The organism is Microbulbifer sp. ABH2_005, from assembly GCF_056160005.1.
This window is the reverse complement of the sequence record NZ_JBSWWI010000001.1, coordinates 2,882,980-2,940,062: the sequence shown is the minus strand read 5'-3', so window position 1 is coordinate 2,940,062 and position 57,083 is coordinate 2,882,980. Positions and strand designations below refer to the sequence as shown.

Below are 57,083 nucleotides of genomic sequence, written 5' to 3'. Positions count from 1 at the left end.
GGGTTGGTGGCGTTGATATCCGCTACGGTCAAGGCGTAGAGGTAGTCCAGGTGTTCGCGGTCGCCCACTTCGCGGGCGAAGGCGTGCACCACTTCTGGATCACTGATGTCTTGTTTCTGCGATACTTGGCTCATCAATAGGTGCTTTTCGACCAGCCAGCAAACCAGGCGGCGGTCGCGCGCCGGCAGCTGGTGGCGCTCGCAGAACTCGGCGGCGTCCACCACGCCCAGTTTGGAGTGGTCGCCGCCGCGCCCCTTGGCGATATCGTGGTAGAGGCCGGCGATATACAGTAGTTCCGGTTGGCGCAGGCGCTCGAGAATTTCTGCGGCGATGGGGAATTTTTCCCGCGCCTCGGGGCCGCGAAAGCTGCGCATATTGCGCACCACCTGCAGGGTGTGAGCGTCCACGGTGTAGATGTGGAAGAGGTCGTGCTGCATCTGCCCGGTGACGCGGCCGAACTCCGGCAGGTAGCGCCCGAGAATACCGTAGCGGGTCATACGCGACAGCTGTGTGGAGAGTCCGCGCGCAGAGCGCAGCAGTTCCATAAACAGCTCGCTGTTGGCGGGGTCCGCGCGAAAGTGCTCGTCGATCAGGTGGCGGTGCTCGCGGATTAGGCGGATGGTTGAAGCGCGTACCCGTGTGATTTGCGGGTGTCTGGCCATCAGCACAAAGATCTCCAGCAGCGCTGGGGGGTGCTGATTGAACACTTGTGGGTAGGCGGCCTCAATAGCCCCGCCGCGCAGCTGGAAGCGCTCATTGATGGGGGTGGTAGTCTGCTCGCCACCCTGCTGGATCGCCTCGCCCAAATACTGCAGCAGTACATCGTTAAGTTCGCGCAGGGCCATTACGATGCGGTAGTAGTTGTGCATAAATTGCTCAACCGCCAGCTGGGTGTCGCTATCTTCATAGCCAAACTGTTTGGCCAATTCTCTTTGGTAGTCGAACAGCAGCCGCTCCTCGGCACGTCCGGCGAGAAGGTGCAGGCCATAGCGCACTCGCCAAAGAAAGCTCTCGCCAGACTGGAGGATGGCGAATTCCTCCTCGGTGAAAAAGGCCTTGCCCTGCAGCTGTCTGAGCGTGCGCACCCGGAAGAAATACTTGGCGACCCAGGCGATGGTCTGGATATCGCGCAGCCCGCCGGGAGAGTTCTTGATGTTGGGTTCGAGAATATATTCTGCGGCCTGCTGGCGGTTGTGGCGTTCATCTTGCTCGGCCAGTTTGGCGTTGAAGAAGTCTTCGGTAGACCAGAGCTTGCCGCCCTCCATGCCGGCCGCAAGTTGTTCCCCGGGTTTGCTGTCGCCCACCACTGTGCGGGATTCGGTGAGGTTGGTGATGACAGTGATGTCCTCGGCGGCCAGTGCCAGGCACTCCTCCACGCTACGCACCGAGTGGCCGATCTCCAAGCCTAGATCCCAGAGGAAGGTGACGAACCGCTCAATACTGTCGATGGTTTCTTCGTCGGCGCGATCCTCAGTGAGAATCAGTAGATCGATATCGGAATGGGGGTGTAGTTCTCCTCGGCCATAACCGCCTACGGCCATCAAGCTGGCGCCCGACTTCCAATGGTACTGATGCCAGGCATAGTGCAGCAGGCAATCGACAAAGAGCGCGCGCTCATGCACCAGGGTGGCGACATCCTCGCCCTCGCGAAAACGTTCGGCCATCTGGTGCTCGGCCGCACCTATCGCATCCTTGAATATCTGCAGGGGCGGTTTTTCACGGGCGGCGAGATCGCGGCGAAAGCGGGCTTGGTCGAAGAAGAACAGGGGGCGCTCGAAGTAGGGTGTGTTGACCGGCTGCATGACTGAGGTCCGTTTGGCTGTACCCCGCCGTGGGGCGGGGCTGTGCATCTTTATTTAGAAGCGGGAGGAACTTGTGGTTAAAACTTTTCCTCGCTGCGCGCGGTCAGCACCTCGACCCCGCTGCTGGTGACCACCATGGTGTGCTCCCACTGAGCCGACAGGCGGCGGTCCTTGGTGACCGCGGTCCAGCCATCGCCGAGAACGCGGGTGGCGGCCTTGCCGGCATTGATCATCGGTTCAATGGTAAAGGTCATGCCCTCCTGCAAAATCTCGCCGGTTCCGGGTTGGCCGTAGTGCAGCACCTGAGGCTCCTCGTGGAAGACATCGCCGATACCGTGGCCGCAGAAGTCGCGCACCACAGAGTAGTAGTTCTTCTCGGCGTGTTGCTGGATCACGTGGCCGATATCACCGAGGCTGGTGCCCGGACGCACTATCTCAATGGCCTTGTACATGCATTCTTGGGTGACGCGCACCAGTCGCTCGGCGTGTGCGGCGGGCTTGCCGACGAAGAACATCTTGCTGGTGTCGCCGTACCAGCCATCCTTAATCACGGTGACATCAATATTGATGATGTCGCCCTTCTTGAGCACTTTGCTCTCAGAGGGTATCCCGTGGCAAACCACCTCATTAACTGAGGTGCAAATGGACTTTGGGAAGCCCCGATAGCCGAGGCAGGCGGGGATGGCCTTCTGCACATTGACGATATGGTCGTGGCAGCGGCGGTCCAGTTCTTCCGTAGTGACGCCAGGGACCACATACTCGCCAATCATCTCCAGGACTTCTGCGGCGAGGCGGCCCGCGGTGCGCATTTTGGCAATTTGTTCCGGCGTCTTTATGGCTGAGGTCATGCGTGTCCTTAAGTCTATCTGTGAAGGCGGGCATTGTAGCGGATTGCCGGCGACGGGGCATAGCGCCAGCGAGTGGCGCTAACTAAGGAATCCACAGGCGCAGCCATTCACATCATATTTATTCCCGTTCTTCACTCGGCTGCGCGGTTGTGGTATAAAGCGCGCCGCTCCGGAGTGCTTCCGGGGCGGAAATGCCGCACACGCATCGACACATGTGTCTGGGTGCCTCGAAAGGGGTTGACGCATGGGATGTGTGGAGGACTAACCCGTATATTTAGAGGTTTATTATGCCGCAAGTAAGCATGCGCGATATGCTGCAGGCTGGTGTTCACTTTGGCCACCAGACCCGCTACTGGAACCCGAAGATGGGTCAATACATCTTTGGTGCCCGCAACAAGATTCACATCATCAACCTGGAGCACACTGTTCCGGCTTTTAACGAAGCCCTGCAGGTGGTCAAGGGGATGGCTGCTCAGAAGAAAAAGATTCTGTTCGTAGGCACCAAGCGCGCCGCACAGAAATCTATCAAAGAGCAGGCCGAACGCTGTGGCCAGCCTTTCGTCAGCAACCGCTGGCTGGGCGGTATGCTCACCAACTACAAGACCATCCGCGCGTCCATCAAGCGTTTCCGCGAGCTGGAAGTTCAGTCTCAGGACGGTACTTTCGAGAAGCTGACCAAGAAAGAAGCTCTGATGCGCACCCGCATGATGGAGAAGCTCGACCGCTCCATCGGTGGTATCAAGGACATGGGCGGCCTGCCCGACGCGATCTTCGTAATCGACGTTGAGCACGAGCGCATCGCGATTCAGGAAGCTAACAAGCTGGGCATTCCGGTAATTGGTGTTGTCGATACCAACAGCGATCCCGCTGGTGTTGACTACGTGATCCCCGGTAACGACGATGCTATCCGTGCCATCAAACTGTACACCACTGTTGTGGCTGACGCAGTTCTGGCCGGTGCAGCGGAAGCTGGCAGCGCGGTGAACAAAGACGAGTACGTCGAAGCTAGCGATGACGAAGCTGCTGCAGAGTAATTTGCAGGGCGAAGTGGTGTAGCGGAGTAGCGTTACATTGCGAACTTAAAAAGGGGCCCGGATTACGGCCCCTTTTTTCTAACTTTAAGTGACAGAACCCCGAGGAAAAAATCATGGCGATTACCGCGTCAATGGTAAAAGAACTGCGCGAGCGTACCGGCCTGCCGATGATGGAGTGTAAGAAAGCACTCACCGCAGCGGATGGCGATATCGAAAAAGCGATCGAAGACCTGCGCAAAGCCTCCGGCCTGAAGGCTGCCAAGAAAGCTGGCCGTACCGCTGCAGACGGCGTTGTTGCTGCAAAAGTTGCCGAAGACGGTAGCTACGGCGTATTGGTAGAAGTGAACTCCGAAACCGACTTCGTTGCTCGCGACGATAACTTCCAGGCTTTTGTTGCCAAGGTTGTCGATAAAGCATTTGCCGAGCGTCAGCAGGACGTAGCTGCCCTGATGGAAGGTGATCTGGAAAATGCTCGCGAAGCACTGGTTCAGAAAATCGGTGAGAACATCGGCGTGCGTCGAATCCAGTTGGTCGAAGCTCCGGTTGTGGGTGCCTACGTACACTCCAACAATCGTATCGCCGCTCTGGTAGCTCTGAGCGCGGGTGAGGTGGAGCTGGCGAAAGACGTTGCTATGCACGTAACCGCGGTAAACCCTCAGGTGAACAAGCCTGAAGATATGCCTGCTGACGTCCTGGAAAAAGAGAAGGACATCATCAAGGCCCAGCCCGATATGGAAGGCAAGCCGGCTGAAATCGTTGAGAAGATGATGGGTGGCCGTATCAAGAAGTTCCTGAAAGAGAACAGCTTGGTGGAGCAGCCTTTCGTCAAGAATCCAGACGTGAGCATTGGCAAGCTGGTTAAAGACGCCGGTGCCGACGTAACTTCTTTCGTCCGCTTTGAAGTGGGTGAAGGTATCGAGAAAGAAGAGGTGGACTTCGCTGCGGAAGTAGCGGCACAGGTTAAATCCTCTTCCTAATTGATAACAGTGAGTGCTCTGAGTGCTCACTTGCGGTGGGGTGCCTCCGCTGGAGCCTGTGTGCTTGCAGCGGGGCACCCCTCTGTGTAAATGACAGAAAGTGTTGTAATGTTCGGCGGCAATACTTGGCCACTAAACAGGTACATTTGAGAGGACCAACGAATGCCCGGTATTAAAGACCGCAAATATAAAAGAATTCTGCTGAAGCTCAGCGGCGAAGAGCTGATGGGTGATCAGGGTTTTGGTATCAGCCCTAAAGTGCTGGACAAAATGGCCCTGGAGATTGGTCAGCTGGTGGGTATCGGTGTTCAGGTTGGACTGGTTGTAGGCGGCGGTAACCTGTTTCGCGGTGCGGCCCTAAGTGCGGCTGGACTCGATCGTGTGACTGGCGATCATATGGGAATGCTGGCTACGGTAATGAATGCGCTGGCTCTGCGCGATGCGCTGGAAAGATCCAATATTTCATCGCGGGTAATGTCCTCTATCCAGATGAGTGGAATTGTGGATCACTATGACCGCCGCGCGGCAATTCGCTACCTGGAGCGCGGCGAAGTGCTGATTTTTGCTGCGGGTACCGGCAATCCATTCTTTACTACTGATTCGGCTGCCTGCCTGCGCGGCATTGAAATCGAAGCGGAGTTGGTGCTAAAAGCCACTAAGGTCGATGGTGTTTACTCGGCCGATCCGGTGCTGGATCCCACCGCAACCCGCTATGACCAACTGACTTATGACGAAGTGCTCGATAAAAAGCTCGGCGTGATGGATTTGACTGCGATCTGTCTCTGCCGCGAGCACAATATGCCCGTGCGGGTATTCCGTATGGATAAAACCGGCGCGCTGCTCAATATTGTCGTGGGCGGCGAGGAAGGCACGCTAATCGAAGAGGAAGTGAAATCGTGATTGAAGATATCAAAAAAGACGCTAAGACTCGTATGAGCAAGGCGCTCGACGCACTAGCCAATAATTTCAATAAAATCCGCACCGGCCGTGCGCACCCGAGTATTCTCGACGGTATTCATGTTTCCTATTACGGTTCAGATACTCCACTATCTCAGGTTGCCAACGTCACCGTTGAAGATGCGCGCACCTTATCGGTTACCCCCTGGGAGAAAAACCTGGTTCCGGATATCGAAAAAGCGATTATGAAGTCCGATTTGGGCCTCAACCCCAGCACTGCTGGAGCGGTTATTCGCATTCCGATGCCTATGCTGACTGAAGAAACCCGCAAAAACTTTATTCGCCAGGCTCGCGGTGAGGCTGAGACTGCGCGGGTGTCTATCCGCAATATTCGTCGCGATGCACTGGCTGAGGTGAAGTCTTTGGTCAAGGACAAGGAAATTTCCGAGGATGACGAGCGTCGTGCAAGTGACGATATCCAAAAAATTACAGATCAGTTCGTGGCGGATGTCGACAAAGCGCTCACTGCCAAAGAAAAAGATCTGATGGAAATTTAATGGGTAATAGTGGTACCGACTTGAACTCCCCCGGCCCCCGACACATCGCCATTATTATGGATGGCAACGGGCGCTGGGCCGCCCGCAGGGGGCTCTCGCCCTCGGCGGGGCACAGGGCAGGAGTTGAGCGCATACGCGATCTTCTGTCCGCGTGCAGGGGTCGCGGTGTTGAGGCGCTGACGCTTTTCGCTTTTTCCAGCGAAAACTGGCAGCGCCCCCCAAAGGAAGTGGAACTGTTGATGACCCTGTTTCACTCCTATCTGCGCAAGGAAGCTAAGCGTATGCGCGATGAGGGCGTGCGCTTGCGAGTGATAGGGCGCAGGGACCGCTTTTCGTCGCGCTTGCAGCGCGCCATTGCGGAAGCGGAAGAGATTACCCGTGGCGGCGACCAGGGTGACCTGGTGATTGCGGCGGATTACGGCGGTCGCTGGGATATTGCCCAGGCGGCAAGACGGCTTGCGGAAGAGGTGGCCAATGGTGAGCGCACTCTCGATTCGATCGATGAGGATGCCATGGATAGCCAAATGCAACTCACTGATTTGCCGCCGGTGGATCTGTTGGTAAGATCCAGCGGCGAGCAGCGTATCAGTAACTTTATTCTCTGGCAGGCCGCCTATAGCGAGTTATTTTTTACTGATACGCTGTGGCCGGATTTTGATGAAAATGCCCTTGATGAGGCGATAGAAGCATTTCAGCAGCGTGACCGGCGATTTGGTGGGCGCGCTGAAGATGATGGCACGGCTGTGCAGGCCTGATAGGGATCGGGCCAAATGCGCGGCCATTTTTTTGTCCGCGAATAACTTTTAGGAATATTACACCGGGGCTCTCAAGGTCGCTAAAAGATAGCAGGCGGAGTGTGGGTCCAGATGAAAGGGGTTTTCGGTGCTTAAACAAAGAATAATTACTGCGCTGGTATTGCTGGCACTTTTCGCTGGAGTTTTGTTCCTGCTACCAATTCAATGGTACACGCTGGTTTTCGTCGCGGTGATATTGCTCGGTGGTTGGGAGTGGGCCAACCTTTCCAACCTCAATCGCGCATTGCGTTTTGTCTTTCTCGCCGCACTGGGTGGAACCCTGGTTTTCACCGCTGAATATGTTTTTTCTATGGATTTCAGCTCCCCGGATATTGACCGGGCGCGCCAGATATTGGCGATCGCTTGCGGTTGGTGGGCGCTCGCTTTCCTGTGGGTGCAGAGCTATCCAGCCAGTGCCATGCTCTGGGGGAACCGCTGGGTGCGGGGTCTGATTGGGCTGGTGGTGCTGGTGCCCAGCTGGCTGTCGCTGGTGATTTTGCGAGGACTCGATCACGGTGCCTGGTTGGTTTTATACGTTGTCGCTATCGTTGTAGCCGCCGATGTGGGCGCTTACTTTGTCGGTCGCAAGTTCGGCAAGCGCAAATTGGCCCGAGAAGTGAGTCCCGGTAAATCCTGGGAGGGCTTTTTTGGCGGTTTGGGCGCTTGCCTGATACTTGCTCTTGTCACTTCCTATCTGTTTGATCTTCCGCTCAAAAACACAGTGTTGTTTTCTTTTGGTGTGCTGGTGACCGCGCTTGCCTCGGTGATTGGCGACCTGTTGGAGAGTATGTTCAAACGACACCGGGGTATTAAAGACAGCAGCCATATGCTGCCGGGGCACGGTGGTGTTATGGATCGCTTGGATAGCCTCACTGCGGCTCTGCCGGTCTTCACTATGGCAGCGCTCGCTAGCGAGCTGCCTAAGTATCTGTAAAAAAGTACCTGTAAATAAGCACCTGTAACAGGTACGCCACTCTTCAATCTATATCTGTGATTTTGATATGCGCCGGCATTGTTTGTCGGCGCCGTCGTCGAAGCGCAAGAGGTTTCGTAGGTAAGTCGAACGCTTATGCAAAGGCAATCTCCACAAGCTGTTACCGTCCTCGGTTCTACGGGTTCCATTGGTGTGAGCACTCTCGATGTGCTTGCGCTCCATCCACAGCGTTATACCATCTATGCCCTGACGGCCCGTGATCGTATCGCAGAGTTGGCCCAGCAGTGCCGTAAGCACAAACCGCGCTATGCAGTAGTCACCAGTGAAGAGCGGGCCGAGGAGTTGCGAAGCTTGCTGGGGGATGACGTTTCGACTGAGGTCCTTTGGGGCTTGGAAGGACTTTGCCAGGTTGCCTCTGTGGATGAGGTGGATGTGGTTATGGCGGCGATTGTCGGCGCCGCAGGCTTGCGACCGACCCTAGCAGCCGTTGAGGCTGGCAAGAAGGTACTGCTCGCCAATAAAGAGGCGTTGGTGATGGCTGGGCCGGTTTTTCTGCGCGCTTTGCGGGCAGGCGGAGCCCAGCTTTTACCTATCGATAGTGAACACAATGCTATTTTCCAGTGCCTGCCTCAGCCGTGCGATAGCCTGGAGACAGCTGGGGTGGAAAAGATTTTGCTTACCGGCTCCGGCGGCCCATTTCGTACGCGCGAAGCGAGCGATTTACATCGGGTGACGCCTGAGGAGGCCTGCGCACACCCCAACTGGTCGATGGGACGGAAAATCTCGGTGGATTCGGCCACCATGATGAACAAAGGGTTGGAGTTTATCGAGGCCTGCTATCTGTTTAACGCGAGCCCTGAACAGATAGACGTAGTTGTGCACCCGCAGAGTATTGTGCACTCCATGGTGCAGTACCGAGATGGCTCCCTGTTGGCACAGATGGGGAATCCAGATATGCGCACCCCTATCGCGCACGCACTGGCCTTTCCCGCTCGTATTGATGCAGGGGTCCCAGCGCTCGACCTGATTGCACAGGGTCGGCTGGATTTTGAGGCGCCAAATTATCAGCGATTCCCCTGTCTGCGCCTTGCTCGTGAAGCTATGGATGCCGGTGGTAGTATGCCGACGGTGCTGAATGCGGCTAACGAGGTGGCTGTCGAGGCGTTTTTACAGGGACGGCTGGCATTTACTAGTATTGCTGCGGCTATAGAAAAAGTAATGAATAGCGCTCCCAGCGTTGAACTGACGGGGCTGGACGTAGTCGAAGCCATTGATCTCAATGCGCGGGAGCTGGCCCAGCAAGCTGTTGGAGCCCTTTAGGTTTGCTGCTGGGCATATAATGCCGGGATTTGCGCATGAAAAGAGACTGTAACTGAGTATGGATCTGATTCAGACGGTAATTTGGGCCCTGGTGGCCCTCGGTATACTGGTATCCTTCCACGAGTTTGGACACTTTCTCGTAGCGCGGCTCTGTGGAGTCAAGGTGCTGCGCTTTTCTGTGGGCTTTGGCCGCCGCTTATTTTCCCGTTATGACCGGCACGGTACTGAGTTTGCAATCTCGGCAATTCCCCTCGGTGGCTATGTCAAAATGCTGGATGAGCGGGAGGGGCCTGTCCCCGCCCACGAATTGAACCAGGCATTTAACCGCAAGAGTGTATGGGCGCGTATGGCGATTGCCGCAGCGGGCCCTGCAGCCAACTTCCTGTTGGCCATTGTACTGTTTTGGGTTGTCTTTATGGGGGGGGCGGCGGGCCCGGTACCTATCGTAGATAACGTCAAACCTGGAACTATTGCTGAGGCAGCCGGCCTGGAGCCCGGGCAAGAAATTGTTGCGGTGGACGGCGAGGACACACCTACCTGGCAGGCGCTCAACTGGCGCCTGGCCAATCGTCTGGGAGACAGTGGCGCAATAGAGTTTTCGGTGCGCTACCCGGACTCCAATCTCGAATATCACATGGCGGCCGATATCGACCGCTGGCTCTCCGGTCAGGAAGTGCCTGATCCATTGGGGGAGATTGGCCTCGAACTCTGGACTCCCCCCATCAGTATGACGCTCCACCAGGTTTTGGAAGGTAGCGCTGCCAGCGCAGCGGGTCTGCGTGCGGGTGACAAGATAGTGGCAACCGATGGGAGAACTTTTTCCGGTTGGGAGGAATGGAGTCAGTATGTACGTGCACGCGCAGGAGAGCCTCTTCAGGTAGAGGTGGAGCGACAGGGGCAGCGTTTGACCCTGCCAGTGACGCCGGCAGAAGTAACGCTTGATAGTGGTGAGCGCGTCGGCCAAATTGGCGTGCAGCCAGTAACAGAGCGCTGGCCAGAAGATCGGGTCAGGGTTTTCCATTATGGCGTGGCGGGAGCGCTATCGCAGGGGCTTCAGGAAACTTGGGATAAAACCCTGTTTACCTTGAACAGCTTAAAGAAATTGATTTTTGGTCAACTTTCGACCAAAAACTTGAGTGGCCCCATCACCATTGCTAAAGTGGCGGGTACTTCCGCAGAGAGGGGATGGCAGTCATTCCTGTCACTTTTGGCTCTGCTCAGTATCAGTCTCGGTGTACTCAATCTGTTACCCATTCCGGTACTCGATGGTGGTCACCTTCTCTACTACGGTATTGAGGCGATCAAGGGGTCTCCTGTGTCTGAAAGAGTACAGGTGATCGGCTTGCAAGTGGGCATGGCCCTGGTGCTTTGCATTATGGGGCTGGCTCTGTACAACGATATTTTGCGTTTGTAGCGCTCTAAAGCTTATTTTCCCAACTGCACCGAGTGCGAAGGAATTTTTTTGTGTGAAGGCGTTGCGGGTTGTTTTTGCAACCTCTGTATTAAATTGAAGTAACTCGGCATTGGTATGAAATATTGGCTGATAACGATCACTCTAGGCCTGGTGCTGCCTTTCAGCGCTTTGGCCCAGTCGTTCGTTCTCAGCGACATCCGGGTGGAAGGGCTGCAGCGTGTTTCGGCGGGCACTGTTTTTTCAGCGCTTCCGGTTCGGGTTGGCGATGAGGTTGGGCTTGATGACATTCAGGGGGCAACCCGAGAGCTGTTCCGTACTGGTTATTTTGAAGATATACAGATTGGTCGTGAAAATAGCGTTCTCGTTGTTAATGTCAGGGAACGACCGGCCATATCAAAGATTGGTATTTCGGGAAACAAGGCGATTTCCGCAGAGGACCTGCTTAAAGCGTTGGAGCAATACGGCCTGGCCGAGGGACAGATATTAAAACGCTCGACTCTCAAAGGTTTGACTCAGGAGTTTGAGCGCCAGTATGTGGCACAGGGGCGCTATGGCGCTAGCGTCAAGACTGAAGTCAAAGAGCTACCGCGTAATCAGGTTGAGCTGCGAGTTATTGTTGAAGAAGGGACTGTCGCTGCGATTAAACATATTAATATTGTGGGGAATCGTGTCTTTTCCGATAAAGAGCTTGGCGAAATTTTTGAGCTCAAAACTACCGGCTGGCTCTCTTGGTTGCGCAGTGATGATAAGTACTCTCGTGAGAAACTCACTGGTGATCTCGAGCGTCTGGAGTCCTATTACCTCAATCGTGGTTACCTTGACTTCCAGATCGATTCGACCCAGGTATCTCTGGGACCGGACAGGAAAAGTGTTTTTATCACTATTAATGTGAATGAGGGTGATGTTTACACTGTCAGTGAGGTAGCGCTCGCAGGAGACCCGGTAGTTTCTGAGGAAGAAATACGGCGCTTATTGTTAGTACGTGAAGGTCAGACATTCTCTCAAGAGAGGGTAACTACAACTTCCGACTATATTTCCAAGCGTTTGGGTAATAAAGGTTACGGTTTTGCTGAAGTGAGTAGCATTCCAGAGGCCAATAAAGAAGAGAATACAGTAAAAATCACCTTCTTTATCGATCCGGGAAAGCGCACTTACGTACGGCGTATTACTTTTCGTGGAAATACCCGTACCGCAGATGAAGTTTTGCGGCGAGAGTTGCGCCAGATGGAGTCGGCTTTAGCTTCCTCGGCTCGTATTGAGCAATCCAAAGCGCGTCTTGAGCGGCTTGGTTATTTGAAGGTAGTGAAAGTTGAAACTGTTAAGGTACCCGGTGATTCAGACCGGATTGATGTCGATTACATGGTAGAGGGGCAACCCTCAGGTTCCGGGGGAGCGGGGCGCTAATAAAGTGCTGTAACTCCTGGATTGCGAATAAAAAGACTCGGAATTAGTAGATGAAAGATTTCCTGAAAGCGGCCTCCCTCGGCCTGATGTTGCCTTTAAGTGCAATAGCGCAGTCGTTCGTGGTCAATGATATTCGCGTGGAAGGATTGCAGCGCGTCTCTGCCGGTACCGTTTTTTCCGCCCTTCCCGTGCGAGTGGGCGATGAAATTGAGTCTGTGGAAATCCAGAGCGCCACTCGAGCACTATTCCGTACCGGGTACTTTGAAGACATCCAGATTGGCCGTGAAAACGGTGTGCTTGTGGTCACGGTGCGTGAACGCCCTGCAATCTCCAAAATCGAGATCACCGGGAACAAGGCTATCGCCACTGAAGATCTACTCAAAGGCATGAAAGATAACGGTTTGTCCGAGGGGCAGATCTTTAAGCGTGCAACTCTAGAAGGGCTTGCTCAGGAGCTCGAGCGTCAATATGTGGCGCAGGGACGCTATGGCGCCAGCGTAAAGACCGAAGTCAAAGAGCTACCGCGCAACCAGGTCGAGCTGCGGGTTATCGTCGATGAGGGCTCGGTCGCGGCGATTAAACACATCAATGTTGTGGGTAATCGGGCCTTTTCCGATGAGGAACTGGCGGAAATTTTCGAGTTGCAGACCACTGGCTGGTTGTCCTGGCTGCGCAGCGATGACAAATACTCCCGCGAGAAGCTTACCGGTGACCTGGAGCGCCTGGAATCCTATTATCTCGACCGCGGCTACCTGGATTTTCAGATCGAGTCGACCCAAGTTTCCCTGAGCCCTGACAAGCAGAGTGTTTTTATCACGGTTAACGTTCGAGAGGGTGATGTTTACACGGTCAGTGAAGTGGACCTTGCCGGTGATCCGGTGGTATCGGAAGAGGAAATCAAGCGTCTATTGTTGGTCCGCGAAGGGCAGACTTTCTCCCAAATCCGGATGACCACTACGTCTGACTACATTACCAAGCGCCTGGGCAACGAGGGTTATACCTTTGCCGAAGTGAATGGTATTCCCGAGCCCAATAAAGAAGATAATACGGTAAAAATCACCTTCTTTATCAACCCCGGCAAGCGCGCTTATGTGCGTCGAATCCAATTCCGCGGAAATACCCGTACCGCCGATGAAGTATTGCGCCGTGAGATGCGCCAGATGGAGTCTGCCTCGGCCTCCTCCGCAAGAATCGAGCAGTCCAAAGTGCGCCTGGAGCGCCTCGGCTACTTCAAAGAGGTAGAAGTGGAGACCGCAGAGGTTCCAGGCACCTCTGACCAGATCGATGTGGAATATACCGTTGAGGAGCAGCCTTCAGGCTCTATCGGCGGCACCATCGGCTGGGCCCAAAGTAGTGGCCTGGTACTCGGCGGTAATATTCAGGAGAACAACTGGCTGGGTACCGGCAAGCAAGTAGGTATTGGGGTTAACGTTTCTACCTATCAGACCGCGATGAACTTCTCTTACCTCGACCCCTACTTCACCCCGGATGGGGTAAGTCGTGGTTTCAATGTTTTCTTCCGAGAAAATGATTATTCCGAGGTTAACCTTTCTGACTACAACACTACAACTTACGGTGGTGGTGTTAGTTTCGGCTATCCGGTTTCGGAAATCTCCCGTGTTGGTTTGAATGTTAACTTCAGCCACTTGGAGCTTTCTGCTTCAGGGGGCTCTGTTCAGGAAATTAAATCTAGCCCGTCTTTTTTGGATGATACCTCTCTCGACGGGGTGACGTTTGTAAATGCCGAGACAATTATTGAGGATCTTAATGCCGGAACGGCTAATGATCTCGCAATGACGATTGATGAGAACCAATTTAATACTTCGGCCGATGGTTTTATTGACCGCTATGGCGATGCATTTAACAATTTAGCGTTGACCGCTTCTTATGCTCGTTCCACGTTGAATCGCGGCATCCTGGCAACTCGTGGTGCTTCCCAGAATTTCTCCGCGGAATTTACTGTACCTGGCAGTGATCTCGAGTATTACAAATTTATATATACCGGCCAATATTTCCGTCCTTTAACTAAGAGTTTGACTCTGCGCTTGCGTACGCGTTTGGGTTACGGAGATGGCTATGGTGATCTCGATCAGCTGCCCTTCTTTGAAAACTTCTATGCGGGTGGTTTTGGCTCTGTGCGTGGTTTCAAACGCAATACTCTGGGGCCTCGATCTACTCCTGCTGAGTTCTATACCCGCCTCCCCTGTGCTACTGACGGTGAGGAAATTACCCAATACTGTTATGAAACTGATAGTAGCGGAAATTTAGTCATCGGACAGAATGGTGATGCCGATCCATTTGGCGGAAACATCCTAGTCGAGGGTAGCGCCGAAGTTATCTTCCCGTTGCCGTTTATCAAAGATCAGCGCTCTCTACAGTCGGCCTTCTTTATCGATGCGGGTAATGTATTCGACACCAGCTGCGATGAAACCCAGATCAACTGTTACGATGTGGACTTTGGTAAAATGAATGTTTCCGCGGGCATCGGCTTGACTTGGGTGACTGGTTTTGGCCCACTGACTTTCAGCTTGGCTAAAGCCTTGAAGGAAAATGACGATGATGAAACTGAAGTGTTCCAGTTTACCCTGGGTAATAGCTTCTAAATTAATCGGACATAAATGGATAGAGCGCAGTTGCTGCGCATAAAAAATAAAATCAATTGGAGAGACCAAAGTGCTTAAGAATGTAAAGATTTTCGCAATCCTGCTGGTTGGTATAACCCTGTCTGGTGCCGCTCTGGCGCAGACAAAGGTTGCGGTATTTAACCTGCAGGCCGCGATTATGAGCACCGATGTGGCCAAGACCAAGGTCAATTCACTAAAGACCAGTTCCGAGTATTCCAAGCTGCAAAGCAGCGCCGAATCAATTCGCTCAGAGCTGCAAAAAATGGCAGAGGACGCGCAGAAAAACAGTGTTACTTGGTCCGATGAGCAGAAAACAGAGTACCAACGTAAAATGAACTTCCAGCGTTCAGACTTTGAAACTACTGTTAAAAAGCTTCGCGCAATGGAAGCTCAGGTAGGACAGGAAATCCAGACTTCCCTGGGGCCCAAAGCCAAAGCCGCGCTGGAAGCGATCATCAAAGAACAAAAGTTGGATTTGGTGTTGGACGCCTCCACCGCTTATTTTGCCAATCCTTCAGTTAACCTGACTGAGGCTGTCGTAAAGCGTATGAACGCTGATAAGTAATCGATAGCCTGTATGAGAGACAATTTGTCGTTAACCCAGCTTGCGCAAGCGCTGGGTGCTGAGCTGCGTCTGGCCCCAGGGGTAGACGCAGACCATGTAATTTGTGGCCTGAGTACTTTGCAAGATGCAGGGCCGGATCAGCTGACCTTCCTGGCGAACCCCAATTATCGTCGCTTCCTCAAGAGTACATCTGCTGGTGCGGTACTTGTGACCAGGGAGTTTGTTGAGGAGACACCTGTTAGTGCCCTATGTGTGGATAATCCCTACCTAGCTTTTGCCAGGGCCAGTGCTTTATTCAATACGGCTCCAACCATAGAGGCTGGAGTGCACCCTAGTGCTGTAGTTCACTCAGATGCTGAAGTGGACCCCAGTGCCTCCATTGCCGCGGGTGCAGTAATTGAGGCATTTGCGAAAATTGGTCCTAGTGCATCGGTTGGTGCCAACTGTTTTGTGGGAGAGGGTAGTACCTTGGGTGAAGGGAGCTGCCTCTTTGCTGGTGCGATACTGCATCACGGTTGTCAGGTGGGTCGGAATGTTATCATCCATAGCCATGCGGTTATTGGTGCGGATGGCTTTGGTTTTGCTCCTCATCAGCGGGAGTGGATAAAAATTTACCAGTTGGGCGGCGTCCAGATTGGCGATGAAGTTGAAATTGGTGCCAACACCTGCGTGGATCGTGGAGCGCTAGGTGATACGGTGATTGGCCGTGGAGCCAAGATCGACAACTTGGTCCAAATCGCGCACAATGTGCAGATTGGTGACTACTCAGCCATTGCCGCATGTACCGGAATCGCCGGCAGCGCAATGATAGGGAAGCACTGTGCTTTAGGTGGTAGCTCCCGCATAGCTGGGCATGTAACGATCGCCGATGGCTGCCAGGTTACCGCTAATACCTTTGTGACCAAATCCATTGAAAAACCGGGAATCTATTCTGGCGCCTTACCCTTTGATGACAGTCAGTCCTGGCGTCGCAACGCGGTGCGCTTCGGTCAGTTGGATAAAATGGCGCGAAGAGTGAAAGATTTAGAGAGGCAACTTGAGGTATTGTCCCGCGACAGGGATGAATAGCTCAACTGCTGTAAGAAAAACAATTTTGAATTGCTGTTTTCGGGGCGTTTAACGCCCCGAAGTGGTTTCTGGGGGCATTTGGAATGATGGATGTAACTGAGATTCGCGAGTACCTGCCACATCGCTATCCGTTTTTATTGGTGGACCGAGTAGTAGAGCTCGAGGAAGGAAAGTTTATTAAGGGGTATAAAAATATCTCTGTTAATGAAGAGCTGTTTAACGGTCACTTTCCACAGATGCCGATTTTTCCAGGTGTTATGATCGTTGAGGCTTTGGCACAAGTTTCTGGAATCCTCGGCTTTAAGACATTTGGTAAGAAACCAGAGGATGGCTACCTCTACCTGTTTGGCGGTGTCGACAAGGCTCGATTCAAGCGTCAGGTGGTGCCGGGGGATAGGCTGGATTTGATGTCCGAAGCGGTTTCGGTACGTCGCAACATCTGGAAATTTTCCTGTAAGGCCAGTGTGGATGGAGAGTTGGCTGCCTCTGCGGACCTTCTGTGTGCAGTGAAGCAGGTCTAGCATTTCTGCTCGTCACTTGATGTGACCACCGAGGTGCTTTAGATAGTTTTTCCTTGTTATTTATGTGAAGTTGTAGTGTCCGAAGTGCCGCTACTTGAGGAGTAGATTCCAGAATGCAGACAAATATCCACCCCACAGCTATTGTCGATCCGACGGCGGTTATCGGTTCCGGGGTGAGTATCGGAGCCTATTCCATTGTCGGGGCCAATGTTGAGCTTGGTGATGGCTGTGAGATAGCTTCACATGTCGTATTGAGCGGGCCCACTAAGCTCGGAAAAAACAATCGCATTTATCAGTTTGCTTCGATAGGCCAGGATACGCCGGATAAAAAATACCAGGGTGAGGAAACTACCCTTGTAATTGGTGATAACAATGTCATTCGCGAGGGCGTCACTATTCATCGCGGTACTGTGCAAGACCGCGGGGAAACCACAATCGGCAGTGATAATCTGATTATGGCATATGCTCATATCGGCCATGATAGTGTTGTCGGTAACCACACGATTTTGGTGAATAATGTGGGGCTTGCCGGCCACGTTATTGTCAAGGATTGGGCAATTCTTAGCGGTTACAGTCTTGTGCATCAACATTGCACGATTGGAGAGCACGCTTTCCTGGGCATGGGGGCGGCAATCGGTAAAGATGTGCCCGCTTACGTTATGGTTGCCGGGAATCCGGCGGAGGCCAAAACCATCAATGCGGAGGGGTTGCGTCGTCGCGGTTTTTCCCGTGAGGATATCTCTTTTATCAATAAGGCTTACAAAACGGTTTACCGGCGTGGCCTTACCCTGCAGGAGGCCTTACAGGCGCTGAGAGAGTTGCGTGAACAGTCCCCTGTGATCCAGCCTTGGATTGACTCCCTGCAATCCTCAGCCCGCGGCATTGTCCGCTAACCACAATCAATTACGGGGAGTGCTGTTATTGGCCACTTCCCGAAAATAGTCTTTTCTTCTTTAGCTCGATGTTTGTAAGAGTTAGGTCTATTCCGCTCTGGGGGAATATTTAGGCGTGTCAGAAAATAATAAACCGGTTCGTATTGGTATTGTTGTTGGCGAGGCCTCTGGGGATATCCTTGGTGCAGGTCTTATAGAAGCCTTGCAAAAGCGTCTACCGGGAATTCAATTTGAAGGGATTGCCGGTCCGCGTATGCTGGCCTTAGGGGTAAAATCCCTGTTTCCGATGGAGCGTCTCTCGGTGATGGGTTTCGTTGAACCGTTAAAGCGCTTGCCGGAATTGTTAAAAATTCGCCGTACCCTGCGTGAGCATTTCACTGAGAATCCACCGGATCTTTTTATCGGTATTGATTCGCCGGATTTTAATTTATCGCTGGAAGAATCTCTCAAGGCCGAGGGCATCTGCACCGTACACTATGTCAGCCCTTCAGTTTGGGCGTGGCGGCGGGGGCGGATTAAAAAGATCGCCCGGGCCATCGATCACATGCTCACGTTACTGCCTTTTGAGGCGGCTTTTTACCGGGAAAACCAAGTGCCGGTGACGTTTGTGGGGCATCCCCTTGCGGATAAAATCCCCCTGCAGGTTAACAATGTCGCAGCGCGCAAAGAGTTGGGTTTTGAAGCTGATGACAGAATCATCGCGCTGCTGCCGGGTAGTCGTGGTGGTGAAGTGCGTTTACTTGGACCGTTATTTTTACAAACGGCTCGTTGGTGTCATCAGCGCCACCCCGATCTTAAGTTTGTTTTGCCGGCGGCCAATGAGCAGCGCCTGGCGGAATTGAAAGAGCAGCTGGAGAGTTTCCCAGAGCTGCCGGTTATCGTGCTGGAAGGGGATTCCCACAAGGCCCTCAGTGTCTCTAATTCCGTATTGATTGCCTCGGGCACGGCGACTCTGGAGACGATGCTGCTGAAAAAGCCCATGGTAGTGGCCTATAAACTGGGCAAGATCTCCTATGCCATCGTCTCCCGTATGTTACATACCACCTGGGTCTCGTTGCCTAACTTATTGGCACAGAGGGAGCTGGTTCCGGAGATATTACAGAGTGACGCGACCCCTGAAAATCTTGGGGCCGCGTTGATGCGTTATTTTGAGGATCCGCTGCTCGGCGATCAGTTAGAGCGCGAGTTTGACGACCTTCATCAACAGTTGCGAAGAAATGCCTCCGAGCGGGCGGCCGATGCTATTTGTACTCTTTTGAAGTAATGAGGTTTTAAAAATCTATGAGCATCAAAAAAGAATTGCCCCCGTACATCTGCCCTTATAAGGGGGATCTGCTTGCCGGAGTTGATGAGGTCGGCCGTGGTCCATTGGCTGGGGATGTCGTGGCGGCTGCGGTAATACTCGACCCGGCCAAACCTATTATCGGGCTGGCCGACTCCAAAAAGCTCAGTGAAAAAAAACGAGAGACACTCTTTGATGAAATCCGTGAGCGCGCTCTGAGTTTCGCTATTGCTCGGGCTACAGTCGAGGAGATCGATCAGATCAATATTTTGCAGGCGAGCCTGCTGGCAATGCATCGTGCGGTAGAGCAGTTGTCTCAGCAGCCAGAGTTTGTGTTGGTGGACGGCAACAAGAAACCGAATTGGCCTTACCCCTGCGATACTGTGGTTAAGGGGGATGGTCGCGTTGCAGCGATTGCCGCCGCCTCGATTCTGGCAAAAGTGACACGGGATCGTGAGATGGTGGAGCTGGATGCGAAATATCCAGGCTACGGGCTGGCCGGCCACAAAGGCTATCCAACCAAGGCGCATATGCAAGCCCTGCAAGAGCTCGGGCCTAGCCCAGTACATAGGGTGAGCTTCGCCCCGGTGAAGAAGCTCTTAGTGGATTTCGCCTGAGCTCAGGATTCACCAAGTTATTGGTTAACGCTCGATTTTCTTAACGCGGGCTCTGGTGATCATTTTGTCTGATACCTCTTCAATTTCCACCAGATAATTGAGGATATACAAGCTGATATTACCATCAGGGATGCTTTCCAGGTGCTCCATGGCGAGGCCATTGAAAGTCTTGGGGCCGTCGGTGGGCAGGTCCCAGCCCAGGGTGCGGTTGATATCCCGAATGGAGGTTCCGCCTTCGATCATATACCAGCCCCCTTCAACGGCGACAATTTCCTCGTCGTCGCTGGGTACTGGACTCGCAGTGAAATCACCGACAATTTCCTCCAGTAGATCCTCCAGGGTCACGATCCCCATCACTTCGCCGTATTCATCTACAACCAGGCCCATGCGGCGCTTGGTTTTCTGGAAGTTCATCAGCAGGGTAGGGAGGGGCGTGGCCTCGGGTACGAAGTAGGGGTCACCGGTAAAGGATTTCAGCCTTTCGGCAGTGAGGCTATCGGGCCCGTCGCGCAGAATTTGTGCGGCGCGACGCAGGTGGAGAATGCCCACCACATGATTGATATCTCCCCGGTAGACCGGCAGGCGCGTATAGGTGCTTTCTGCCAGTTGTTGGAGGATTTGATCAGCGTTATTTTCCAGGTCGATTCCCATGACCTCGTTGCGGGGAATCATAATATCCTCCACCGTGGCCTGGTCCAGGTCCAGCACATTGAGGAGCATACCTTTGTGCTTGCTGGGTATGAGAGCGCCGGACTCAAATACCACGGATCTTAGCTCTTCTGGTGCCAGGTGCTCGGCATCTCCACCAGAGGTTGTCTCGACACCGACTAAGCGCGCGAGGCCATTTGAAATACTACCTACTAGCAGTACAAAGGGGGTCAGAAGCCACTGAAGGGGGCGCAAAACTAGGGACGCGGGGAAGGCGATCCGCTCAGGATGTAGTGCGGCAATTGTTTTCGGGGTAACTTCGGCGAAAATAAGGATGACTACGGTAAGGGCTCCGGTGGCGTAAAGAAGGCCGGCATCACCATAAAGCTGGGTAAAAACGGCACCAGCAATAACCGACGCAAGGATATTGACCAGATTATTGCCGATCAGAATAACGCCGATCAGTTTGTCTGGGCGGGCGAGCAGTTCCATGGCTCGCTTGGCTCCGCGGTGACCATTCTTAGCCTGATGGCGCAGGCGGTAGCGGTTCAGCGCCATCATGCTGGTTTCGGAGCTGGAAAAGAAAGCCGATATCACAATCAGTAGGGCCAGCAGGCTAAACAGCAGGCCCGGGGGCATCTCGTTCAAGGGAGAACTCTTTTTATTTCTGAGCGGAGATATTGGAACAGAACAGAGACCTCCGCAAGTTTTCTAGTCATTAATAGCCCAAAGCATACAAATTAAGGGCTAGAGAGATGGTAGGAATCTACAGTTACCGACAACAAAATACTGGGGTATTGGAGTACTGTTGCCAATAACTTCCTGTCGGTTTAACTGCGATTTCCTTTTCTTATTTAACCGCGCTGAAGAATAACCTCAATTACCAGTTTGCTGCCAAAGTAGGCCAGCATGAGTGCCGCGAAGGCGCACAGAGTCCAGCGCACGGCGGTATTGCCGCGCCAACCCCACTGCCAGTGCCCCCAGAGAAGGATGTTGTAGAGTACCCAGGCGATCAGAGAGAGTATTGTTTTATGCAGGGGGCCCTGTTCAAAAAGGTTGCCCACAAATATAAATCCGGTAATCAGGGAGGCGGTTAGTAGCAGTTGACCAAAAGCGATCAAGCCAAAGAGCAGTGACTCCATACTCTGCAGAGGGGGAAGCAGCCGCATTGCGCCCACAGGCCTATGGTTGTGCAATTGTTGATTCAGGTAGTAGAGGTAGATGGCCTGCAGGGTTGCGAGGGTGAGCAGAGAGTAGGCGCAGATAGATAAAAGCGCGTGCACGGCTATACCCGAAGACAGCTGTTGGTGTGGAGCCACAGGTCCCCAGATATGGGCGTCAGCAAGCTCAGTGAGCGCTCCGATTGGGGCAAAAATAAGGATCAACAGGGTGAGTGGGCGGCTTACAGTCAGGATAAGTAGCAATAGGTTCACTACCCAGGTGATGAGTGACAGCATCGCCAACAGGTCAAAGCGGTAACCCGCGGGGGAAAACAGCGTGTGTGCCAGAGATATTGCATGTGCAATCAGTGCCCCGGCAAGCAGGCCCAGCAGGAGCCAGCGCTCGGGCTGTTGTGCGCGGGCAAGGGCCCTGGCCGCGACAATGGTGGTAGCTATATATAGCGCGATGGCCGTCCAGTGGGCGAATGCCGCCATTGGTTAGATCCGTATCTTCTAAGCAGTGGAGGAGGAGTGTGTCACAGCCCGCTTTAACAGGGAAGATCTGGTGATATTTCGGCTGTGACGGGACCTGGGCTATACTGCCGCGCCTCAGAGTGGGAGTTGGAAATACTCCCCTAAAAAATTTCGCGGCCCTCCGCATCGGGGTCCTGTCCGCAATCGGAGAAATCGAGACGAATTTATGTTCGATAACCTGAGTGACCGCTTATCGGCGGCCCTAAAAAAAGTCACCGGCAAGGCGAGCCTGACCGATGACAATATCCGCGATACCCTGCGCGAAGTGCGCAAAGCGCTGCTTGAAGCGGATGTCGCTCTGCCTGTTGTGAAGGCCTTTGTACAGCAAGTGCGCACAGCTGCTGTGGGGCAAAAGGTTAGTAAGGCCCTGAATCCGGGCCAGCAGTTCGTCAAGATTGTTCAGGATGAGCTGGTCAAGGTAATGGGTGCGGCTGCAGAGCCCCTCAACCTCGCGGTGCAGCCCCCAGCAGTGATTTTGATGGCGGGCCTTCAGGGCGCCGGTAAAACCACCAGCGTTGCCAAACTGGCCAAATACCTGCAAGAGCGGGAAAAGAAAAAAGTCATGGTGGTGAGTGCGGACGTATACCGCCCTGCAGCCATCAAGCAGCTGGAGACTCTGGCCGGTGAAGTGGGCGCGCTGTTTCATGCTTCCACTCCAGAACAGAAGCCGCTGGATATCGCCAAGGGCGCGGTGGATGCGGCACGCAAGCAGTTTGCCGATGTACTGATCGTCGATACTGCGGGTCGCCTGCATATTGACAGCCAGCTGATGGATGAGATCCGTGAGCTGCACAGTGAGCTGGACCCTGCGGAAACCCTGTTTGTTATCGATGCCATGATCGGTCAGGACGCGGTGAATACCGCCAATGCCTTCAATGAGGCCCTGCCGCTTACCGGGGTCATCCTGACCAAGGCGGACGGCGATGCCCGCGGTGGTGCAGCGCTCTCGGTGCGTCATGTCACTGGCAAGCCGATTAAGTTTATCGGTGTCGGTGAAAAGACCGATGCTTTGGAAACCTTCCACCCGGATCGTATTGCCTCACGAATTCTCGGCATGGGCGATATTCTGTCTCTGATCGAAGAGGCAGAGCAAAAGATCGACAAGGAAAAAGCCGAAAAGCTGGTCAAGAAGGTGCAAAAGGGCAAGGGCTTCGATCTGGAAGACCTGCGAGACCAGCTGCAGCAGATGCAAAATATGGGCGGGTTCGGTTCCCTGCTGGAGAAAATGCCCGGTATGGGCGGCATCGCGCAAGCTGCCCAGCAGGCGGATATGGGCAAAGAATTCAAACGTATGGATGCGATTATCTCTTCCATGACCCCTGCGGAGCGCCGCAACCCGGATCTGCTCAATGGTTCTCGCAAGCGCCGTATTGTCGCCGGTTCCGGTACCCAGGTGCAGGATCTTAACCGGTTGCTCAAGCAGCACAAGCAGATGGGCAAAATGATGAAAAAGCTCAAGGGTGGTGGTATGGGCAAGATGATGCGCGGCCTCGGTGGAATGACCGGCGGTGGCGGCATGCCCGGAGGCCTCGGTGGGATGGGCGGTATGCCCGGTGGCCTGCCCCCCGGATTCAAGAAAAAGTAAGGGTTTCCGGGGCCCTGGCGGCCCCATGAAGCGCTATACAAAACCCTGGCGGTACATTAGAATACGCCGCCTTTCAGCCGGGGGTGAGCTGCCGGCAGAGTTGTTTGGGTGACGGCTAACGCTGTCGCCAAGTATTTAAAACTACAGGAAAGTTACATGGTAACCATTCGTTTGGCTCGTGGCGGTGCTAAAAAACGCCCGTTTTATCACCTGACCGTAACCGATAGCCGCAAATCTCGCGACGGTCGTTTCATTGAGCGTGTTGGCTTCTTCAACCCGGTTGCCCGCGGTCAGGAAGAGCGTCTGCGTATCGATCGTGAGCGTGTTGACTACTGGCTCGGTCACGGCGCTCAGGTTTCTGATCGCGTCAGCAAACTGCTGAAAGAATCCGCTTAATTTGCGCGTAAGTGGTGCGTCTGTGACAGATAACGGAAACACTTCCGAGGAATTGGTCACTGTTGGACGCGTAACTACCGTTTATGGTGTGCGCGGCTGGGTCAAGGTTCACTCCTATACCGAGCCGATGGACAACATCCTGCAATTCCCCAAGTGGTGGTTGCGGGGGCCGAAAGGTTGGGAGCTCTTGGAAATTGATGCTGGCAAGCGTCATGGCAAGGGATTGATCGTTCATGTGAAGGGGCTGGATGACCGCGATTTAGCGGCTCAACTTTGCCAGCGGGATATTGCTATTGCGCGTGACCTGATGCCTGAACTCGAGCAGGGTGAGTATTACTGGCACCAGCTTGAGGGTTTGCAGGTTATCAGCCGTTTTGACGGCGAGGAACACGATTTTGGCAGTGTCGTTCGCATGATGGAAACTGGCGCCAACGATGTATTGGTTGTGCGTGGTGGGACGGATAAGCGCGAGCGCTTGATACCGTATCTGCCAGACCAGTTTATTAAAGATATAGACCTGGAAGCCGGTGTGATCACCGTCGACTGGGACCCAGCTTTTTAAGGCGCTGAGCGATGGCTAAAAGAATCGCTCTGGTAAGCATTTTTCCGGAGATGTTTGCCGCATTGACCGAGTATGGTGTCAGTGGGCGGGCCGTTAAAGATGGCCTGCTGGAAGTACGCTGCTGGAACCCTCGGGATTTCACCAGTGACAAGCACCGCACTGTGGATGATCGCCCCTACGGCGGTGGTCCCGGAATGGTGATGATGGCCGAACCCCTTTATCAGTCTCTGCAGGCGGCATGCGCCTGGGCTGGAGAAGAAGGTGAAGCTGTACGCACTATCTACCTGTCTCCGCAGGGACAGCAACTGGATCAGCGTGGGGTCGAAAGTCTCTCTAACGCTGGCAACCTGGTTTTGCTGGCTGGGCGTTACGAAGGGGTGGATGAGCGTATCGTCGAATCAATGATCGACGAGGAATGGTCCATTGGTGACTATGTCCTTAGCGGTGGTGAACTGGCTGCTATGGTGATGGTGGATGCCATTACACGGCTGATTCCCGGCGCTTTGGGGCACGATCAGTCGGCGGTTGAGGATTCTTTCTCCTCGGGCTTGCTCGACTGTCCCCACTACACCCGGCCCGAACAGTATCGGGGCGTAGCGGTACCGGAAGTGTTGCTCTCGGGCAACCACGAAAGAATACGCCGCTGGCGCCTGAAGCAGGCACTGGCGCGCACACAGCAGCGTCGGCCCGACCTTTTGGAGGGGCTGGAGCTGAACAAGGAGCAGAAGCAACTGTTGGAGGAAATTCAGCAGGAGCGGAAATCCGACGAAACTTGATGCCGGATTCGCCGGGAGGCGAGAGTAGTTCGGTGAACTAGCTGAGAAGCTACATAAACTCTATTTGGGAGCAAATCCAAATGACTAACAAAATTATCCAGCAGCTGGAGCAGGAACAGCTGAAGAGCGAAGTACCTCCCTTCGCACCGGGCGACACCGTAATCGTTCAAGTGAAAGTAAAAGAAGGTAACCGCGAGCGTCTGCAGGCGTTCGAAGGCGTGGTAATCGGCAAGCGCAACCGCGGCCTGAACTCCTCCTTCACCGTGCGTAAAATCTCCCACGGTGTTGGCGTTGAGCGTACTTTCCAGACTCACAGCCCGCTGGTTGACAGCATCAAGGTTAAGCGTCGTGGTGACGTCCGCCAGGCTAAGCTCTACTACCTGCGCAGCCTGACTGGTAAAGCCGCACGTATTAAAGAGAAGCTTAACTAAGCGCATCTCTTACAGCTCACCAAAAAGCCGGGGCAGTTGCTCCGGCTTTTTTGTATCTCAAGCAGTCCTAGTGAATATTCGCTCTCAGATGCTTTGAGAGAGTGTCACAAATGCATAGATATTTGCGCTGCTATCCTTTCTATCCCTTCTTGCTAACTTGCTAAGCGTCCATCCGTTGGTTTCCCCTTTGTCAGATCCATAGAGTCAGTCCACAAGTTGGCTATTTGCACGTAGTTACAGGTGCTCGAATATGTTAAAACGCGCCATATAAACCTGATATGGCGCGCAGCTGCCATACTGGCTGGAACTGAAGGCCGACGATCGAGTCGAACCCCATTGAGAATTTAAGGAGCAATCGGTAATGATGCTTATCAAGAAGCCGCTGGCGCTCGCTGGTGCGCTGCTCGGTCTGCTTGGCCCAGCGGCCCTTGCAGAGGTCGACGCGAATGTTGCGAAGACAATCAAAGCTCGTCTAGAGGCCAGTAACCCAAAGCCCAAGTACGGTGAAGTGCGTGAGACCCCCATCGAAGGGCTCTACGAGGTAGAGTTGGATGGTGGCAGCAGCACTCTGTTCGTCTCAGCCGATGGCAACCACTTTATCCTGGGTGACCTGTTTCAGGTGAAGAGCGGTGGCGGCTTTGCCAACCTCTCTGAAGGCCGCCGGGCAACTCGCCGGGCCAAGGTTATGGAAACCCAGAGTGTTGACGATATGATCGTCTTCTCGCCGAAGGGTGAAACCAAAGCGCGCATCTATGTATTTACCGATGTGGACTGTGGTTACTGTCGAAAACTGCACCAGGATGTACCTGAGTTGAATAAGCGCGGCATTGAAGTCAGGTATCTGGCATTCCCACGCGGCGGCTTGCAGTCGCTGGGTTATCGCAAGCTCGCGACTGCCTGGTGTGCCGATGATAGCAATCAGACCCTGACCGCATTAAAAAATCGCGAAAATGTGCCACTGAAAGTTTGCGATAACAACCCGGTCGCGGCCCAATATAAATTGGGTAATGAAGAGATCGATGTGCGTGGGACACCCACCATCGTGATGGAGGATGGCAGAGTTGTGCCAGGCTATCTGCCTCCTGCCACCCTGATTAAAGAGCTGGGTATTTAATTGCCCGCATATAAAAAAACAGCGGCTAGCCTAAGGCGGCCGCTGTTTTTTTATCTAAGCCGGACTCTTCAGCGCCACCTTGCGGGGCTGAGTCATATTCTCCGGTGCGAGAATATCGTTTAACTCCTCCTCACTCAGCAATCCTTCCTCCAAAATCAATTGCTTGACGCTCGCGCCGGTCATCAATGCCTGCTGGGCGATGCGGGTGGCATTTTCGTAGCCGATAAATGGATTTACCGCGGTAATCAGGCCGATACTGTTTTCGACCATCTGTCGGCAGTGCTCTTCGTTCGCGCTGATACCGTTGACACAGCGTTGGGCCAGGGTGTGCATAGCCTGGGTCATCAGGCGCATGGATTGCAGCAGGTTGAAGGCGATCACTGGTTCCATGACATTTAACTGCAGCTGGCCCGATTCGGCTGCGAGGGTAATGGTCAGATCATTGCCGATCACCTGGTAGGCCACCTGGTTTACTACCTCGGGAATTACCGGGTTTACCTTGCCAGGCATAATAGAAGAGCCCGGCTGCATCGGTGGCAGATTGATCTCGTTGAGGCCTGCACGGGGGCCGCTGGATAAAAGGCGCAGGTCGCTACAGATCTTCGATATTTTTACCGCGATACGTTTCATCACCCCGGAAAACATGACAAAGGCGCCCATGTCTGAGGTGGCTTCCACCAGGTTTTCCGCGCAGACAAAGTCGATATCAGAAATTTCCGACAGTGCCGACACAACCAATTGACGATATTGCGGATCGGTATTAATTCCCGTGCCGATTGCGGTACCGCCCATATTGATTTCATTAAACAGTACGACGAGCTCTTTAACTCGAGCGACATCTTCGCGAATAGTTGCAGCGAAAGCGGCAAATTCCTGCCCGAGAGTCATGGGGACTGCATCCTGTAACTGGGTGCGGCCCATTTTAATCACGTGGGAAAATTCCTTGGCCTTGCCATCAAACTCGATGCACAACTCTTCCATGGATTGCACCAGGTCGTTGTAACTGAGTAGTACCGCTAGATTGATGGAGGAGGGGTAAACGTCGTTGGTGGATTGCGACAGGTTGACATGGTTATTGGGGTGAACGTTTTTGTATTCTCCCTTATTGTGGCCTAACAATTCCAGGGCGCGATTGGCAATTACCTCGTTGGCATTCATATTGGTAGAAGTGCCGGCACCACCTTGAATCATGTCTACCAGGAATTGATCGTGCAGTTTGCCATCAATAATTTCATCGCAGGCTTTGGCAATTGCCGCTTTCAGGTTTTCTTCGAGGTAGCCGAGTTCGCAGTTGGCGTGAGCCGCAGCCTTCTTCACCATAGCCAGCGCTTTGACCAGGTTGGGGAAATGGTTGAGGGTAATACCGGTGATTTGGAAGTTTTCCAGGGCGCGCAGGGTTTGAATGCCGAAATAGACATCGGCGGGTACTTCGCGCTCTCCGAGCAGGTCTTTTTCGATGCGAAATTCACTGCCGGCAGAGAATACAGGCATAGGTTTTAGGGTGTGGAAATCATTTGTCATGATACTTTTGCTTTCTCTTCATCTGCATAGGGGCAAGCGCACCAGTAGCCAGTATTAAGCTGGGTTCCAGGCTGCCCGTAGTTGTCATTATTCGGGCCTCTTGGTTGGGCCCTTAATAGAAATTTATGATTAAAGTGGGGTGGCAAAAAAACTCTGTGGACCTTCAGTATTGGTCGTCCGGATATTTTCGCGAATGCTGCGATTAATCTCGTCCGAGTCCGGGCCAAATACACCACACAGTTTTAATGCGTTCTTGATGCTGATATTTCTTCCGAGCGATTCCAACAATACTTTTGTGCATACGGGTTCGCGCCGGTCACTGGCGGAGGCACCCAGTTTTAATCCTGATAAATAACTGACCCGGCTCTTGTAAGTGGGGTACAAAATTGTCTGGGCAATTTCATTGCGCGTCAGCGCTTCATAGCCGATCAGAAAAATACGCTCCGAGAGAAAAAGCAGCATGCCTTTGTAGCGGGATTTGTACCACTCCTCCCTGTCTGGGTAGCGCATGCGCTCGAAGCGCTGGAAATAATATCCTTCCCCGTCGGACTCAATATGCAGCAGGCTGCGAATGATGTGATCGGGAAAGGTCATTGAATAGTGGTATTCAAAGTAAAAACCCAGGTATTTATCTGCGCGGCCTTGGGACTCCCGCATTAACAGATCAATATCCGTGGAATAGGGGCGAGAAGGTTCAACGGTAGTGTGGGTGCTGCGTACCCGAACAATTTGCTCAAACTGTTCCGCGGGCATCAGAATTTCATGAGGTTCAACACCAAAGAAATGGCAGATCTTATTGAGGGTATACTGTGAGGGCTGGGTATTACCGTTTAGATATTTGTTAAATTGCGCCCGGTTGACACCCATGCGCCGACATACTTCGGCGATCGAGCGGTAAAAGCTGCACAGCAAGCGCAAGTTTTGTGAAAAATTATTGCTCATCAAGGAGTATCTGCTTCTGGCCTAAATGCCCAGTATTTCCCATCTAAACGAATACTTGGCCATATTTGGCCGCCCGATAAAAAGTAGCTGGGATTTATATTTGCAGCGATAGACTGGCAGAATCTTCTTTATGCACTGCTCAATGAATCCCGTTTGGTTTTGCTAGGGTGTACATTCCCCACACAGCGGGGTTTCCATCAGTGTTTTAACTTCACTGCTGGTGTAATTCATGGCCAGCAGATGATTCAATTTGGCATAGCAGGCTTCACTGGTCATATCCAGGCCACCGATTACACCGGCGCGCAGTAGCGCAGAGCCTGCAGCGTACTTGCCGAGATCCACATGGTTTTCCAGACACTGGGATACCGCCACACAAATAATTCCCAGTTCTGCGGCTCTTGTCAGTTGGGCGGTAAAGGCCTGGTCGTCGGTGGGGGCGTTGCCGGTACCGTACGTTTCAATCACTATGCCGCGCGGACGGGCTTCAATAATCTTGCTGAGGAACAGTGGTGTTATTCCGGGGAATAGTTTCACCAGTACAACATTGCCATCGGCGTTTTCGGGAATTTCAAATTGTGGTGTGTCGCCGTGCATCAATAAAGCATTGGGGTCGATATGCACCTGAATACCCACTTCGCCGAGGCTCGGGTAATTGGGACTGGCAAAGGCATCCAATGAACCGGAGCTGACTTTTACCGCGCGATTGCCGCGCAGCAGCTTGCCATTAAAGTAGAGGCAGACCTCCCCGATACTGTCCGAACCGCTCAACAGCAGGGCGGCGATTAAATTGTTGTAGGCGTCGCTGCGCATTTCCCGCAGGGGAATTTGAGAGCCGGTTACCACTACCGGTTTGGCCAGTCCCTGCAGGGCGAAGGACAGCGCGGAGGCGGTATAAGCCATAGTATCGGTGCCGTGCAGCACAACAAAGCCTGTGTAGTGGCTATAGTTGTCGCGTATCAGGGAGGCGATGCGGTACCAGTCCTGGGGTTGCATATTGGCGCTGTCGAGGAGTGGGTCGAGGGCCTGGAAGTCGTAGCTCGGCAGCTGGCCGATCACATCCTGTAGCAGGCGCTGCAGAGCACCTTCGAGATCGGCGTCGGGCACATAGCCGGATTCGCTGCGGCGCATTCCCAGGGTTCCGCCGGTATAAAGGATAAGGGTTTTTTTCATCACTCGACCGCTATCTGAGTCCGTTTTTCAGTGCGCCCATTTTTTGGAAAAGGCGCGGTGGATGCAATTTCGCAGGTTGCTGGTACCTGATGCTGGTAGATGCTCTTATAGCATCTACTGAGGATGGCTCCTATTTCAAGGGGATCTTTAGGGTGACAAAAGTTTCGCTCGCCCCATTGCCTAGGCTAGGGTCTGGCTGGCGCAATTTTATTGACTTTTTTGCTTTCGGCTCGGTAAGGTTGTCGATCTTTTGTTAATTTTATTTGTTTTTATTGCGTCTTCTCCTGGCGCAGCAATTTAGGTTGGGGTGCATTGCCGGGAGCCTAGGCGCGGAGGGAATTTGTGAGCGCAACAATTGAAGACGTCGCAGAGGCGGCGGATCAGGTGCCTGCGGTAGAGCCGCAGCGTGCAGTGCGCATCGGTGTTTGCGGTTTGGGCACTGTGGGCAGCGGAACGATTAATGTCCTGGCGCGCAATGGCGATGAGGTGGCCGCGCGTTGTGGTCGTGCGGTGGTGATTGAGCAGGTCGGAGCCCGCCGCGACAACCCCGATTGCGATACCAGCCAGCTAAATGTCACCCGCGATATCTTTGAGGTCGCCCACAATCCCAATGTCGATATCCTGGTGGAATTAATTGGCGGTACTACGGTAGCGCGCGAGCTGGTTCTGGTAGCGATAGAAAACGGCAAGCATGTGGTGACAGCGAACAAGGCGCTGATCGCCGAGCACGGCAATGAGCTGTTTGAGCTGGCCGCACAAAAGGGGGTCACCATTGCCTATGAAGCGGCCGTGGCCGGCGGCATCCCTATTATTAAATCCCTGCGCGAAGGCCTAGTGGGCAACCGCATCGAATGGCTCGCCGGCATTATTAATGGCACCGGGAACTATATCCTCACAGAAATGCGCGAGAAGGGTCGCAGCTTTGATGAGGCCCTGGCTCAGGCACAGGCCCTCGGATATGCGGAAGCGGACCCGACCTTTGATGTGGAAGGTATCGACGCCGCGCACAAGCTGGTGATTATGGCCTCCCTGGCTTTCACTATCCCGCTCGCCTTTGACAAGGTGTATACCGAGGGTATCAGCCGCATTTGCCCGGAGGATATCCGCTATGCCGACGAACTCGGCTATCGCATTAAGCACCTGGGTATCGCCCGCCGCACAGAGCAGGGGGTGGAACTGCGGGTACACCCAACCCTGATTCCCCAGCGTCGCCTGATCGCCAACGTAAATGGTGTGATGAATGCGGTGTTGGTTAATGGTGATGCGGTGGGCCCAACCCTGTATTACGGCGCAGGCGCCGGTGCCGAAGCCACTGCCTCGGCAGTGATTGCCGATATCGTCGATGTAGCGCGCACCCTCGATGCCAAGCCGGATCAGCGAGTGCCCGCTGCCGGGGTGGCCTTGGCAGAGCAGGGCGATACCCTTGTTTTGCCGGAGGAAGACGTGGTCACCAGCTATTACCTGCGTATTTCCGCTCACGACAAGCCCGGTGTTATGTCCAAGGTGGCAACGATCTGCAGCGATCAGGGCATCAGTATTGAGGCTCTGATTCAGCACGAGCCGATGGATGGGGAAGAGTTAGTCCCGGTGGTGATTCTCACCAGTCGTGCCAGAGAGGCCTGCCTGCGCGAGGCAGTCGCGCAGATTGAGGCCCTGGATACGGTCGAGGGGGAAGTGGTGCGCATTCGCGTGGAGAGCCTCGGCTGATCCTTACCCCCTTTGCTATATGGCGCCGTTCCATAGGAGTCGGCGCCAGTTTTCACTATTGCCCACGAGATCCAAGAGCGAAATAACATCGTGAAATTTGTCAGCACCCGCGGCCGCGCGCCGTCTCTCTCTTTTGCCGATACCGTCCTCACCGGGCTAGCCAGTGATGGCGGTCTCTATGTGCCCGAGTCACTGCCGCACTTTTCCAGAAAGGATATTGCGGCTATGGCGGGTATGGATTACCAGCAGTTGGCCTTTGAAATTATTCGGCCGTTTGTGGGAGAGGATCTCAGTAAGCGGGAGCTGCGCGATATTATCGGGCGCTCATACAGTCAGTTTCGTCACAGGGCGGTAGCGCCTTTGGTGCAGACTGATACCAACGAATGGATTCTGGAGCTTTTCCACGGCCCAACTCTGGCCTTTAAAGATTTTGCCCTGCAGTTTCTCGGCCAGTTGTTCGATCACCTGCTGGAAAAGCGCGGTGAGCGCGTGGTGGTGATGGGGGCGACTTCCGGGGATACCGGTTCGGCGGCGATTGAAGGCTGCCGCCACTGCGACAATATCGATATTTTTATTCTGCACCCCCACAACCGGGTCTCAGAAGTACAGCGCCGGCAGATGACCACGGTGCTGTCGGACAATGTGTTCAATATCGCCATGGAAGGTAATTTCGACGATTGCCAGAATATGGTGAAGGCCAGCTTCGCCAACCAGTCCTTTTTGCCCAACGGGCGCCGCTTGGTGGCAGTGAACTCCATTAACTGGGCGCGTATTATGGCGCAGATTGTCTACTACTTTTACGCGGCCTTGCGCCTGGGCGCGCCGGAAAAAACCGTGAATTTCTCCGTGCCCACCGGCAACTTCGGCGATATTTTTGCCGGTTATCTGGCGAAGCAGATGGGTCTTCCTATCGACCAATTGGTGATCGCTACCAATGCCAACGATATCCTGCACCGCTGCATCAGCGATAACGACCACACCCCCAAGCCGCTGGTGCACAGCCTGTCGCCCAGTATGGATATCATGGTGTCCAGTAACTTTGAGCGGCTGTTGTTCGATCTCTACGGCCGCGACGGTACGGCGGTGGCGAAATTATTGGCGGATCACAGTGCACCTATGCACTTGAGCGAGGTGGCCCTGTTGCAGGCCCAAAAGACATTTTCCAGCTACCGGGTCGACGATGCGCGCACTATTGAGGTGATCCGCGAGCAGTACCAGGCGACCGGCTATCTGCTCGACCCCCATACCGCAATTGGTGTCGAGGCCGCGAGAAGGGTGCGCCGCTCCGCCGAGCGGCCCATGGTTTGCTTATCCACCGCACACCCGGCAAAATTCCCCGATGCCGTGGCGCAGGCGCTGCCACAAACCGAAATTCCCCTGCCGGCCCATATGCAGGACCTCTGGCAACGCGAAGAGCGACTCAAGGTACTGCCCAACGACTTGTCCCAGGTGCACGACTATATGGCGACCATGCTGTCCGAAGGGCGCTAGCTGGCGCAGACTTCGCAGCGAGGGACTTGGCGGCCGGATAAAAAAGCTGAGAGAGAATGAGTACAAGAATTCAGCGGCGGCCAGTGGATCTCTCCACTGGCCGTTTTGCTTCTGAAACCCCAAAAATTTTGCAGAGAGTGTTGCTCGGTCGCGGGATCGTCAGCGAGGAAGCCCTGGACCACAGCCTCGCCAAGCTGCAGCAGCCTCAGTCAATGCGTGGGCTGGATACAGCGGTGACACTGCTGGTGGAAGCCGTGCGGGCGCAGCAGAAGTTCTTAATCGTCGGTGACTTCGATGCCGATGGTGCCACCAGCAGCACGCTCGCCGTACTGGCACTGGGGGCCATGGGAGCGCCGGACGTGGACTTCTTGGTGCCGAACCGTTTCGATTTTGGTTACGGCCTCACCCCGGAAATCGTAGAGGTGGCCAAGGATTACACCCCGGATATGCTGATCACCGTGGATAACGGCATCAGCAGTATCGATGGGGTGGCGGCGGCCAAGGCCGCAGGCATGACAGTGATTGTAACCGATCACCACCTGCCCGGCAGCGAGCTGCCGGATGCCGATGCCATTGTGAACCCGAACCAGCCGAATTGTGAATTCCCCAGTAAGAATCTCGCCGGTGTGGGAGTTATCTTTTACCTGTTGAGTCGTCTGCGCAGCGCCCTGCAGGAATGCGGTTGGTTTGCGCAGAGCGGTATTGCCCCGCCGAATATGGCCGAATATCTCGATTTGGTGGCGCTCGGCACCGTGGCAGACCTGGTGCCGCTGGATCACAATAACCGCATCCTGGTTCACCAGGGTATTGCTCGTATCCGTTCCGGTCGCTGCCGCCCTGGTATCTCTGCCTTGTTAGAAGTGGCCGGGCGGGACCAGCGCAGGCTTTCCACCACCGATATTGGTTTTATCCTGGGGCCACGTATCAATGCGGCCGGGCGTCTGGATGATATTGGCACCGGCATCCGCTGCCTCCTGACCCGCGATCCCAGTGAGGCTCGTGAGCTGGCGGGGGAGTTGGATATGCTCAACCGGGACCGCAAGGCCATCGAGCAGGGTATGCAGCGGGAAGCTCTGGCGGCGTTGGAAGAACTACAGCTGGAGGGGGAGATTCCCTGGAGCCTGTGTCTCTACGATGCCAACTGGCATCAGGGGGTGGTGGGTATCCTCGCCAGCCGTATCAAGGAGAAATTCCACCGCCCGGTAATTGCCTTTGCCGAAGGAGACAACGGCTTGGTCAAAGGCTCGGCGCGCTCTATCTCCGGTTTGCATATCCGCGATGCCCTGAGCGATGTGGCTGCAGCCAATCCCGAGTTGATCAGTAAATTCGGCGGTCATGCCATGGCCGCAGGGTTGAGCCTGCCAGCGGAAAACCTCGATGCGTTCCGAGCGGAGTTTGAGCGAGTGGTGCGCAAGCGTCTGGATGAAAATCAATTACAGGCGGTGATCGACTCCGATGGTGAGCTGGATATTGCAGACTACAACCTGCAAACCGCAGCCATGTTGCGCGCCTGTGCACCTTGGGGGCAGGCGTTTCCCGAGCCGGTCTTCGATGGGGAGTTTCTGTTGCTGCAGCAGCGTATTGTCGGCGAGCGTCACTTGAAGATGGTGGTGGCTCCGCCGCAGGCGCCACAGCTGGCCCTCGACGCTATCGCTTTTAATGTGGACACAGACCAGTGGCCGCAGCCTACCGAGCGAGTACGCCTGGCTTACAAGTTAGACGTCAATGAATTTCGTGGGCGCGAATCCCTGCAGTTAATGGTGAACCTGCTGGAGGCCATATAGGGCTTCCTTTGCAGAGAGTTGTGAATGGCTTGGAGCTTATTCGCAGCAGTAATAAAAAGTGGTTGGAAGTAAAAAGTAGTGAAACGTAAACAAATCCAGGCCGAAGTCCTGCTGTTGTTAGCCGCTCTTTTCTGGGGCGTCGCCTTTGTGCCACAAAAGATCGCCATGGCGGATATTGAGCCGCTGGCCTTTAATGCTTGGCGATTTTTCCTCGGGGGCTTGATTCTGGTACCCATCGTTTACTGGCTGTCCTCCCGCAGGGATGCCCAGCCCGGCGAAGTGGATGGGCACTCTGTTATTCATCGCTGGAGAGCCTGTTTACCCGGCGGAGCGCTGCTCGGTTTTTGGTTATTTCTCGGTGCGGCGCTGCAACAGATCAGCCTGCTCTACACCACTGCCGGCCGCGCCGGTTTTATCACCGGGTTTTACCTCTTGCTGGTGCCGGTCATCGGCTTGTCCCTTGGGCATAAAACCAACCGCTGGACTTGGGCCGGTATTGGCCTGGCTTTATTTGGTCTCTACTGGCTGGCGGACTTCAGTGAAGAGTCTCAGCTAGTTGGCGACCTGATGGTATTTGCCAGCGCTTTTGTCTTCGCCATTCAGGTGCTCTCTGCGGATCGCCTGGTGAAACGCTACGATGCGCTGCGCCTTGCCTGTATCCAGTTTCTGGTTTGTGGTCTGTTGTCGGCCCTGGCATCGCTCTTCACCGAACAGGCAACGATACAGTCCGCTGTGGATGCAGCCTGGCCGATCGCCTACATGATGATTTTCTCCACCGCGCTGGCATTTACTTTCCAACTGCTGGCCCAGCGCCACGCGGCACCATCCCATGCCACGGTAATTATGAGCTTGGAGGCGGTATTCGCCCTGGCGGCGGGCTGGTTATTCCTTAATGAAATGCTTAACACTACGGAATTGATTGGCTGTGGCCTGATGCTGGCTGGGATGCTGGTAAGTCATTATGGGAACCACAGTGGTACCCATCACTAGGAAAATACAATGGAATTGTCTGTGCTCGCGCTTTTTGTCCCCGCCAGTTTTTTTGTCTCGGTAACTCCGGGGCTGTGCATGATGCTGGCCCTCAGCCTTGGTATTACAGTGGGGGTGCGCCACACCTTGTGGATGGTGATTGGCGAGTTGGCGGGAGTCGCTTTGGTGGCCTTGGCTGCGGGGCTCGGCGCGGCGGTAGTGATGGTGCAATACCCTGCGATATTTCAGCTGTTTAAATACTGCGGCGGTGCCTATCTCGCTTGGATAGGTATCCAAATGTGGCGCTCTCAGGGGCAGCTGGCTTCTCTGGATGAGGCACAGAGGAGTGGCCGGCCTTCAGCAAAGTCACTAATAGCCCAGGGGTTTATCACTGCCGTTGCCAACCCCAAGGGCTGGGCCTTCTTTATCGCCCTGTTGCCGCCCTTTATCAACCAAAGCAAGCCTTTGGCACCACAGCTCTCTGTGTTGATCGCCACCATACTGTTGCTGGAAACCCTGTGCTTGCTGATTTACGCTGGGGGTGGTCAGGCCCTCAGTCGCCTGTTGGAACACGCTGAAAATGTGCGTTTAATTAACCGTATTTCCGGTACTTTGATGTTACTGGTGGGAGCCTGGCTGGCCCTGTCTTAAGCTGGGTGGCCATTGCTTTATGGAGGAAGTTTGATGGTGAAAATAAAATTGTCTGCTCTGCTGGTGTTGACCTTACTGGCGATGGCGGCCTGCGGTGGAGCCAAGGAGGAAAAGGCTATGGAAAATCAGGTGGAGAATACTCCGGGCTCCAGTCAGCCAGAGGTGGCGGCCAATCCTCCCGTAGCTAGGCAGGGTGAGCTGGTTTGGGTCTATCGCAAGAGTGGCCGTAAGCAGTGCGAGGGCGGTGGCATGACGTTACAGCAGAGCCGAGCCAAGCTGCGGGAAAACGGTTTGATGGTGCAGGAATCCCGCTGCGGTGTGCGCACAGATCGAATGTTTCCGGCCGTCTGTGGTGCGCCCACCGGGGATATTTTGTTGCACCTGATCAGTATGGATGCCTTGGATGCGGCCCTGGAGTTGGGTTACGACCCCGCAGAAAAAATGCAGTATCAATTTTCCCAGTGCCGGGATAACAGCGCCTAAGAACAAGGTCTATCAGCTGTAGTTAATGGGTTGGGAGTTGGCAGTGAATATTTCCCAGGCGGCGCAGCATTCGGGGCTCAGTAGCAAGGCCCTGCGCCATTATGAATCGATCGGTTTGGTATCTCCCGCGCGCAAAGCCAATGGCTATCGCCATTACAGCGAGAATGACCTGGAGACCTTGCGTTTTATCCAGCGCGCCCGCGCCTGCGGCTTCTCTATTGAGGAAGTGCGCACTCTGTTGGGCTTGCGGGATGACCCCGGGCGACACAGCCGCGAAACCAAGCAGCTGGTGCATGAAAAACTTTCCATGCTGGAAGCCCAGCTGCGCGATATGCTGGCAATGCGTGAAACCCTGCATTCGTTTATCGACAGTTGTGCCGGTAATGACTCACCGGACTGCGCGATTTTGCAGCAGTTATCCGGCCAGCCATGCAAATAGGAATTTTGCCCGATTTACAGCGGCTGGCCGACTGGAAGGACCCCCGCGCGCTGCGGTAGAATGCGCGCCGCTTTTTATTTTGTCCGGACACCGAGAGTTCATGGAAATCAATCCCCTCCTCAACCAATTGAAAGACCTCGAAGAGCGCACCGACGTTCTTAGGGGGTATCTTTGACTATGCCAGCAAGAAAGAACGCCTGACCGAAGTAGAGCTGGAGCTGGCCGAGCCGAGCGTTTGGGACGACCCCAATCGCGCACAGGAACTGGGGCGCGAGCGCTCCTCCCTGGAAACGGTGGTTAACACTATCGAAAACCTCGACTCCGGCATCGCCGATTGCCGCGAACTGCTGGAAATGGCGGTCGAGGAAAATGACGAGGACTCCGTAGGGGAGGTCTCCACTGAGATCGAAGGTCTCCAGCAGCAGTTGGGGGTTCTGGAATTCCGCCGCATGTTCTCCGGCGAGAACGATGAGAACAATGCCTACCTGGATATCCAGGCCGGCTCCGGTGGCACCGAAGCCCAGGATTGGGCGGAAATGATTTTGCGTATGTACCTGCGCTGGGGTGAAGCCCACGGCTTCAAGACCACCCTGGAAGAGGTCTCCGCGGGGGAAGTGGCCGGCATCAAGAGTGCCACCATACATTTTGCCGGCGACCACGCTTTCGGCTGGTTGCGCACCGAAACCGGCGTACATCGCCTGGTACGCAAGTCGCCGTTTGATTCCGGCAACCGCCGTCACACTTCTTTCAGCTCGGTATTTGTGTCGCCAGAAATCGATGACAATATCGAGATTGAAATCGACAAATCCCAGGTGCGTGAAGACACTTACCGCGCCTCCGGCGCCGGTGGTCAGCACGTGAACAAAACCGATTCTGCCGTGCGTTTGACCCACACAGAATCTGGCATCGTCGTGCAGTGCCAGAGCGAACGCTCCCAGCACCAGAACCGCGATAAAGCCTGGAAAATGCTGCGCGCAAAAATGTACGAGCAGGAAATGCTGAAGCGCAACGCAGAGAAGCAGGCCATGGAAGACAGCAAGGCCGACATCGGTTGGGGCAGCCAGATCCGCTCCTACGTGTTGGACGACCAGCGTATCAAGGACCTGCGCACCAGTGTCCAGACCAGCAACTGCCAGGCAGTACTGGACGGAGACCTGGACCAATTTATCGAAGCCAGCCTAAAAGCCGGCCTCTGATTTAAAGTCTCCACTCTCACCGCGCCCCTCGTCTCTCACTAATGAGTCGAGGGGTAATATCACTCACAAAACTGATAGATCACCATGACTGATATCCAGCAAGACGAAAACAAACTAATCGCCGAGCGCCGCACCAAGCTTTCCGCTCTGCGCGAGAAGGGCAATGCTTTCCCCAATAGTTTTCGCCGCGAGAACCTCGCTGCCGACCTGCAAGCTGAGTTCGGCGATAAACAGAAAGAGGAGCTGGAAGAACTGGGTAAACGGGCGTGCGTAGCAGGGCGAATCCTGGCTAAACGCGGACCCTTTATGGTGATCCAGGATGTGTCTGATCGCATCCAGCTCTACGCCGATAAAACCGCACAGAAAGATATCAAAGAGCGCTTCGGTGCCTGGGATATCGGCGATATCGTCGGTGTAAAAGGCACTCTGCACAAGTCTGGCAAGGGCGACCTCTACGTCAACTGTGAAGAGTACAGCCTGCTGACCAAAGCGCTGCGCCCGCTGCCGGAAAAATTCCACGGCATCGCCGACCAGGAAATGCGTTATCGCCAGCGCTACGTGGACCTGATCGCCACACCGGAGGCCCGCGAAGTGTTCCGCGTGCGCTCCAAGGTTATCGAGTACATCCGCAACTTCCTCAACGGTCAGCAGTTTATGGAAGTGGAAACGCCCATGCTGCAGGTGATTCCCGGTGGCGCCAGCGCGCGTCCGTTCGTCACCCACCACAATGCGCTGGATATCGATATGTACCTGCGTATTGCCCCGGAGCTGTACCTGAAGCGTTTGGTCGTGGGTGGTTTCGAGCGGGTGTACGAAATCAACCGCAACTTCCGCAACGAAGGCCTGTCCACGCGCCACAATCCCGAGTTCACCATGCTCGAGTTCTACCAGGCGTACGCGGACTACAACGACCTGATGGATCTCACCGAGAAGATGCTGCGTGGTATCTGTGAAGATGTACTGGGCTCCACCACTGTGGCTTACCAGGAAAGCAGCTACGACTTCTCCAAGCCGTTCGCCCGTTTGTCTGTGTTCGACTCGATTCTGCACTACAACCCGGAACTGACCGCGGCCGATATCGACAACATCGAATCCGCTCGCGCCGTTGCCGAGAAACTGGACATCCCGCTGAAAGACAGCTGGGGCCTGGGTAAGGTGCAGATCGAGATCTTCGAGAAGACTGTTGAGCACCGCCTCGACCAGCCGACCTTTATCACCGAGTACCCAACCGAAGTGTCTCCGCTGGCGCGTCGCAACGATGACAACCCGTTTGTCACCGACCGCTTTGAGTTCTTCGTTGGCGGCCGCGAGATTGCCAATGGCTTCTCCGAGCTGAACGACGCAGAAGACCAAGCTGAACGCTTTAAAGCACAGGTTGCAGAGAAAGACGCCGGTGACGACGAAGCCATGCACTACGACGCCGACTATATCCGCGCGCTGGAATACGGCCTGCCGCCCACCGCTGGTGAAGGTATCGGTATCGACCGCCTAGTAATGCTGTTTACCAATTCTCCCTCGATTCGCGACGTACTGCTGTTCCCGCATATGCGCCCGGAAGCAAACGACTAAGCGAACAAAAACCTAAACCCCCGCATTATCCCCAGTGCCTACAGCCGCCGCGCCACTTCCGGTGCGGTGGTTTCCTTTCAGTTAATTCCCCATAAAGTGGCAACTATTTTTAATAGACTCTCAACCCCGCTATTTTTGGGGCAATGAAGCCTATGCAGGTTGGTAATGCCTTAAGGAAGCAGTGAAAATACACACGGGTATTAAGATCGACAGAATGCAGGTGATTCAAAAGCGCCTGGGGCCCTATGTGGCAGCAACTTGACGGTGGGAGGTGGAATAGGATTTTACTTCCTTGAGTGTGGTGTTTGGTTCTAGTTCCCTACTATAGGTGCTTTGTAACAGTGACTGAAATGGCTTTGGGATTTCTTTCGATGTGTTCGTTATTTTCGCAGGAAAATAATCTAAAGGATAAAAATGTTAAAAATCAATAGGTTGCTGATCCCTAAAAAATTGTGATAGAGGTCAGAGTGATCATCTTTCCAGTTTGTACGATCGAACCAAGTTTATTTAACCCTATGATTCTGAAATGAAATTAAGAGTTGGATAGGTAAATTGATCCTGGGATAGTAATCAGGATAATAGCGGTCGGAGTGATCACTATATAAATGTTACACTCTAAATACCGTAAATCTACGTTCTAAGGAGAGAAAATGAAAAGGCCTCACATTGAAGACGCATGGAAATCTTTTAAGGAGGTTTACGATGATGTCGGTAAAACTGTTTCTGGTGTAGGAACAAAAATTGGGGGGAAAGTTGATTACAATATCAACAAAATTCCAGAAGGTCAGGGTAGGTTTGAAAATGCCTGCGCCATTAGAATGAGCTACGTCTTAAATCAGAATGGGGTAAAAATACCATTTATTTCTGGCCAAACAGTTTCCGGTGGAAAAGGTGATTGGTATATTTTTAAAGTCAAAACAATGATTTCCTATTTAAAGAAAGTGTTTGGCGATCCCGACCATACATTTAAAAATCCACAAGAAATATCTTTTTCAGATAAGAAGGGTATCCTAGTTTTTGATGTCGATCAATGGATAGATGCTTCTGGCCATGCAACCATTTGGAATGGTAACGCATGCTCAGATAAATGTTACTTTCCGATTGCAAAGAAGGCTTATTTATGGGAATTAAAAAGCAAGCGTTCCTCTTGGTGATTACAGTATTCACCTTAGGATGCAGTTCTGAAATAACGGCAAAAACTAAAGAAGAGTCGGACTTTAGAAAATATGCAATGTCAATTTGTATTGGGTCTTCATTTTCAGAAAAAATTATATCTTCTGACGCAAATACATCTGCCAACTCGTATCACGGAAATTTGGATTTAATGGCTTATGATAAATTACGAGAGCTCCAAAAAACTTGGAAAATAGACAAATTCAATAGCAAGAATGGCGGCAAAGTCAATATTGCCAGATGTATTGAATTCTCCGAATCTCGCGAAGTTGGTTTAATATTTGAAAAATTCAACCCCTGTGAAAATAAAGAGGCTTGGCTAGACGCTGAGGAGTACAGTTCCCAGTGCAGTTGAGACGTCGAGCGTAACAATTCGCGGCTGAGGGGCAGCCTCCTTTATGCACATTTTATGCGGCTCGCTACGCTCACATTCTTGCATAAAATACGCATAAAGGAGGCTGCCCCAGAGCCCAGCGTTATGCGCCTTTGAGTAAATCACTATGAATAGAAAAGTGCGAATTCATCAACTTATCTCGGATATTGGATCTGAGATTCTTGGCTTCATTAAAGAGCGCGAGAGCATGCATTCAGATCGGTGGGTGCCCGCTACCGAGATCAAAGAAACACTTGAGCTAAATTTTGTTTCGGTGTCTCGTGAAAATACGCAATATGGCGAGAAGGGATGGCTGTTTGCTATTGTCGCACGACAACTAGAGTACAAAGGATCGCTCGAGTACAAAAAGAAAGGATACAGGTCATATTATAGGAGTGCCAGTGGCGTATAACAAGAACGGCCTGTGCGTCCCTACGGGGGAGGGCGGTCAACCAGCCGCTGAAGCCTCCCCCCTTAAAGTAGACGCTACCTTATATTCATCTTATGCGGCCATTCTTTCATATTCATCTGTGCTTTTGAACCCAAGTGAACTGTGTCTTCTCTTCAATTTATAGTATCTATCAAGGTACCAAGATAAGTTAGCCCTAAGATCCTCAACCGACTCAAAGTAAAATCCTTTGATACTCTCAGTTTTCAATGTCTGAAAAAAATGACTCTATATACACATTGTCACTCATAAATCCTGGTCGATTCATGCTCGGCTGAATACATAGAGGCTGTTTCATAACTTGAAATCGGTTATTCTCACGTAATTACATAGAAAAAAGTCCAGCAATAGTGAGCCGATTCAAGTCAGAGTTAACCAATGATCAATGGAAATTGATCGAACCTTGTCTTCCTGAGTTAAAACGAGGAAAGGTAGGCCCAAAACTCATTGATAATCGAGCTTGTTTTGAAGGCATCCTGTGGGTTTTACGTTCTGAAAGATCTTCCTTCACACTATCCATCACCGAGTACATGCTGGAGAAGGCTTCAGTTTTGGGAAGAGCAAGGAGCTTGGTTACAGGCATGGAGAAGGTTCCTGGAGCTGTTGAATCAACAGTCTTTGCTTAACTGGGAGGAGGTCTTTTCTGATGGCAGCTTTGCACCAGCAAAAAAAAGGGGCTTCGAAATCGGGAAAACCAAGCGGGGCAAGGGTTCAAAGTGGATGGTGGTGGTCGATGGCGAAGGTATTCCACTAGACGCCATTACTTCAGCCTCACCAGCAGAAGTAAAGTTATTAACCCATTACTTGATGTTACGTATAAAAATACAAAGATTCATCGCTTAGTTTATGATAAAGCGACTGACTCGGATCCGCTTAGAGATAGCCTGTTGAGTCGTGGAATCGACCTTATCTATCCACACAGGAGAAATAGGAAAAAAGTCTCAAGGTAGGATGATAGAAAGCTCAGAAGGTATACTCGCCGTTGGAAAGTTGAGCGGACTTTTGCGTGGTTGGGAAATTACCGCCGCTTGGTTGTGAAGTGGGAGCGATATTTATCCACTTATCGTGCTTTTTTCTATGTTGCATGCATTTAATTACGTTAAAGAAGTTATGAAATAGCTTCTAGTTCTTTGAGTCGGTTTTGGTATGCATAAGCACCGTGCTCAGACCCACGGTCACTGTGAAATATTAGATCTGATTCTATCCTTCTGCGGCGGACAACTTTATTTAGCGCTGACAGCGTTAATTCAATGGTTCGAGTATTTGACAATTCCCAACCCACCACTTTTCGAGAGTAAAGATCAATAATTACAGCTAAATATTGCCACTGACCATTGATCTTCAGTTAGGTAACATCACCTGCCCAATGAGAGTCTGGTTTAGTCGGCATACCATGCTCTCGTTGTAAATTTTCAACCTTAATGCAAGGATTTCCAGGTAATGGGCGTCGACGATAGATCCTTCCTGCTTTCCCCGCGATTCCAGCCTCTCGCATAAAGCGTTCAACAATTTTGTGATTTATTCGCTCACCATTAGCTTTCAGTTCTGCGCTAATTCTTGGACTTCCATAATTACCATTATGCTGTGTGTAGATAGTCTCTATACACCCTAGAATTCGCTTATTTTCTATGTCTCGAGCACTCTCAATACGGTTAAGCCATTTATAAAACCCCTGGAGCGAAACATCCAAATATCTACACAAGTACCTGACGCCAAAGTCCCACCGATTTTGGGCTATGAACGCGAATCTTTCAGCTTTTGATCTTTCAGGTACGATTCCCACTTTTTTAGAAGATTATTCTCCTTTTGTAATTTCTCGACCTGTTTTCTTAGACGTTTTATTTCTTTATCATCAGTTGAGACTGCTTGGTTTCAAGTAATAACTGCAATACTTTCATGCTGCAAGAAGATTATCTGGCAGCCCCATAAATAACTCATTCGGTGACCTTCCACCCCGACTCACTCTTGGTCTACTGTTTAGGCGATCCATTACAAATTGAACTTGCTGGTCTGTTACTTTATTTAAGTCTGTATCCTTTGGGAAATATTGCCGAATGAGACCGTTAGTATTTTCATTAATCCCTCTCTCCCAAGATGAATATGGGTGAGCAAAATAAATATCAGCCTCCAAGCCTTCCGCAATTGTTTCATGGCAAGCGAATTCAAGACCATTGTCGAAGGTAATTATTTTGATTTTATCTTTGAAACCCACCATATGGCTAACTGCTGCTTTAGCCAGCAAGTCTGATCGTTTGCCAGTCAATCTAACAATAACAGTAAATAACGTTTTGCGCTCAACCATAGTCAGCAAAGCTCCGCCATTCCCCTTGCCTATAACGGTATCACCTTCCCAGTCACCAATCCGGTTCATTCAGTCTACAACAGCTGGTCGATCATCTATGCACACTCTGTTTCTGATCTTTCCGCGTCGATCATACTTACCGTATCGCTTGCGATAGGGTTTTGATGCAACCCTAAGGTGCTTGTATAAATCTCCACCATTTGCCTGATCTAAATAAATAAGTTGGTAGATCGTCTCATGATGTAAAGATACACCTGTATGTCTCTTTAAATAGCTTGCAGTTTGCTGGGGGCTTAGTTCTTTCCGGGTTAGGGTGTCTATTTGTTGCCACACACAATTAGTTACTTTCTGTGCCTTGTATGCTTGCTGGCGTCTTAGTTCTGCAAGCTTATGTGCTTGCCCTGGACGGTATCCTCGCAAGCCTATATTGCGTCGTAGCTCTCGGCTGATCGTCGAGGGATGTCTCTCTAATAATTTTGCTATTGCTTTTTGAGAGTGCCCAGCTTTCCTTAGGCTGTAAATCTGGTATCGTTCGTTCTCGCTCAGTTGGTAGTAGCTCATCAGCGCCTTTCTCTTGGTCGGGAGAGGTGCCAACTCTACCAGCCGAGCCCTCCTTTACCAATTGCACTTATTATCCGAAACCAAGCTGAATTTTCGCTGTCTTCGTCATACTTATTCTACGGCTAGGTTTCTCAACCAACTTGCCTTCTCTACTTTCTTGTCGCTATCTATACACCATCACTGGATGTAGGCCAATGATGTTGACGATGGTGGTCGTATCTAATTTCATTTGATTAGTGAGTACGACAACTCTAACTTTAAACTCTGTTGAGTATTCAACAACACGTTCTTCGCTCAATATTTTCGGTATTTTCTCCTACCCTATTCAAAAGGTAGGCGTCTATTCCATGGGGGAAGGTTTCCTTCGTTACACGGCGCATCACTACGGCTCCAAATGCGGACGTTAGTGCACAATAAATCCATGAGTAAATTCATTGTCGACTGCACAAATATAAAATCAGAAGAAGAGTTCTGGAATAAGTACTTATCCTCTGTAGATACTGTTGAAGGTGATCTATTTGGTAGAAACTTAGATGCGCTTTGGGATGCTTTGCACGCTGGAGGTCCGGGTGCTCCAATTGAAGGAGCTAAGTTAATATCCGTTAGAAATTCAGATAGCTTGAAGAGCTTTCGAGAAGGGCTGTTTTACGATCATCTTAAGCAAATCTCTTATGATCTTAGATCGGACCCCAGTAGTTTATTATCATTCAGAGTGTTGTAGTGGTCCCATGCACTAACAAGCCGAGCAATTTGCTCTGGGACAGATTGCCTGGTACACGTTTTGCGCTGGTCGCTGCGCACACATTTTCGCGCAAATCGCGCATCAGGTAAGCTGCCCCTGTCGGCGGCGCTAAAAATAGGAAATGATTCAAGTGAAGTTATTATTAACAAGCCTCTTAATGTTCATGAGCTTGCAGGCCTCAGCTACACAACAAATCAAAGAAGAATTTACTGTTGATCAAGCTAGATTCGAAATATCTCAGCTACCACTAGATTCATATATTGATCAAAAATCCTTTCATGAAAAGGTCAAGCCTCAGATGTGTAGCGCAAATTGGCGAGGGTATCGAGGATCATGGGCTTTAGAAAAAGGGATGCTTGTTCTAAGGTACTTGGTTGCCAATGCTTGTGATAAGTCTCCAAAACCTATCGATGTGGACACAATTTTTCCGAATAAAAGCTATCCCATCGCCGCTACTTGGTATACAGGAAAAATCATCGTAAGAATTGGTGAGAGAACTTTTCTATCCCCAAAAGAGCATGGTTTATCTGGCGTCGAGTATGAAGCTGTAGTTTATGACTTCCATTCAGGTAAGCTGGTCTCAAGGTCAATTGAGACTATTATTAATAGGTGGTAGAAATTTTTAACAAGGGCAGGCGCGATCGCAAATGCTGCACATTTACTGGACTTCCGCCGCATTGCGGCTCCGGCCCGTACTGCTGGCGTTACATAGTTTAAGAGCGTATGTTACCAACTACATATAAAGTAAAAGACATAGAGTCTGGCACATTAACAGTAATGACTAAACCTGTATCTGGAGAGTGGATTGAAGATGAATTCATAGGTTTTGCTCGTCTGGGTATTAACAAGATTGTCTGCCTGCTTGAAACTTTCGAGCAACAAGAGGTAGGTTTAGCCTGTGAAGAACAGCTCTGTATAAAGAATACCATCGAGTATGTTTCATTTCCCATACCTGATAGAGGCTTGCCTAATACACAACAAACAATTGAGTTGGCTGAACATCTATTGCAAGAAATACGTGCAGGCAAGCATATAGCTATTCATTGCAGAGCCGGTATTGGCCGTACCGGAATAATAGCGGGCGCCATTTTAGTGAAATCAGGTTTGAATGCAGAAGAGTCTTTATCATTAATATCTAGTGCTCGTGGTGTTCAAGTACCTGATACCGAAGAACAAGAAGCATGGCTTGGTTTTATTTGATGACCAACTATGTAACAAGTGAATATAGTCCTTTGTCAAGTGTTTAAGCCGTTTTCTCATCCCAGTAAGTGTTGTTTTTTACCATCACATTTTGGATGGTAAGTTCTTTCCTCATACATACGATAAGATGGATAAGGGCAGCTTTCTTTGGTTTGCCAGCAGAGATCAGGCACTCATACATTAGCTTTATTCTAGGGTGGCATTGTATTGCCGACATCATAGAAACAAACAAAACCGTGCGTACACGATGTCGCCTATCTCGAATATAGCACTTACCCTGGAAGCTGCCGCTATCACGATTCATGGGGGCGATACCCGCAAGTGCCGCAATCTCTTTGTGGTTCAACTTGCCTAGCTCAGAAAGTTCGCTCAGTAGCGTGTAAGCCAGTTCATTACCGACTCCTTTCGCGCTAAATAAGAAATCGCGTTTTTGTCGCTATTCGGCAACACTGCTAACAAGTTTATCAAGTTGCTTATCGACCCCTTCTAGCTCTTTCTTGATGGCCTTTAAGATAGCCTGAATGGGCTTATGAACAGACTTAGGCATTGTTTTGAGGCGATTCTTTTGCATTGTACTCATCTCTAAGCACTGGTTCCTGGCCGTCAGCAAATCACTGATATTTCTTAGTTTTCTGGTTTTATTGATGACAATCTTGGCTTCATTGCTTCACCAAAATGTGCGATATCAATTGCATCTAGCTTATCTGTTTTTGCGAACCGCCCCGCTGACTTTGCAAAGTTTCTTACTTACGAAGGGTTGCAAACAACTATCGGCAGTCCCGCTTTATGAGCAGCACAGACGAATTCTAATGTGGACTCAATTAATACCCTTTGAGGTTTAAGCGGTTGTAGTTGTTTAATGGCGTCTTTAATACCTTCTTTGTTATTGGTAACACTAAAGAACTGGCCAGTAGGTCTCACATAAATATCGAGTTGTTTACTGCTGGTATCGATACCGACATTGATCTCTTGAGGTTCCATAAGATAAGCTATCTCCGCCTTGCTATTCGGGCTTGAGGCCCACATGACTATTCGAGTAATGCCTAGTGAGTGCTTATCACGTTCATACTTGTTATCGGTCTTTATGAACCGGCGCAGCATGTGACAAACAAGGCCTTCGGTGGCCGCCGAAGGTGGGTCTCAATTTACCCGTTAGCGAAAAGAATTTTCAACATCAGAATCGGACAAGAACAATCATACAAGTTTAGGCAAAGGACGCAGTAAACTGCGCCCCTGCTAAAAGCGTTAACTTACAAGGAGACATAGTGCGTTCTTTATTAATATCACTATGTGTTTGTATCGTATCGTGCTCTACCATCAGTCTGGATGATTCATGTGTTGATAGAAGTATATATCAAGTAGATTGGCTTACCCTCATTGTGTGAAACGAAGGGTTTCCTCAACTAACAGAGATGGGCAAGCAAATTGACGCAGTTAATAATAAGATTGAGTGTGAAATCGAAAGGTCAAAGAGAACCGATTTTAAATACTCTCTTAGTCTTCAAGATCAGAGACGTTACTTACGGGAAATTTTTCGACTAGCAGGTGAGTTAAAGAATCTTCATGCACAGCGAAATCTAGTGGTAAATGATCTTGTATTTCTCTATTCAAAAAATCTAGATTCAATGCGGGTAATATACGGCCGCAGTCTTCATGTTAATTCTAAAGAAGTTGGAAGGGATGAGTGCCCTATTATTGATCTAACCAGTGAGTTGACTGCTAGAATTAAACTAGAAATGAAAGCTAACAATCGCATGCAGCCGACGAGCGGCTGAAGCGAGCGTTAAAAGGCAAACCATGATTACGCAGCAAGTCACAGCAATCGCATTAAGGCTATTTTCAATCTGGCTTTTAATTCAACTCATCTTGAATTTGCCAAGCCTTGTAATGCTGTACGCCAGCGTTGAGAAATATCAGCAGCAAGAAATACCTATGGGCGCTTATGTTGGCCTCATAATGGCATTTATCCTAGTCGGGCTCATCGCAGCATTCTTGATCAACAAAGCTGCCAGCTCAGTTTTAAAGAGTGCCAAATCCAACTCCGAGGCAACACTGAGTAGTGACTCTCAAAAAGTATTGTTTCAGTTAGCAGGTTTATACTTTGTTGTTAATGCTCTAGCTTATTTACCTCGCTCACTGTCATTTATACCAAACACTGTGGAAATATCGTCATCAAGCATTTTATGGCCAGCTGGTTTGGTGTTCCAGTTAGCCATTGGCTTATGGCTTGTTAGCGAGTCTACCTTCTGGCTCAATCTATTTAATAAGCTGCGAGGCCGTACCTAATGCCTTTTAACAGGTGTTCAACTACACTCCGGCCGCGAGCAGCCTTCGTCGGACGCATAAAAGCGTGCTTCGCACTGTGCGCCGGTTAACTTAGCGTTAAATGTCATAAACAATGCATAGCACACTTAAAAGATGGCTCGAAGAGCTAGAAAAGGAAGTTGAGATTGTTTCTTCTCATAAAATAAATGAAGAGGCAGAGTCGAACATGTTTTCTTTTGGCTTTAACCAGAAATTACTCCGTGAGTGGGGGCGTGATTCTGTCCAAGAGTTTTTGTTCAGCTGTGCTGAGCTTTACAAACGTAAGCGTAGTGGGTCAACAATGATTTTTTATTCATGGCTAGATGACCAGATCGGTCAAATACGCATATCAGCAGTTAGTGAATATCATAATAAGCTACCTTTTGGCTGTAAGCTAAATATAACAAGTCTGGGGCAAGTTGTAGATGATTTCTTTTCTAATGATTCCGGTTTGTATACTAAAGGGGTGCTAGATGTTTGGTGCAAGAGCATTTGACAAGTCAATAAACTATGCGCCTTTGGCGCCAGACAGCCATGTTGCCGGTTATTAGAGTGTTAGTGCTACCAAGGAATATTTCAGCTGGAAAATGAAGTGAGAGATTTTTCTTTAGGTGGGTCTCAATGTGGCAGAATCTGATATGAGTTTTCCGGGAAGCCAATCGAAATTTTTGTTTGCCACGTCACAGAGTGACGAAAGCAGTCGGCTTCTGTTCTTGCTATTTCTTTTTTTGCGAATAAAGAAACATTCCGTGTGACTAAGGGTGAGCCAAAATTTTGGCCTCGCCCAACAGGGTCTGGCAATACACTTGAATGTGCCTTATGTCCTAACTGTGGGATCAGGTTATGGCATCAAGGGCAGGATTCTACTGAGATTGTTAGTAAAAAAGGTGGATTTTTAGATAACTCCGTAGATATTGATAGAGCTATTCATATTTGGATTTCACGAAATCTACCGGGATTTCATATTCCGGAGGGTTCTACCCAGTTTTCAAAGGAGTCAGCGTAACCAGGATGGTCTGCGCAATCCGCTTCGCGCAAAAAACGCTACGGCCAGTCTCTGCTGACAACATTTGACGCAAGTAATTTATCTGAGATCTATAAAAATATGGAAGTTGACAAAAGTGACGCTAGGAAAAGAGCTAATGAAATCAAACCTTACCGTTGCAAACATCTTATCGCTGTCCTCGAATATCCAATGGATGTGAAGAACATCGGAACAGTCATTAGAAACGTCAATGCGCTAGGGGTCGAAAAAACATACATTGTTGATCCACGCAATTCACTACCTGATGATTGGCAGGAAATGAGAGAAAGGAAATCACTTTATAAACCATCTGTCTCTGCGATCAAATGGAGCTTCGTAAAGCGGTTTGATAGTACCGAAGAATGTCTGGCTCACTTGAAGAAAAACCGATTCACCTCAATCGTCACTTCACCTCATGTGAAAGGAAAGGACAACTTTATATTGCACGAGGCTGATTATACACAGCCAAAATTGGCTGTATGGTTTGGTAATGAATCTAGAGGTATAAGTGATCTTGCAGTTGAAAATAGTGAGTTCTGCGTATCCATTCCAATGTTTGGAATGATAGAAAGCCTGAATCTCGGAACAACTTCTGGAATTGTTTTGTATGAAGTTACTAAACAACGCCGGGAGTATCAGGAAAAGTACAAGCGGGCCAACCGCGGCGCGTAAAAAAGCAATATGGCGGACGTTTTGCTTTGAACGTTTTTTAAAAAATCACGGCATTCCTATTTCCATGCAAAAAGCACACAAGGTAAGCCGCATTTGATTGCGGAGTTTAACCATACTTAACTTATGAAATTAGTATTTTATTCGAGCGAAGTTTTAATAGGCTACGGGCCAACATTGATTCTTTGGCTTATGGGTGTTGGTATAGGGCTTCCGTATAGCATTGCTGTCATGGTAGAAGGAGAGCCAGTTGGATTTTTGGTGTTTTCATCAGTTCTACTTGGGGGTATTGGAGTATGGGGGATTATCCAATTACTTAGGAGGCTTATATGGAGAGAAATTAATCATCCTATCCAGAATTACCGAATACATCTTTTAATCGGCTGTATTTCTCTCGTTTTAGCTAGCATCGGTTTTATGGGTGTAAATAACCTAATTTCAATCTACTTGGTCATTCCAATATTGGTCACCTGGCACCTTTACTATGTTTGCAAACAAAATAGTTAACAATTAAATGAATCCTATGTCAAAACTACTGCTGCGCTATAGTTTTGTTTCAGGTGATTTAAGAGCCAGTTTCATGGTATGAAAGAAACTTAGATCTCAATGCTGAAGTCGTTACTGGGGGATCAGCCGCAGGGTTTTTATATCATATCGGTGTTCGAGGGCGATTATAGTTTTTATCTGTCACAACCCTATATCAAATAGATCTGCTTTTAAGAAAATTCTGAATTGTCTTCCCAGTCTGGTATTTTGGACTGGATTTAATAGGGGGGCTATGGTTCTCCTTTAATATTAATCTCATCAAAGTCGATTGCCAACCTTCGTGCTCTATGGTTATGCAATAGGGCCACTGCATCGGCGCGAGCATAGTGGCCTGCTGGATCGGCGGCGGTTTTGGCGGCGAGTATTTGGTCTAGGTCAATCTCATCAATCAATAGGCCCTCTTGGTTGTGGGGGAGGTGAATTTTGAATTCTGATCCGTCAGGGGCGAAGATTCGGCTGTAACCGCCTCCCATTTCTAAATAACTTTCCTACTGTTCGTTCTTAACCAGCTGGTTGAAAATAGTTTTATCGACTATTGAACAGGAAGATAAGACAAAGCATTGTCCCTCTAACGCATAGATTTGGTAGACGCGCATACTGACTTCTGGGCTAAATGCTTTGAAGAGTTTTGCATAAAGACCGTAAGTAGGGGTTGCTGCACAGTGTATTTCTTCACTCTGGCTGTACAGCGCAAACTTCATGAGAGGCTGCAGGTGCTCCCAGCAGCAGAGGGCACCCAGACGTCCATATTCGGTTCCTGCAACAATCAGGTCACTGCCATCTCCCTCGCCAAATACACTGCGCTCTACATGGGTGGGCTTTAACTTGCGACGACGCCAGAGAACCTCTCCTTCAGGTCCATAGTGCCACTGGGCAATATAAAGGCCGCCGCCCACTCGCTCTGAGAGGCCCATAATCACATGGATACTATTGCGGCATGCCGCCTTGCGTAGAGCTTGGTCGAACTTATCATCAGCGACGAGTGAGTTCTTGATATAGCTAATGGCGTGCTGCATATTCTCCGCTGGTGGATTTAGCCAGATCCACCAGGGATATCCTGGTAGCCATAGCTCCGGGAAATTTAAAATCTTTGCACCGGCTTGTCCCGCCTCATCAATAAAGGCGATCGCTTTTTCGACTCCTGCTTGCAAATCCAGTAAGCAGGACGCGGCTTGAACTACAGCCACTTTTAACTTTGAGTTGGTCGATTTACTGTCCAGCATAATAAATGTTGTTTCTTGCTAAATAACACTGATCAACCCATAGCCCCTCTCAAAGGTCCAGATTAAGGCAACGGCACAGCACATAGTGGCAATTGAATAGCGTAGTTGAGTCTCCCATGCTTGCTGTCGGCGCCTGGCCAAGTAAAGAAGAGGCCAGATTGCCAAAATTATTAAAATCTGACCCGCTTCCACGCCGAGATTAAATGCCAACAGACTCTGCCAAATATTAGGTGAGTTAATACTGAGTATGTCGTGCAAAACAAAAGAAAACCCCAGTCCATGCAGTAGGCCCAGCATACAGGAAGTGAAAAAAATTGTTAGCTCGCTGGATAATGTAGTGATGGATTGTTTCCTTAGGGAAGGCCAGGCTACATAGATAATAGAGATAGCGATCCCGGTTTCAATTAATGGGATGAACCAGGCAGCGGTGGGAATAAAACCAAAGAATCCCGCTGACAGGGTAATACTATGGCCGATGGTAAAGCCAGTGACACGCCATAGTAGTAGGGGGAGAGTTAGTGCACTTAAGCTAAGGCAGAGTACAAAAAGCACATGATCTAATCCTTCAATAATATGCATTATGCCCTGCCGGAGGAAGGTCTTTACAGAATCCACACTGGAATGGCTAGTAAGAGCAGACATATGTATTACCGCCCTAGAGCGAAAAACCTGAGTTTTTCCTGGGTTGTAGTTGAGGATTAAGTTTGCGTTGTTTTCCTGATTGAGTAAACCCAGTTTTAGTGAGCTGAACAGCTGATTCTCTTTCAGGCTGTTGGGCAAATAGGGTGCGGGATTGGAGGTTTTACCTGGGACGGGATCAATAGTGCGCTGGGCTTTATCACCTAGTAAATAAATAACAGGTAGCCTCGTATAGAGGCTTGCTCCGCTGGGAGTATGCTCAATGTGTCGGATTTTTATATTTTGGTTGAGTAAGAAATGGGCCTCAGCGATTTGGGAAATTGCAGATAAGTGTAACGCCAGAGTCAGTGAAAGGAGCTGAATGAGATATGAATGGTGTTTTTTCATTGTGCCTACCTTCCAAGCCTAGCGGTAAGGTTATCGTATAGAAAGCGGTGTAAAGGCCGATATCTTCCAATAATTGTCAGATTGAGTGATTTCAATGCTCGCACGGGTTTCTCTCGGTAATTGCTCCATCTGTCCCCAGCTATAGTCTTCGATGTATGAGTGCCACTTGCCGACAATTCTGAAAGTCTTGTTTCCGTTTACGACGGTTTGATCCGCATGTTCGATTTCCAGATCGCGTATAGATCTGATTGAACCCTTATTGCCACTACTGGTTAATGGTTGATAGATTTGTGAAAGGTTTTGTACCGTGTAGCTAAATCTCTCTCGACTTACCAGGTTGGCAAGTTGAACTTTTAATTCCTCGCTCTGTGGTTCTTCATAAGCGGCGGAAAGTCTCACAAGCAATGTCTCTGTAATTTCCTTTAGTTCTTTTTTGTTAATGGTTCCAGGTAAGGGGATGCGTAGCTCACTTGGAAGGGCATAATAGATGGGCACTGCGCAGATAATCACGATGCTGTAAAAGAGTATTGGATGCTTGTTTTTGGTTTCCACTTTTTTGCTGCGCAATGTAAGAATAAAAAATACCGCAAAACAGAAAGAGAAAAGCACTGCCATGGGAATGGCGGCTATAGTACTCTCAACGGGCACAGGGTCGCTGTTGGGCGCGCGATAATCGTATAAATAGTTGCGCCATTGGATATCGGGGAAATCCGGCATAACATGGGTGGGGAAAGGGCCTGCTGGGTCTTGGATTAATGTGGGAACGGAGTTGATAGATTCGGTAAAGAGCTTCCAATCTATGGTAACACTCTGAGGTAACTCTTTAATAGGATATTTTTCCCTGTAACCAATTAACAGGGATCCCATCTCAATAGACTCGTGCTCTTTTACGGTGGTGAAGCCCGTATTGTTAGCTTTAAGAAACACCGTTTCAGTGCTGATGGGTTCTACCGGAGTCTGGTCGATGGTGGTGGGGTTTTTTCTTAGTAGAAATTTTTCTGCGGTCTTTTGCAGTTGTTTTCTTCGTTGGATTGTGAGCGGCTGCCAGGCGTTAAAGGATTGGTCAGTCCATTGCAATAAGTCTCTCGGGCGCAGTAGGATCTCGTGGCGAATCTGGCGAGGCTCTACATAGAGAAAGGACCTGAGGGGGTGGCGGTTATGTCGATTGATATTTTGGTTTTCGAATTGAGTGTTCCAGGGATCTTTCCAGTCGATTTTTAGAGGTTCAGTCTGAGACAAATAGTGGAAGCCACTCACTGGTGTGTGGCCGTGCTGACTGGTAAATCCTATTGTGACTGAGGCTGTGCCATCTGAATCTAATGGAGGGCGGATTTCAAGATTGGTCAAACCCTTTATGGGGAATTCCAAATTGGCTAAGATGATGGTCTTATCGGAGGGGAAATCCGGCATACGCACCCCGGTCCTGGGGTCTGTTTTTCCAGCAAAGGGGGAGTTTCTCGGCTTTCTCTCTGCAATTCTGATGGATGTTGTCGTGGGTTCAATTTTTCCATCCGGGGAATAAACTTCAATGGCGATTTCTTTTTGTGTTTGGGCAAGCCGAGCGATTTCATAGATACTTTTGGTTGAAGGTAATTCTGGCCAGAATGTACCGGCATCAGCTGCGGAGATTTCAAGGCTGATGTGTAGGTGATTATTCAATATCTCTATTTCTGCGATATTTGGTGCAGTTTCCGCTCCAGTAAGACTAATAAACTCTGCACGAGTAAGTGGTGATGCAAAGATTGATATAAGGGTCGATATAAGGATCGAAATTACAGTGATGAGTTTGCTCATTTAACTTTTCTATTTTTTTGGTTTCAAGTTTTTGCTAAGAAGTCCTGAGTTAATAGAGGTCAGGCAGCTGAACGCTGGTCAGTTAACTTGGCGCTTTTACGTCGGTGCCGAAAACTTTATTTACCTTTTGATAAATTTGATTAATAAAATTGTGACAAATCACTGGATCGGTCTCAGTGAAGGAGATGGAGCCCACCTTGCCCTCCAGGCTGGCTGGCAGTTTTTGTGTAATGGAAGCTAAATAGAAGCTAGGCGGCAGACATCCTTATTAATCACTCCATTCTGGAGGCCATGTCCTATTTAGTGGCACGCCATAACAAATCATCGTCGGTCAATCCTATTTGTGTAACCCCAGCTGTCTTTGGTAATTAACGGCTCTTTAGCAGCAGCTTAGTAGAAGGGATAGTTGGCGCAGGGATATGGGAATATTGTGACGTTAAAAACATTCTTGTCGATGAAACAGGGCTATAACTAGCGTTAGTTGATCAGGATTAGATGGTTGGGCAGTTCATCCTTTACGGCACTACTTGGGGCGGCCTCTTTTAGTAAGTCTCCACATTGTGCAATACAGAGTAACAGTGCTTCTCCAGCCTTACCGCGCTTAAGTTCCCGCACAAATTGCTCGATGATGGTCTGCCAGTCGTCATTGGAGACATGTTGAGCAAGGCCGCGGTCTGCGAGTATTTCTACATAGTGCTCCGCCTCACAGACAAAAATCAACAAACCCAAGCGATCTTTGGTGCTGTGCAGTTCCTGTTCCAGAAATTGGCGGCGGGCCAGGTTTGAGGCTCGCCAGAATTTGATCTTCTTAGGCACTAAGCGCATGGTGATTGGCCGCCAACGAAAGAACACTGCCAGAACGATAAACAGAACCCACTGAAGCAGGAAGGCCTGTTGAAAGCTGAGCCACCAGGGCAGGAATTGAAATAGTGGTGAGAGCAATAGCGTTATGAAAGCGGCCCATAGAGTGGAAATATATAAATATTTATCAGCTTCCCGCGCGACAATTGCCACCAGTT

At 51.1% G+C, this 57,083-nt stretch carries 58 protein-coding genes and 4 pseudogenes (2 of these 62 only partly in view); 43 read left to right on the top strand and 19 right to left on the bottom strand.

The features are described 5' to 3' along the window. Together ACXAFI_RS12855 and map are read right to left on the bottom strand one after the other, a co-directional pair. On the bottom strand, positions 1-1,802 hold the 5' portion of the coding sequence (locus tag ACXAFI_RS12855; RefSeq protein WP_475109125.1) for a [protein-PII] uridylyltransferase. 907 nt of this gene lie to the left of the window's left edge; only the first 1,802 of its 2,709 coding nucleotides appear in the window; its start codon is at positions 1,800-1,802; its stop codon lies beyond the left edge, outside the window. A gap of 77 nt (positions 1,803-1,879) precedes the next feature. Beyond that, the gene (gene map, locus ACXAFI_RS12850) at positions 1,880-2,650 is read right to left on the bottom strand and encodes a type I methionyl aminopeptidase (RefSeq protein ID WP_152452472.1); all 771 of its coding nucleotides are present in this window, start codon (positions 2,648-2,650) and stop codon (positions 1,880-1,882) included. 287 nt (positions 2,651-2,937) lie between these two features. On the opposite strand from map, the gene rpsB reads away from it, so the two are divergent. From rpsB to rnhB, 16 genes and pseudogenes are all read left to right on the top strand, one after another. After that, positions 2,938-3,684, top strand: a complete 747-nt coding sequence (rpsB, locus tag ACXAFI_RS12845) for a 30S ribosomal protein S2 (RefSeq protein WP_152452474.1) — start codon at positions 2,938-2,940, stop codon at positions 3,682-3,684. A 113-nt stretch (positions 3,685-3,797) separates the two neighbouring features. After that, positions 3,798-4,661, top strand: a complete 864-nt coding sequence (gene tsf / locus ACXAFI_RS12840; protein ID WP_152452476.1) for a translation elongation factor Ts — start codon at positions 3,798-3,800, stop codon at positions 4,659-4,661. A gap of 162 nt (positions 4,662-4,823) precedes the next feature. Then, complete coding sequence (gene pyrH, locus ACXAFI_RS12835) at positions 4,824-5,561, top strand: UMP kinase (RefSeq protein ID WP_152452478.1); 738 nt, start codon at positions 4,824-4,826, stop codon at positions 5,559-5,561. Continuing rightward, a complete protein-coding gene (gene frr / locus ACXAFI_RS12830; protein WP_152452480.1) occupies positions 5,558-6,115 on the top strand; it encodes a ribosome recycling factor in 558 nt (185 codons plus the stop codon). The genes pyrH and frr overlap by 4 nt, the downstream gene beginning before the upstream one ends. Continuing rightward, positions 6,115-6,870, top strand: coding sequence for a polyprenyl diphosphate synthase (gene uppS / locus ACXAFI_RS12825; RefSeq protein ID WP_475109124.1), 756 nt, complete (start codon positions 6,115-6,117; stop codon positions 6,868-6,870). The genes frr and uppS overlap by 1 nt, the downstream gene beginning before the upstream one ends. A gap of 127 nt (positions 6,871-6,997) precedes the next feature. Further along, positions 6,998-7,843: a phosphatidate cytidylyltransferase gene (locus ACXAFI_RS12820; RefSeq protein WP_475109123.1), complete on the top strand. Its 846-nt coding sequence runs from the start codon at positions 6,998-7,000 to the stop codon at positions 7,841-7,843. Between the two features lie 135 nt (positions 7,844-7,978). Beyond that, positions 7,979-9,163: a 1-deoxy-D-xylulose-5-phosphate reductoisomerase gene (ispC, locus tag ACXAFI_RS12815; RefSeq protein WP_475109122.1), complete on the top strand. Its 1,185-nt coding sequence runs from the start codon at positions 7,979-7,981 to the stop codon at positions 9,161-9,163. A gap of 58 nt (positions 9,164-9,221) precedes the next feature. After that, positions 9,222-10,577 (top strand): RIP metalloprotease RseP, encoded by a 1,356-nt coding sequence (rseP, locus tag ACXAFI_RS12810; protein ID WP_475109121.1) that lies wholly within the window; start codon positions 9,222-9,224, stop codon positions 10,575-10,577. 114 nt (positions 10,578-10,691) lie between these two features. After that, positions 10,692-11,969 (top strand): annotated as a pseudogene (gene bamA, locus ACXAFI_RS12805) (outer membrane protein assembly factor BamA); the annotation flags it as partial. A 62-nt stretch (positions 11,970-12,031) separates the two neighbouring features. Further along, on the top strand, positions 12,032-14,584 hold the full coding sequence (gene bamA / locus ACXAFI_RS12800; RefSeq protein ID WP_475109120.1) for an outer membrane protein assembly factor BamA: 2,553 nt from the start codon (positions 12,032-12,034) through the stop codon (positions 14,582-14,584). A 70-nt stretch (positions 14,585-14,654) separates the two neighbouring features. Beyond that, complete coding sequence (locus tag ACXAFI_RS12795; RefSeq protein WP_152452494.1) at positions 14,655-15,170, top strand: OmpH/Skp family outer membrane protein; 516 nt, start codon at positions 14,655-14,657, stop codon at positions 15,168-15,170. A gap of 24 nt (positions 15,171-15,194) precedes the next feature. Continuing rightward, a complete protein-coding gene (lpxD, locus tag ACXAFI_RS12790; protein ID WP_475109119.1) occupies positions 15,195-16,238 on the top strand; it encodes a UDP-3-O-(3-hydroxymyristoyl)glucosamine N-acyltransferase in 1,044 nt (347 codons plus the stop codon). Positions 16,239-16,321: 83 nt separating this feature from the next. Next, entirely contained in the window at positions 16,322-16,759 is a 438-nt protein-coding gene (fabZ, locus tag ACXAFI_RS12785; RefSeq protein ID WP_152452498.1) for a 3-hydroxyacyl-ACP dehydratase FabZ, read from the top strand. A 113-nt stretch (positions 16,760-16,872) separates the two neighbouring features. Then, a complete protein-coding gene (gene lpxA / locus ACXAFI_RS12780) occupies positions 16,873-17,652 on the top strand; it encodes an acyl-ACP--UDP-N-acetylglucosamine O-acyltransferase (protein ID WP_475109118.1) in 780 nt (259 codons plus the stop codon). Positions 17,653-17,767: 115 nt separating this feature from the next. Next, entirely contained in the window at positions 17,768-18,916 is a 1,149-nt protein-coding gene (gene lpxB / locus ACXAFI_RS12775) for a lipid-A-disaccharide synthase (protein ID WP_475109117.1), read from the top strand. 17 nt (positions 18,917-18,933) lie between these two features. After that, a complete protein-coding gene (gene rnhB / locus ACXAFI_RS12770) occupies positions 18,934-19,551 on the top strand; it encodes a ribonuclease HII (RefSeq protein ID WP_475109116.1) in 618 nt (205 codons plus the stop codon). Between the two features lie 24 nt (positions 19,552-19,575). On the opposite strand, the gene ACXAFI_RS12765 is transcribed toward rnhB, so the two are convergent. Together ACXAFI_RS12765 and ACXAFI_RS12760 are read right to left on the bottom strand one after the other, a co-directional pair. Beyond that, positions 19,576-20,847 carry an HlyC/CorC family transporter gene (locus ACXAFI_RS12765; protein ID WP_475109115.1) on the bottom strand — a complete coding sequence of 424 codons (1,272 nt, stop codon included), beginning with the start codon at positions 20,845-20,847 and terminating at the stop codon, positions 19,576-19,578. Between the two features lie 206 nt (positions 20,848-21,053). After that, positions 21,054-21,854, bottom strand: a complete 801-nt coding sequence (locus ACXAFI_RS12760) for a cytochrome C assembly family protein (RefSeq protein ID WP_475109114.1) — start codon at positions 21,852-21,854, stop codon at positions 21,054-21,056. 205 nt (positions 21,855-22,059) lie between these two features. On the opposite strand from ACXAFI_RS12760, the gene ffh reads away from it, so the two are divergent. From ffh to ACXAFI_RS12730, 6 genes are all read left to right on the top strand, one after another. After that, positions 22,060-23,478, top strand: coding sequence for a signal recognition particle protein (ffh, locus tag ACXAFI_RS12755; RefSeq protein ID WP_444921559.1), 1,419 nt, complete (start codon positions 22,060-22,062; stop codon positions 23,476-23,478). Between the two features lie 156 nt (positions 23,479-23,634). Beyond that, a complete protein-coding gene (rpsP, locus tag ACXAFI_RS12750; protein ID WP_226648429.1) occupies positions 23,635-23,874 on the top strand; it encodes a 30S ribosomal protein S16 in 240 nt (79 codons plus the stop codon). Positions 23,875-23,896: 22 nt separating this feature from the next. Further along, a complete protein-coding gene (gene rimM / locus ACXAFI_RS12745) occupies positions 23,897-24,436 on the top strand; it encodes a ribosome maturation factor RimM (RefSeq protein ID WP_475109113.1) in 540 nt (179 codons plus the stop codon). 11 nt (positions 24,437-24,447) lie between these two features. Then, a complete protein-coding gene (trmD, locus tag ACXAFI_RS12740; protein ID WP_475109112.1) occupies positions 24,448-25,212 on the top strand; it encodes a tRNA (guanosine(37)-N1)-methyltransferase TrmD in 765 nt (254 codons plus the stop codon). A gap of 74 nt (positions 25,213-25,286) precedes the next feature. Beyond that, positions 25,287-25,643, top strand: coding sequence for a 50S ribosomal protein L19 (gene rplS / locus ACXAFI_RS12735; protein WP_286037023.1), 357 nt, complete (start codon positions 25,287-25,289; stop codon positions 25,641-25,643). Positions 25,644-26,004: 361 nt separating this feature from the next. Next, on the top strand, positions 26,005-26,757 hold the full coding sequence (locus ACXAFI_RS12730) for a DsbC family protein (RefSeq protein ID WP_475109111.1): 753 nt from the start codon (positions 26,005-26,007) through the stop codon (positions 26,755-26,757). A 54-nt stretch (positions 26,758-26,811) separates the two neighbouring features. On the opposite strand, the gene aspA is transcribed toward ACXAFI_RS12730, so the two are convergent. From aspA to ACXAFI_RS12715, 3 genes are all read right to left on the bottom strand, one after another. Further along, a complete protein-coding gene (aspA, locus tag ACXAFI_RS12725) occupies positions 26,812-28,278 on the bottom strand; it encodes an aspartate ammonia-lyase (RefSeq protein WP_475109110.1) in 1,467 nt (488 codons plus the stop codon). A 129-nt stretch (positions 28,279-28,407) separates the two neighbouring features. After that, a complete protein-coding gene (locus tag ACXAFI_RS12720; protein ID WP_475109109.1) occupies positions 28,408-29,220 on the bottom strand; it encodes a helix-turn-helix transcriptional regulator in 813 nt (270 codons plus the stop codon). A gap of 162 nt (positions 29,221-29,382) precedes the next feature. After that, positions 29,383-30,390 (bottom strand): asparaginase, encoded by a 1,008-nt coding sequence (locus ACXAFI_RS12715; RefSeq protein WP_475109108.1) that lies wholly within the window; start codon positions 30,388-30,390, stop codon positions 29,383-29,385. 384 nt (positions 30,391-30,774) lie between these two features. Here ACXAFI_RS12715 and ACXAFI_RS12710 point away from each other — a divergent pair, with 384 nt between their 5' ends. The 11 genes from ACXAFI_RS12710 (at position 30,775) to ACXAFI_RS12660 (ending at position 42,207) form a co-directional block, all read left to right on the top strand. Next, a complete protein-coding gene (locus ACXAFI_RS12710) occupies positions 30,775-32,097 on the top strand; it encodes a homoserine dehydrogenase (protein ID WP_475109823.1) in 1,323 nt (440 codons plus the stop codon). Between the two features lie 90 nt (positions 32,098-32,187). Further along, a complete protein-coding gene (gene thrC, locus ACXAFI_RS12705; RefSeq protein ID WP_475109107.1) occupies positions 32,188-33,588 on the top strand; it encodes a threonine synthase in 1,401 nt (466 codons plus the stop codon). Between the two features lie 56 nt (positions 33,589-33,644). Beyond that, positions 33,645-35,372: a single-stranded-DNA-specific exonuclease RecJ gene (gene recJ, locus ACXAFI_RS12700; protein WP_475109106.1), complete on the top strand. Its 1,728-nt coding sequence runs from the start codon at positions 33,645-33,647 to the stop codon at positions 35,370-35,372. 78 nt (positions 35,373-35,450) lie between these two features. Beyond that, positions 35,451-36,362 carry a DMT family transporter gene (locus ACXAFI_RS12695; RefSeq protein ID WP_475109105.1) on the top strand — a complete coding sequence of 304 codons (912 nt, stop codon included), beginning with the start codon at positions 35,451-35,453 and terminating at the stop codon, positions 36,360-36,362. 9 nt (positions 36,363-36,371) lie between these two features. Continuing rightward, positions 36,372-36,992 carry a LysE family translocator gene (locus ACXAFI_RS12690; RefSeq protein ID WP_475109104.1) on the top strand — a complete coding sequence of 207 codons (621 nt, stop codon included), beginning with the start codon at positions 36,372-36,374 and terminating at the stop codon, positions 36,990-36,992. Between the two features lie 33 nt (positions 36,993-37,025). Further along, positions 37,026-37,475 carry a hypothetical protein gene (locus ACXAFI_RS12685; protein ID WP_444921569.1) on the top strand — a complete coding sequence of 150 codons (450 nt, stop codon included), beginning with the start codon at positions 37,026-37,028 and terminating at the stop codon, positions 37,473-37,475. A gap of 43 nt (positions 37,476-37,518) precedes the next feature. Continuing rightward, on the top strand, positions 37,519-37,914 hold the full coding sequence (locus ACXAFI_RS12680; protein WP_475109103.1) for a MerR family transcriptional regulator: 396 nt from the start codon (positions 37,519-37,521) through the stop codon (positions 37,912-37,914). Positions 37,915-38,014: 100 nt separating this feature from the next. Further along, positions 38,015-39,110, top strand: a protein-coding gene (gene prfB, locus ACXAFI_RS12675) for a peptide chain release factor 2 (RefSeq protein WP_152452532.1) whose coding sequence is annotated in 2 segments (ribosomal slippage) — positions 38,015-38,086 and positions 38,088-39,110 — 1,095 coding nt in all. Because the reading frame shifts where the segments join, the coding sequence is not laid out codon by codon here. 84 nt (positions 39,111-39,194) lie between these two features. After that, the gene (gene lysS, locus ACXAFI_RS12670) at positions 39,195-40,679 is read left to right on the top strand and encodes a lysine--tRNA ligase (RefSeq protein ID WP_475109102.1); all 1,485 of its coding nucleotides are present in this window, start codon (positions 39,195-39,197) and stop codon (positions 40,677-40,679) included. Positions 40,680-41,329: 650 nt separating this feature from the next. After that, positions 41,330-41,833 carry a type VI secretion system amidase effector protein Tae4 gene (locus ACXAFI_RS12665; protein WP_475109101.1) on the top strand — a complete coding sequence of 168 codons (504 nt, stop codon included), beginning with the start codon at positions 41,330-41,332 and terminating at the stop codon, positions 41,831-41,833. After that, entirely contained in the window at positions 41,800-42,207 is a 408-nt protein-coding gene (locus ACXAFI_RS12660) for a hypothetical protein (protein WP_475109100.1), read from the top strand. The genes ACXAFI_RS12665 and ACXAFI_RS12660 overlap by 34 nt, the downstream gene beginning before the upstream one ends. A gap of 520 nt (positions 42,208-42,727) precedes the next feature. Here the strand turns inward: ACXAFI_RS12660 and ACXAFI_RS12655 are convergent. Next, complete coding sequence (locus tag ACXAFI_RS12655) at positions 42,728-42,883, bottom strand: hypothetical protein (RefSeq protein ID WP_475109099.1); 156 nt, start codon at positions 42,881-42,883, stop codon at positions 42,728-42,730. 140 nt (positions 42,884-43,023) lie between these two features. On the opposite strand from ACXAFI_RS12655, the gene ACXAFI_RS12650 reads away from it, so the two are divergent. The 3 genes and pseudogenes from ACXAFI_RS12650 to ACXAFI_RS12640 form a co-directional block, all read left to right on the top strand. Then, the gene (locus ACXAFI_RS12650; RefSeq protein ID WP_475109098.1) at positions 43,024-43,299 is read left to right on the top strand and encodes a transposase; all 276 of its coding nucleotides are present in this window, start codon (positions 43,024-43,026) and stop codon (positions 43,297-43,299) included. Next, entirely contained in the window at positions 43,277-43,516 is a 240-nt protein-coding gene (locus tag ACXAFI_RS12645; RefSeq protein ID WP_475109097.1) for a hypothetical protein, read from the top strand. The genes ACXAFI_RS12650 and ACXAFI_RS12645 overlap by 23 nt, the downstream gene beginning before the upstream one ends. Positions 43,517-43,650: 134 nt before the next feature. After that, a pseudogene (locus ACXAFI_RS12640) lies at positions 43,651-43,767 on the top strand (transposase); the annotation flags it as partial. A 14-nt stretch (positions 43,768-43,781) separates the two neighbouring features. Here ACXAFI_RS12640 and ACXAFI_RS12635 read toward each other — a convergent pair. The 3 genes and pseudogenes from ACXAFI_RS12635 to ACXAFI_RS12625 all read right to left on the bottom strand — a co-directional run bounded on the left by ACXAFI_RS12635 (position 43,782) and on the right by ACXAFI_RS12625 (position 45,536). Next, positions 43,782-44,012: a DDE-type integrase/transposase/recombinase gene (locus ACXAFI_RS12635; RefSeq protein WP_475109822.1), complete on the bottom strand. Its 231-nt coding sequence runs from the start codon at positions 44,010-44,012 to the stop codon at positions 43,782-43,784. 6 nt (positions 44,013-44,018) lie between these two features. Then, positions 44,019-44,456: an IS3 family transposase gene (locus ACXAFI_RS12630; protein ID WP_475109096.1), complete on the bottom strand. Its 438-nt coding sequence runs from the start codon at positions 44,454-44,456 to the stop codon at positions 44,019-44,021. A gap of 111 nt (positions 44,457-44,567) precedes the next feature. Continuing rightward, positions 44,568-45,536: pseudogene (locus ACXAFI_RS12625) on the bottom strand (IS30 family transposase). 394 nt (positions 45,537-45,930) lie between these two features. Here ACXAFI_RS12625 and ACXAFI_RS12620 point away from each other — a divergent pair. The 3 genes from ACXAFI_RS12620 (at position 45,931) to ACXAFI_RS12610 (ending at position 47,478) form a co-directional block, all read left to right on the top strand. Beyond that, positions 45,931-46,257, top strand: a complete 327-nt coding sequence (locus tag ACXAFI_RS12620) for a barstar family protein (RefSeq protein WP_475109095.1) — start codon at positions 45,931-45,933, stop codon at positions 46,255-46,257. Positions 46,258-46,408: 151 nt separating this feature from the next. Beyond that, entirely contained in the window at positions 46,409-46,894 is a 486-nt protein-coding gene (locus ACXAFI_RS12615; RefSeq protein ID WP_475109094.1) for a hypothetical protein, read from the top strand. A 107-nt stretch (positions 46,895-47,001) separates the two neighbouring features. Beyond that, complete coding sequence (locus tag ACXAFI_RS12610) at positions 47,002-47,478, top strand: protein-tyrosine phosphatase family protein (RefSeq protein ID WP_475109093.1); 477 nt, start codon at positions 47,002-47,004, stop codon at positions 47,476-47,478. 43 nt (positions 47,479-47,521) lie between these two features. Here ACXAFI_RS12610 and ACXAFI_RS12605 read toward each other — a convergent pair whose 3' ends face one another. From ACXAFI_RS12605 to ACXAFI_RS12595, 3 genes are all read right to left on the bottom strand, one after another. Beyond that, positions 47,522-47,851 carry a transposase gene (locus tag ACXAFI_RS12605; RefSeq protein WP_475109821.1) on the bottom strand — a complete coding sequence of 110 codons (330 nt, stop codon included), beginning with the start codon at positions 47,849-47,851 and terminating at the stop codon, positions 47,522-47,524. 63 nt (positions 47,852-47,914) lie between these two features. Next, the gene (locus ACXAFI_RS12600; RefSeq protein ID WP_475109092.1) at positions 47,915-48,049 is read right to left on the bottom strand and encodes a hypothetical protein; all 135 of its coding nucleotides are present in this window, start codon (positions 48,047-48,049) and stop codon (positions 47,915-47,917) included. 176 nt (positions 48,050-48,225) lie between these two features. Then, positions 48,226-48,459 (bottom strand): hypothetical protein, encoded by a 234-nt coding sequence (locus tag ACXAFI_RS12595; protein WP_475109091.1) that lies wholly within the window; start codon positions 48,457-48,459, stop codon positions 48,226-48,228. 816 nt (positions 48,460-49,275) lie between these two features. On the opposite strand from ACXAFI_RS12595, the gene ACXAFI_RS12590 reads away from it, so the two are divergent. The 4 genes and pseudogenes from ACXAFI_RS12590 to ACXAFI_RS12575 all read left to right on the top strand — a co-directional run bounded on the left by ACXAFI_RS12590 (position 49,276) and on the right by ACXAFI_RS12575 (position 51,478). Then, complete coding sequence (locus ACXAFI_RS12590) at positions 49,276-49,764, top strand: hypothetical protein (RefSeq protein ID WP_475109090.1); 489 nt, start codon at positions 49,276-49,278, stop codon at positions 49,762-49,764. 112 nt (positions 49,765-49,876) lie between these two features. Continuing rightward, complete coding sequence (locus tag ACXAFI_RS12585; RefSeq protein ID WP_475109089.1) at positions 49,877-50,278, top strand: hypothetical protein; 402 nt, start codon at positions 49,877-49,879, stop codon at positions 50,276-50,278. A gap of 207 nt (positions 50,279-50,485) precedes the next feature. Next, positions 50,486-50,788 (top strand): annotated as a pseudogene (locus ACXAFI_RS12580) (GFA family protein); the annotation flags it as partial. A 99-nt stretch (positions 50,789-50,887) separates the two neighbouring features. Then, positions 50,888-51,478: a TrmH family RNA methyltransferase gene (locus tag ACXAFI_RS12575; RefSeq protein ID WP_475109088.1), complete on the top strand. Its 591-nt coding sequence runs from the start codon at positions 50,888-50,890 to the stop codon at positions 51,476-51,478. A gap of 773 nt (positions 51,479-52,251) precedes the next feature. Here the strand turns inward: ACXAFI_RS12575 and ACXAFI_RS12570 are convergent. The 5 genes from ACXAFI_RS12570 to ACXAFI_RS12550 all read right to left on the bottom strand — a co-directional run. Then, positions 52,252-52,413, bottom strand: coding sequence for a hypothetical protein (locus tag ACXAFI_RS12570; protein ID WP_475109087.1), 162 nt, complete (start codon positions 52,411-52,413; stop codon positions 52,252-52,254). Positions 52,414-52,509: 96 nt separating this feature from the next. After that, the gene (locus ACXAFI_RS12565; protein ID WP_475109086.1) at positions 52,510-53,244 is read right to left on the bottom strand and encodes a carbon-nitrogen hydrolase family protein; all 735 of its coding nucleotides are present in this window, start codon (positions 53,242-53,244) and stop codon (positions 52,510-52,512) included. Positions 53,245-53,262: 18 nt separating this feature from the next. Then, the gene (locus tag ACXAFI_RS12560) at positions 53,263-54,270 is read right to left on the bottom strand and encodes a HupE/UreJ family protein (protein WP_475109085.1); all 1,008 of its coding nucleotides are present in this window, start codon (positions 54,268-54,270) and stop codon (positions 53,263-53,265) included. 30 nt (positions 54,271-54,300) lie between these two features. Beyond that, positions 54,301-56,064, bottom strand: a complete 1,764-nt coding sequence (locus tag ACXAFI_RS12555; RefSeq protein ID WP_475109084.1) for a hypothetical protein — start codon at positions 56,062-56,064, stop codon at positions 54,301-54,303. 477 nt (positions 56,065-56,541) lie between these two features. Continuing rightward, positions 56,542-57,083, bottom strand: partial view of a TPM domain-containing protein gene (locus ACXAFI_RS12550; protein WP_253868892.1) — the 3' portion only. 70 nt of this gene lie beyond the right edge of the window; only the last 542 of its 612 coding nucleotides appear in the window; the start codon falls outside the window, past its right edge; the stop codon is at positions 56,542-56,544.

Excerpts from the sequence above, each read along its gene's own strand:
- map (WP_152452472.1), bottom strand. The coding sequence starts at position 2,650 with ATGACCTCAGCCATAAAGACGCCGGAACAAATTGCCAAAATGCGCACC.
- rpsB (WP_152452474.1), top strand. The coding sequence starts at position 2,938 with ATGCCGCAAGTAAGCATGCGCGATATGCTGCAGGCTGGTGTTCACTTT.
- tsf (WP_152452476.1), top strand. The coding sequence starts at position 3,798 with ATGGCGATTACCGCGTCAATGGTAAAAGAACTGCGCGAGCGTACCGGC.
- pyrH (WP_152452478.1), top strand. The coding sequence starts at position 4,824 with ATGCCCGGTATTAAAGACCGCAAATATAAAAGAATTCTGCTGAAGCTC.
- uppS (WP_475109124.1), top strand. The coding sequence starts at position 6,115 with ATGGGTAATAGTGGTACCGACTTGAACTCCCCCGGCCCCCGACACATC.
- ispC (WP_475109122.1), top strand. The coding sequence starts at position 7,979 with ATGCAAAGGCAATCTCCACAAGCTGTTACCGTCCTCGGTTCTACGGGT.
- rseP (WP_475109121.1), top strand. The coding sequence starts at position 9,222 with ATGGATCTGATTCAGACGGTAATTTGGGCCCTGGTGGCCCTCGGTATA.
- bamA (WP_475109120.1), top strand. The coding sequence starts at position 12,032 with ATGAAAGATTTCCTGAAAGCGGCCTCCCTCGGCCTGATGTTGCCTTTA.
- fabZ (WP_152452498.1), top strand. The coding sequence starts at position 16,322 with ATGATGGATGTAACTGAGATTCGCGAGTACCTGCCACATCGCTATCCG.
- lpxA (WP_475109118.1), top strand. The coding sequence starts at position 16,873 with ATGCAGACAAATATCCACCCCACAGCTATTGTCGATCCGACGGCGGTT.
- rnhB (WP_475109116.1), top strand. The coding sequence starts at position 18,934 with ATGAGCATCAAAAAAGAATTGCCCCCGTACATCTGCCCTTATAAGGGG.
- ACXAFI_RS12760 (WP_475109114.1), bottom strand. The coding sequence starts at position 21,854 with ATGGCGGCATTCGCCCACTGGACGGCCATCGCGCTATATATAGCTACC.
- ffh (WP_444921559.1), top strand. The coding sequence starts at position 22,060 with ATGTTCGATAACCTGAGTGACCGCTTATCGGCGGCCCTAAAAAAAGTC.
- rpsP (WP_226648429.1), top strand. The coding sequence starts at position 23,635 with ATGGTAACCATTCGTTTGGCTCGTGGCGGTGCTAAAAAACGCCCGTTT.
- trmD (WP_475109112.1), top strand. The coding sequence starts at position 24,448 with ATGGCTAAAAGAATCGCTCTGGTAAGCATTTTTCCGGAGATGTTTGCC.
- ACXAFI_RS12730 (WP_475109111.1), top strand. The coding sequence starts at position 26,005 with ATGATGCTTATCAAGAAGCCGCTGGCGCTCGCTGGTGCGCTGCTCGGT.
- aspA (WP_475109110.1), bottom strand. The coding sequence starts at position 28,278 with ATGACAAATGATTTCCACACCCTAAAACCTATGCCTGTATTCTCTGCC.
- ACXAFI_RS12720 (WP_475109109.1), bottom strand. The coding sequence starts at position 29,220 with ATGAGCAATAATTTTTCACAAAACTTGCGCTTGCTGTGCAGCTTTTAC.
- ACXAFI_RS12715 (WP_475109108.1), bottom strand. The coding sequence starts at position 30,390 with ATGAAAAAAACCCTTATCCTTTATACCGGCGGAACCCTGGGAATGCGC.
- recJ (WP_475109106.1), top strand. The coding sequence starts at position 33,645 with ATGAGTACAAGAATTCAGCGGCGGCCAGTGGATCTCTCCACTGGCCGT.
- ACXAFI_RS12690 (WP_475109104.1), top strand. The coding sequence starts at position 36,372 with ATGGAATTGTCTGTGCTCGCGCTTTTTGTCCCCGCCAGTTTTTTTGTC.
- ACXAFI_RS12685 (WP_444921569.1), top strand. The coding sequence starts at position 37,026 with ATGGTGAAAATAAAATTGTCTGCTCTGCTGGTGTTGACCTTACTGGCG.
- lysS (WP_475109102.1), top strand. The coding sequence starts at position 39,195 with ATGACTGATATCCAGCAAGACGAAAACAAACTAATCGCCGAGCGCCGC.
- ACXAFI_RS12665 (WP_475109101.1), top strand. The coding sequence starts at position 41,330 with ATGAAAAGGCCTCACATTGAAGACGCATGGAAATCTTTTAAGGAGGTT.
- ACXAFI_RS12660 (WP_475109100.1), top strand. The coding sequence starts at position 41,800 with ATGGGAATTAAAAAGCAAGCGTTCCTCTTGGTGATTACAGTATTCACC.
- ACXAFI_RS12620 (WP_475109095.1), top strand. The coding sequence starts at position 45,931 with ATGCGGACGTTAGTGCACAATAAATCCATGAGTAAATTCATTGTCGAC.
- ACXAFI_RS12610 (WP_475109093.1), top strand. The coding sequence starts at position 47,002 with ATGTTACCAACTACATATAAAGTAAAAGACATAGAGTCTGGCACATTA.
- ACXAFI_RS12600 (WP_475109092.1), bottom strand. The coding sequence starts at position 48,049 with ATGCAAAAGAATCGCCTCAAAACAATGCCTAAGTCTGTTCATAAGCCC.
- ACXAFI_RS12595 (WP_475109091.1), bottom strand. The coding sequence starts at position 48,459 with ATGGAACCTCAAGAGATCAATGTCGGTATCGATACCAGCAGTAAACAA.
- ACXAFI_RS12590 (WP_475109090.1), top strand. The coding sequence starts at position 49,276 with ATGATTACGCAGCAAGTCACAGCAATCGCATTAAGGCTATTTTCAATC.
- ACXAFI_RS12585 (WP_475109089.1), top strand. The coding sequence starts at position 49,877 with ATGCATAGCACACTTAAAAGATGGCTCGAAGAGCTAGAAAAGGAAGTT.
- ACXAFI_RS12575 (WP_475109088.1), top strand. The coding sequence starts at position 50,888 with ATGGAAGTTGACAAAAGTGACGCTAGGAAAAGAGCTAATGAAATCAAA.
- ACXAFI_RS12565 (WP_475109086.1), bottom strand. The coding sequence starts at position 53,244 with ATGCTGGACAGTAAATCGACCAACTCAAAGTTAAAAGTGGCTGTAGTT.
- ACXAFI_RS12560 (WP_475109085.1), bottom strand. The coding sequence starts at position 54,270 with ATGAAAAAACACCATTCATATCTCATTCAGCTCCTTTCACTGACTCTG.
- ACXAFI_RS12555 (WP_475109084.1), bottom strand. The coding sequence starts at position 56,064 with ATGAGCAAACTCATCACTGTAATTTCGATCCTTATATCGACCCTTATA.